Here is a 55656-nt window from a genome sequence, read left to right on the forward strand (position 1 = left end):
ATGGCCACTTGGACAACATTCTGAATTATGTGCGCAGCATTCACGATTGCATCGATCCGGATATGTTCAGAATCCCAAGGGGGCGCTTGGAAGATCTCTGCTGGTGTTTTGAGCGGGACGAGGGGGATGACCATACCGGATTCACCGTGATGGTCTCCTACGATGATCTGTTCATGCTCGAGATCATTACGAGCGCCGCCTATGAGTACTCGCTCAGAAAGAGCACCGGCCGGCGTGTCGACGGAATCACGAACCTCGGCTTCGAGGATGTGCTCAAGTGGCTGGCCCGGGCACGCAACCAACTCTTCACATCGAAGACACCATGACGACACCGCATGCGGACCGGGCTTGAGACTGCCGTCGCGGTCATGATGGTGGTCTTGTGCTGCGGGCGGTTGCGGAACCCGGGCTCTTGTCACCGCTGCATGCCGCGTTCGAAGAAGAGCCCGCGATTGATATCCCCGATGCTGACCATGCCGACCAGCGTGGTGCGGTCCACCACCGGAATGCGCCGGAAATTCTTGAGTCCCATGTAGGACGCGGCCTCGAGGATCGGCGTATCGGGTGACACGGTAAGCGGGTTCCGGCTCATCACCTCTTCCACTTTCTTGCCGAGCACCTCGCCGTATCCGTCTTCCATCTCGATGAAATCCCGGCTGTGCACCGTGTCGTGAATGTAGTCGCCGTAATTCGGGTAGAGCGGCAGGAGGACGTCGCGGAGGGTCACCATGCCGACGAGCTGATTGTCTCCTTCCACGACGGGAATGGCCCCGCAATGGCGATTGATCATCTTGATCACGACGGAACGGACCGTATCGGTCTTTCTCGCCGTCAGGACACCGGTGGACATCACGTCATGAATGCGCATGGCCCCTCCTTCCGGCATGCAACGCGCCATGTCTTCGGCGCAGTGGAAGTGTCGTCCTGCGCCACGAGCCGGCTCACGAAACCGCTTCGTGAGCCGGCTGCGCAGGGCGCTTGGGACGCCCACAGCTTGGATGGTTCTGGTCTCGGAGAACAAGACCCGCGCGCAGATGACGGCGGGCAGGCAGTGTCACCGGTCATGCGAAGCGGGACAACCTCATGTCCCTTCGCGATTCAGCCGTGTTGGTCTCGATCGACCGATTGGGTGCTGTGCTCCCTGACGCGGGAGTCGTGTGGCCGTGTGAGACCGAGCCGACCGATGAGAGAAGCGCCCCACCGTCACTGCGGCGGGCCGACCTGGTCCGGTGGAGTACGATCGTCCATCATCCACCTCCTCTCCGCTGAGGATAGATCGCTTCTTACTCCTATCGGCAAGGGACTGTCAATGAGGGATCTTCCCCGGGGGGCGGACGCCAGCGTCTGGTATCGGGACGGTGTAGAATACCGCTTGATGCATGGAAGATGTGCCGAAGATCGAAACGTGACCCGCATCGGAATAGGCAAAGGGATCGGCCTGTGCCTCGTGGCGCTGGGATGTGTCTCGTTTCCGCTCCGAGCCGAGTCGGCTCACCGGGGGCATGAGGGACACCGGATCGCAGAGGCCCAACCATCTTCCGGCGAAACCTACTCGATCCCCGGGGCCTCTTTTCACGTGCTGCTTCGCCAAGGCACGGGCCGCACAGTGGACCGCGGCCAGGCGGAGGCGGCGGTTCGAACCGTCGTCGACGCCTTCACCTTCATGCTGCAGCATCGGGGAGACTATCCGCGGTTCGACGAAAGCGTGAAGAAAGACGCGCTCCAGGAGGTGGTCATTGAGCCGACCGTCGTCAATCAGGAGGGAAAGGAATTCGCGTTCTTGGTTGCGCGCACGGCCGAGCCGGGGCGCGTCAGGCTGCTGGTCAGCGTCGCGTCGTTGAACGCGCAGGGTTTGTTGGGCCGTCCTCACGAACTGGTACCGGCTCTCGCCAGGGAGTTTCAGTGGGTCGTCAGTAAAGCCGACACCGGCCCAAGGCCCAAGAGCATCCCGGCCGCGCGCGACCTGGCCCGCGCGCCTGTTCGGTCCGACGCCGACATCGCCGGATTGTCTTCCGATGAACGCCTGCGGATCCTGCGCGGATTGTTCGAGACCTACCTGCATACGACCGACGAGCACAGGAGCCTGGAGGGGCAGGCGTATTACGAAGTCGGTACGACGACGCTCGTGCCGCCGGCCAAGCCGGATTCCACTACCAAGTTGTATGACATTCGGGTGAGGGACGCCTTACAGAAGATCGTGCGCGATCCCGCCTTCATGGCACAGACGCCAAAGGCGGTCCGCAGCCTGCTCAACGGACAAATCTGGAACGTCGCCTTCGTCAAGATCGACCAGCGCGATTGGGCCACCCGCACGCGGGTGCAGCCGGAAGACAAGGCCGTGCTGGTCGGCGACCCGGGCCGGACGATCCAACCGGCGTCGATCCTCGTGAATACCTACCGGACCGCCGCGCCGGACGGTCCCTTCTACCGGGAGACCGAGGGGCTGCCGATGGGAGCGCTGAGCACGGACCAGCTCGCGCGCGTCATCGCGCTGGAGATCGAGCACAACATCGTCGAAAAATCGATGCGCGGCCATGTGGCGCAGGATGAAACGACCGCGCCGAAGTGACCGATGAATCTGTCGCGAGCGGGGATCGGCGAGGGTGTGCGGGCGGAAAGATGCGGGGACAGCCCTTCGGCCGCCCCCGCCGGGGCGGGCTACTTCGGGGACCGCAGGGCTTCCTGCTCGTGTCCTTCTACGACCGGCTTGAGATAGATTTCCACGCGACGGTTGCGGCTCCGGCCGTCCGCGGTGGCGTTGCTCGTATCGGGGTCGGATTCCCCGCGGCCCTCGGTCCGGACTCGGCTTGGATCCACGCCCGCCGCAGTCAAGGCGCTTGCGACGGCCGTCGCCCGCCGTTCCGAGAGTTGCTGGTTGAAGCTGTTGCTGCCTTGGTCGTCGGTGTGCCCAAGCACGTGAACCATCGTGCTGTCGTATTGCTTCACCACGGCGCCCAGCTTGGCCAACGCCGTGTTGAACGAGGGTTTCACCTCGGAACTTCCCGTCGCGAACGAGGCTTCGCTCTTCAGATCGACTTCGATCGAATTGTCCGGAAGCTTCTTCAATTCGACGTCGTGAGTCGCGAGCTCCTTGGCCAGTTGTTCTTCAATGGCTTTTTTCTGCTTGTCCATGTACAAGCCGACTCCCCCGCCGGCCAGAATGCCGACCGCTGCCCCGATCGCGGCGCCGCGCCCGCGGTTCTTGCCGTCGATGGCCGCGCCGGCGCCGGCGCCCACGACGGCGCCCAGCGCCGAGCCGATTTTCGTCTTCTGGTAGGGATCGTCGGCGCATCCGTTCAGGATCGCCATGGCGCACAGAACCAGGATGCCGTTGCGATGCAGTTCCCTCATCGAGTTCCTCCCCAAGGTGGATAAATCGGAGACGAGCGACACGAATGCATCCGTGCCGCACGTGCCGTCAGGACGACGAGCCGGCAGTATACAAGCGCGCCGCGTTATGGCCAAGAGATGTGCGCGTTTCTTACCCGGCGTGAGGGCGGCTGGCGAGAATGGTCGAGTCAGGAGCCCGTCGCCGGAGAGCCGGGCGGCTCGACAATGCGGAAGCGCACTTCGTCCACCTGCGTGTAGGCCGACGTGCGCTCTCCCGCGAAGAGCCCGCAGCGGTAGAGTCCCGGGGTCCAGCCGGCGGGGGGACGGGAGAGCAGGAAATAACCGGACTGATCGTTCGTGGCGGTCAGGACCTGGTCCTGCGCGACGATCCGTTGCTCGCCCGCCATCTCGGAGGTTTCGAGGACGCAGCGGGCGGCGAGGGGAACCGCATCATACGAAGCGGACACGAGGCCGAAGACGAGATAGATCTCCGGTTGGGTCGGGGGAAAACTGTCGCCCGGATTCAGCGGAATGAACTCATGCGCGCCGGTGGGGAAGTCGTCGCGCATGACTTTGCCGGCCGGGATCACGAACCGGAACCAACTGAAGTCCGCATCCCGGCCCAGCAGCGAGGTGCGCGTCTCCAGCGTTTTCTGCGGCTTCAACCGCTCGACGGCTTTCGCCAGCAGCTCTTCCTCGGACGGTCCCTCCGCAGCGGAGTCCTTGGACGCGGCGTCTTTTGCGGGCCGCTCTGCTTGAGCCTGAGCCAATTCGGGCACGTGCGGGCGGACCTTGTCGAGCCAGGCGGCCAGCTTGTTTTTATCCAAGACACGAGTGCCCTCCGGGAGCTGCACGTCCTTGTTCTTCTCCTCGAATTCCACCGCCGTGTCGTAGAGCAGTTTGAAGTGCACGTAGGCGTCCTCCCACTGTTCCAACTCCACGAGACATTGGCCCATGCGGAACACGGTGTCGGCGTAGTCTTCCTCGCTGGGATTCAGATTCAGCACGTTCCCGAAGAGCGCGAGCGCGTCACGGCAGCGACCCAGCCGCATGAGCGTGATGCCCAACTGGTGGGTCGCCAGCGGGTCCTGGGGATTGAGCGCGAGCACGCGCCGATAGATCGACTCCACCTCCGCATAGCGGCCGGCGGCGAAGAGCTTCCAGGCGTCGGCGCGGATGGCGGCCCACTCCTTCAAGGCCGTTGCGTCGGCATCCGGCGTGAGCGCCGGCTTGAAACGGCGGCCCCGATCCATCGATTCATAAATGACGGTCCGGAGATTGTTCGCCGGGAGCTCCAGCGGCGAGCCGGGCGGCGCGTGTTGCAGCACGTACTGCACGTCGCCGTCGGCGCCTTGATAGTCCAGCACGTCGAACCGCGCGCGGGCCATCGCCAGCCGCCAGCCGAGCAGGTCCGGGGCGAGCGCCACGGCCTTCTCATAGGAGCGGAGCGACTCTTCCAGGCGATCCAGTTTGCGCAGCTCTTGCGCCAGGCGCAGATGGATCAACGGATTCGCGGGATCCGCATCGGCCAGGCGGCCCAGCTCGGCCGCGGCCTCCTCCGCCTGCCCCCCGCGGACCAGCACGCTCCATTTGGCCCAGCGGACATCGAGCGCCTGCGGGTTTCTCGCCAGCACCGTCTCATAGGCCGCCACCGCTTCCCGCGGCCCGCGCGTGGTGGCCAGAATATCGCCGCGCAGCTTCATGAGCGCGAGCGCATCGGGGTGCCGCCGGATCTCTTCGTCCAGCATGTCGAGCGCCGGGGTCACGGCACCGCTTTCCCACACCGTTTTCGCGTCGTCGGCCAGGCGCTCTTCGGAACTCTTCCCGGGCTCCTCGGCGAACGCCGAGGAGCCCGGGAAGAAGGCGGTTGTCGCCGTGGCTGCCAGCCCGACTGCTGGGAAGAACGCGTGGAACCAGAAGCGCGTGCTTGGTGTTCGTGCCATAGCGGTAGCTTGTTATATCGCCGGGTGAACCGCCCTCGCAAGGTTGAGCGGATGAGTAGTTGGAGCTATGCCACGCTGCAAGGATTCGGGGCGGGAACTGGAGGGGGCTGCGATCGCCTGTTATGATAGGCCAGCCGGAGGCCGCCATGGGCGACGGGCTCGTTCGCTCCGGGAAGTCGCGCAGTGTCTCCAGGACGCTGGCGGGCATCTTCGGTCTGCTCCTCATCACCACCGTCTCCGTCATTCCGCTCACCTATACCGTCGTGCAGTCCCGCCGGTCTGATGCGGTGGTGATCGATGTGGCCGGACGGCAACGGATGCTGCTGGAACGGTACATGAAGGAGCTGCTCCTCGCCGAGACGGAAGGAACACCGGCCTATCGCGCCACGCGGGATCTCCTGGAGGAGCGGGTGGCGGTGCTCATGGACGGCGGTCCCACCGTGATGCACCCGGGGGAAACGGCCGTGCTGCGCGCGGCTCCGACGCAGGAGATCCGCGCGAAGCTGGACGATCAACAACGCCGGCTGCGGGCCTTTTCCGTCAAGGCGGAGCGGTTCGTGGCGGCCGGCCTCGGCCCCGGTGAGCGCGACCGGCTGCGGAGTGATCTTCTCCACGACAACGCGGCGCTGCTCGACGTCTCGAACGAGATCGTGACGCTCTTCACGCGACACTCCGAGGAAGGAGTTCAACGCCTCATCCGCTGGGAACTCGTGATGGTGTTGCTGGTCGTGGCGGTCGCCACCGTGCGGACGTGGCGGTTCATCCAGGCGGAGCAGGCGTTGACGCAGAGCCGGCTGATCGCCCTGGAAGCGCTGCGGCAGCGAGACGCCGTGAAGTCGTCCTTGTTGTCCTCCGTCTCCCATGAATTGCGCACTCCGCTGACCGCCATCAAGACGATGCTGTCGGGCCTGCGGGAAGAAGCCGGCGCGCCGCTTTCGGTCAGGGCGGAATGCCTCGACAGCATCGATGAAGAGCTGGACTATCTCAACCGCCTGGTCTGCAACCTGCTGGATATGTCGCGCATCGAGGGCGGCGCCCTCGTGCCGCGCCGGGAATGGCATCTTCTGGAGGAAGTGGTGGAAGCGGCGATCAGACGCGCGGGGCCCCGGCTGGCGCGGAGGCCGTTCGACGTCCGGCTGTCACCGGACGTGCCGCCGCTGTTCGTCGACGGGGTGGAGATGCAGCAAGTGTTGGTCAACCTCCTCGACAACGCCGTCAAGTTTTCTCCGGAGGGGTCGCCGATTGCCTTGGAGGCCCGCGTGAACGACGGGCGGATCGAGATCGGCGTGACCAACGAGGGCGACGGGATTCCAGCGAGCGACTTGGAGCGGGTGTTCGAGCGATTCTACCGGACGGCGTCGGGCCGAGCGCCGGCCCCTCCCGGCACCGGCCTGGGCTTGGCCGTCTGCAAGGGGATCGTCGAAGCGCACGGAGGCCGCATCGTCGCCCGTTCCGTCCCCGGCGAGAAGACCGCCGTGGCGTTCTGGTTGCCGATGCTGTCGCCCCCGCAGGACATGCGGACTCCGGCCGCCCCGGCGGAGTCGGCAGGGAGGGCGGGATGACGCAAGGCGCGCGCATCCTGGTGCTCGACGACGAGCCGCAGATCAGACGGTCGCTGCAAATCAACCTGGAAGGGAGGGGCTATGCCGTGGAAACCGCGGGCACGGGCGAGGAGGCGCTCGCCTCCGTCCGGAACCGCCGTCCCGATGTGGTCATCGTCGATCTGTTACTGCCCGGCATGGACGGCGTGGAAGTGACGCGCCGATTGCGCGATTCGTCGGCGCTGCCGATCATCGTGCTGTCCGCCATCGGGGAGGAGCGCCGAAAAGTCGAAGCGCTGGAGGCCGGGGCGGACGACTACATGACGAAGCCCTTCGGCATGGAAGAGCTGCTGGCGAGAATCCGATCGTTGCTCAGGCGGGCGGCCGGCGCGCATGGGGCGCGCCCGGTGTTCGTCGCGGGCCGGTTGACCGTCAATTTCGACCGGCGCGAGGTGACGCTGGGCGACGCGCCGGTCAAGCTCACGCCCACCGAATATGACCTGCTCAAATACATGATCGAGCATGCCGGCAAAGTGCTGACGCACCGGATGCTGCTGCAAGCCGTCTGGGGGCCCGCCTATGCCGAGCAGGCGCAGTACCTGCGCGTGTTCGTGGGCCAACTGCGGCGTAAACTGGAATCCCGCCCCGAGCGCCCCCGGTTCATCGTCACCGACCCGGGCGTCGGCTACCGCTTTTGCGCGGAGCCCGACTCCTCCTCCTGACCGTTCTTTACGCCTTCTTTATTCCTCGCGCGCCAGTTCCGTATCGCCTCTTTAGGCGAGGCCGCTGTACGGTGTCCGGCAACGGGATGAGCCCGCGCGTGAAGAAAGGAGTCCAGCCATGATCCGCTCTTGTGTCGCCGGCCTGATCCTCGTGCTCGTCTGGTCTCCGGCGGCTTCGGCGTCGGGGACCGAGCTCCCCGAGCGGTCCTTGCCGGCGGTCACCATTTCGCTGGAAACCGTGGCGCCCTACTACGAGCCGTTTGTGGCCGTGGTGCCGTCCGGCGTGCCGATACGATGGGTCAACCCCACCGCCTCCCCGCACAGCGTCCGCCACGACGGCTGCCTGGGAGACGAGTCCTGCGCGTTCCACTCGATGGCGCTGCCGCCGGACAGCAGCTTCATGATCGCCCCGCTGCCTCCCGGCCGCTACGCCTACCATTGTGAGCTGCATCCGATCATGCGCGGGATCTTGGTGGTATTGAGCGAGTCGGGCGCGGCGAGCGATCGGTCGTCCTGGATCGAGTGGGTGGAGGAACGTTCCAGTCGGTGACGACGGATGAGAAAGGAGGGAGGCATGCTGCGAGCAGGATCGAAACCGGCGGCAGATGGAGTCGAGCGGCGGCACCCGGAGCAATTGATTCTCCAGCAACTGCGGGAAGGCCGGCCATGCACCGTGGAGGAACTCCTGGAGCGAGTCCCCGAGCTGACGTGGGCGCAGTTGTTTCTGGCCATGGATATCCTGAGCCGCCGCGGCGACGTGGAGCTGTCGCGCCAAGGCTTTACGTACAGCGTCCGGATGCGGCCCGGGTCTGCCGGCGGCGGGAATGCGAATGGCTCGGCGCGTCCTGATCATCGATGACGATCGGTTCATCGCCGAGGCCTTGAAAGAACGGCTCGAGGCGATGGGGTACGAGGCGACGGCGGTGACCGACGGAGCCTCCGGGCTCACCGTCTTGGCACGGGAGGCCGATGGTTCGCCGGTGGAGCTGGTGCTGCTCGATCTCAACATGCCGGGGATGGACGGCATGGCCGTGTTGCGTGAGCTGCGCGCAAAGCATGCGGCGATTCCGGTCATCATGATGTCGGCGACTCCGGCGCGCGGGGCGAAGATGGACGCTCTGCGCGCCGGTGCCCGCGACTATCTGGAAAAACCCATCGACGCCCCGGCGCTCATGGACAAGTGCCGGGCGGCGCTCGGGGAGAAAGGAGGGTGAGAAAAGACCCGGCGTGCTGCCGGTCCGGGCCCGGTCCGCCATGTGCTACACTCGTCCGACTCCATGGTTCACGTCATCCTCTATCAACCGGAAATCCCCTCGAACACCGGCAACATCATCCGCCTCTGCGCCAACACCGGCGCGGCGCTGCATCTCGTGAAGCCGCTGGGGTTCAGCTTGGAAGATCGATTGCTGCGGCGGGCGGGATTGGATTATCACGAGTACGCGACGATCACGGTCCACGAGAGCTGGGCGGAGTGCCGGGAGCGGTTCGACGGGCACCGGCTGTTCGCGGTCTCGACCAAAGGCATGCAGCGCTATGACGGGGCGGGGTTTCGAGAAGGCGATGCCTTGGTGTTCGGCCCGGAGACCCGCGGGCTGCCGGCCGAGATCCTGACCAGCTTCCCTGAGGCGCGCCGCCTGCGCCTGCCCATGGTGGACGGCAGCCGCAGTCTGAACCTCTCCAACGCCGTGGCCGTGCTCGTCTATGAGGCCTGGCGGCAAGATGGTTTTGCCGGGGGCCGGTGAGCCGCGCCATGGCGTCCGCGCTCAAAGTCCTGGCCAGCGAAGCGCGATGGATCTGGCTGCCGTCGCTCGCCGTCGTCTTGCTGCTGCGCCTCGTGCGGAGGCCGGCCCGCGCTTACAGGTCGTCCTCGATGAGGCAGCGGCCGTAGCCCTGGTGCTCGGCATAGTAGTAGGCGTAGTGCAGGGCGGCCAGATTGGCGACCCGCTCCTCCGCCTCGTCCCGGCTGTCGGCATAGATGATCGTGAGGCCGAAGCGCGCCGTCAGCGCATCGAGGAAGTCCAACATGCCGTTCCGGTGATACTGCTCCAAGCGTCCTCCGCCCTTCGTGTACTGGATCGCGCCTTCGATCACGAGAAACCGATGGGGAATCGCCAGGAGCGGTTCGAGCTCGCGAAGAAATCGCGGCCGGTTGTCGGAGGGATTCGAAAAGATCGTGTTGAATTCTTCGACCCGCCGCCGTTCCACGCGAAAGATGTCCGGTGCTTCGGCGATGGCATAGTCTCCGGCCGTCAAGGTCTCCCGTCTCGTGCCGGCGATGCGCACGAGCCCCTCGAATTCGTAGGGGTGGAGCTCCCGGGTATCGACCAGCATGGACACAGCCGGCACCAGCGTCTTGGGTTGGCCTGTGCGGGCCACGGTGATGAGCGATTGCGGCCCGCGCGGGCCGTGCCGGGAGTGGGAAGCGGCTTGCGGGCGAGGCGGAGCCGGACGGACGGGCGGCGTGGTCGTGGCGGTGGGTGTGGGCGCCGGCCGCAGTGTGCTGTCGTAGCGGGCGCGGGCGATCGGATCGCTCAAGGTCTGATACGCCTGGTTGATGAGCTGCGTCCGGGCTTCGGCTTTGCGGCGCAAGGCCGGCGAATGGGAAAAGCGGTCGGGATGCCAGACCTGGATGTGCTCGTGCCAGGCCTTCTTGATATCGGTCTCCGTGGCGGTGACCGGCAGTTCGAGTATGGCGTAGTAGGTGAGCGATGAGTCGTTCGACATGGCCGGATTTCCGGTGAAGACCGCAGTGTAGCCGAGACATCGCCGCGGGCGCTACCGCCGGGCGAGGCGGCCGATCAGCGGAATTCCTTCGACCAAAAGACGAAGAATCCGTGGCGACCCGGCTGAGGCGGGCCGCCGCCGCGATCGCTGTAGATGCCGAAGTTGTAGCTGTAGTTCAACTCGATCAGCGATTTCCACGGGGCTCCGCTCACCACGCCGCCGCTCAGTGCGGGCATCTCGTCCATCTGTCTGCGGATGCCGCCGTTGGGTTGGAACCGCAGCTGTTCGACCAACCCCCATGAAGCGCGCGCGTACGGATAGAGAAAGAACATCGCTTGGTAGCGATATTCCAGATGGGCAAGGGCGTAGCGGGTTGGAAAGAGTTCGTTGAACGCCACGCTCGGGAGGATAGGCAGGGAAATGGCTTCCCATTCATAGCCGGTCGGGCGGCCCGGCAGGCGGAACGTCGAAAACCGGTCGAGATGCCGCCCGAGCCCGCCATAGACCGACGCGACGAAGCGATGGCGCTCGGTGTTCAGGAACGGCAGGCCGCCGGCGGCCACGGCGTAGACGCTGCCCATCAGGTAGTCACGCTCCTGCTCGACGTTCGGCGATTCGAAGGGCGCCACGCCGCCCCAGCGCCCCCACGTCGCGCGATGGCCGTACAAGAAGTCGCCGCCGAAGGCGTAGCCGCGATGCGGCAGCTCCATGACGTTACGTACCAACGCGTCCGTTCGCAGGCGGGCGTGCAGGCGGCCTTCGTACGTATCGGTCGGCACGATGAAGCCGCGCGCCGTGCCCTTGCTGCGCTGAAACCAGCGATAACCCGGTTCATAGGTGAGCGAGACTTCCAGCGCATTGTCCTGTTGGCCGGGGGCGAGCCACTTTCGATAAGCCAGCCCGACGCCGGCGAACGCGTAGTTCCATTCCACCTCCACGTCCCGGATGATCTGGCCTTCGACGTACTCGGCGCGCCCGAGCGGGATGATCATGTTGTTGAACGTGAACCGCAGCTCCCAGCCGTTCGACGAATGGGAGCCGACGTTGTAGGCCACGTCGTTGACGGCGACGGAAAAGCTGCCGCGGAACCGCTCTTTATAGTCGTCCGAATGGCGCCAGACATAGAACGCGCCGAACGGCAGCACTTGGTAAAAACTGGGACCGTCCGGCAGATACGCGATGCCGGCGCTGGCCGCGGTGACGGTTTTCCGGTCGCGCGGCGGCACCGTCACCGGTTCGCCGAGGACTTCCGTGTGGAACTCCTCACCGGCCAGCGGGGTGGGCTCTTCTGCGTCGGCAGGACCGGTGAAAAGGCGGAGGACGCAAGTGAGAAGCACGGATCCGCCGAGGAGGCGGTGAAGTGAGCGCAGGCATGCCACTTCTCCAGCATGCAGGGGCCCCCGCAAGGGGTGGCACTGGGGAACTGCCTAGTCGATGCGGCGGCGGAATGGATTCAATGATTTCCCGAGGCCGTCGAGAGGGAAAACCTGGATCGCATTCGTTCGCACAGAAGAAGGGAGTCACCATGGAGGAGGCAGGCAACAAGGTCAAAGATCCGGTGTGTTTGATGACGATCGATCCGACCGACGCGGTGGGGTACGAGGACTACCAAGGGCAGCGCTACTATTTCTGCGCGGAGACCTGCCAGAAGGCGTTTCAGCAGGACCCCGAGCGCTACGCCAAACAAGCGGCGTGATCGGGACGCGGACGGATCGCTAGCCGGGCTTGCGCGTCGCTTTGACGCCGAAGAAGTCGCCGCCTTTCGCGGCCTCGTCGTCGGTGCCCCATTCGATCCGCTTGTCGAGCCGTTTCATCAGCGGCACGTGCTTGGAGCAATGGATGTAGGCTTCTTCGACATCCACCAGGACCCAGGCTTCCGGCCGGCGTCCGCCCGTCGCGCGCGCCGCTTGCATCAGGGCTGCCGGGAGATCGGGGAGCGCGAGGAGTTCCTGTGGCTCGAGCACGCGCGCGCGGCCGTTGACGTGCAGGCCGAGCGTCGTGTCGCAGTAATCCAAAAAGATCATGCCGATGTGGGGATTTTCGAGGATGTTGCCGACACTCGCCAGCACGCCGTTGCCGCGATATTCAGGATAGGCCAACGTCTTCGAGTTCAGCACCTGCACAAATCCCGGCTCACCGGCGCGGAACGAGCAATCGCACCGGCCTGCCGCGTCCGCCGTTGCAATCGAGACCATCTCTTGCCGCGCGATGAACCGCCGCATCGCCTCGTTGAGATGATCCAGCTGCTGATTGGCGCAGAAAGCCGCCGCCCGTTTGGCCGTTCCGAAGCGGGCTTGCGCCTGTCGCTCACCTGACGCCGGTTTCACCACATCCTTCAAACCCATGGGCGGCATTCTCGCTCGGGGAGCTCAGTCTTGTCGATAGGGGTGAAGAGGAACCGAAAAGGCCACGAGTGCCAAGTTGCCGGAGCGCATCGGCGCCTCATCGGTTCGGCGATGAGTCACGCTCTTGCCACACCTATGCGATCCATGTAGCATCTTCCCCCTAAACCAGCCGCTTTACTGCCGCCGCTCACCGGCACATTCCGTGAAAGGATGGCGTCGCATGAAACTCGTATTCGAGAAGTCGGCAGTGCGATTCGTGGAGGAGCCGGTTTCCAACCCCATCGCATAAAGGAGCTTTCCATGAGACATGACTCTCTGATGGTACGTGTGGCGCTGGCCACGTTGATGTTCTTGATGCCGGCGGCATCGGCATTGGCGCAGGAGCCGCCGCCGAATACCGGTACGGCGGAGGAGACGGCGAAGCTGGCCGCGGCGGCCGGCAAGTACGACATCGCGGGCATGAAGCTCGGCACACCGTTGAAAGAGGCGATGCAGGCCCTCAAAGCGCACAATCCCAAGCTGCAGATGCAGAAGCAGGCTCTCAAGTATGACGTGCTGGGCGGCGAGCTGCTCTATGGCCTCATATTTACGAGCCCGGAAGAGCGGTTCGTCTATCGCCTCACTATGCCGCCCAATCCCATCGTTGTCACCAAGCTGTCCCGCATGCTGGTCTTTACCAAAGAGACGGCACCGACGCAGCAGATGCTGGTCGAGGATCTCATCAAGAAATACGGAACGCCGAGTTCGGATACCGGCGCGAGCCAACTGAACGACGCGAACCAGCGTGTCTTAGTGTGGTTTGACGATGCGAAGGGCAACAGAATGAAAGAGTTCGATCCCGTGTGCTTGACGAACGCATCGTTCTCGTCCGGAAACGGCTCGCAAGGCGTCGATCCGGTCCCGATGCAAGCGATGGAAGCCGGCATGCGGGTGGAGTCGCGCTTTGCCGTCGGGGCCGGACACGTCTGCCAGACCTATCGGATGGTCCAGGCGGGGCTCCGGCGGTGCTGTCAAAGCCAGAATATCTTAGCTGCGCCGGATCTCGTCGGCGCGATCACGGTGACCATAGGCGACGGGCCGCTGGACGAAAAGTCCGTCGGCGCCACGCACGAGCTGCTGGTGAATGCCGTCAAGGCGCGTGACGCGAAGGAGAAGGAGGGCGCCCAAAAGAATCGGCCGAAGCTGTAACGAGTGGGTACCATGTCCGGGTGTCATCTGCCTCCTTCCGTTGCTGGTCACAGGAGCAGCGAGGCCGCCGCCCTCTTCAACGTGAGGCCGTTTGGACCCCCTCGAATAGGGAATAGCATCCTTTCGCGCGGAGCCTCTACAGTCGGCCCTCCATAGGAATGCTTCCGACAGGGAGTGACTGAAGGCATGCCCCGCAACGAGCAGGCGGTCCGTCAGCTCGTCATCCTGAACAAGCTGGAACAGTCGCGCCACGGCCTCACGCTGGACCAACTCGCTGAAGGGCTCGATCCCTCAGCCATCCGCCATCCCCGGACCTTGCGCCGCGACCTCGACGCCATCGAATCGGCCGGCTACCCGCTGCTGACGGAGCGGATCGACGGCCGCACGCGTTGGAAACTCCTGGACGGAGCGCGCCACGCCCCGGCTCTCCGGTTCTCGCCCACCGAGCTCATGGCGCTCACCCTCAGCCGCCGGCTCATCGCCCCGCTGGAAGGCACGGCCGTGCATACCTCTCTTCAGTCGGCGCTCGGCAAAGCCTCGGCGGCGCTGCCGCCGGAAGGGCTGGCGCTGGTCCAGCAACTGGAAGATACGTTTTCAGTCGGACTGGGCCCCCATAAACGCTACAAGCACCATCGTGAGATCGTCGAACGCGTCACCCGCGCCATCGCCGACAAAACACGCATCCAGATGCGCTACGACTCCGCCTCGCGCGGGCGCGTGACCCGCCGCGAAGTCGACCCGTACCGCCTCTGGTACGCCTCCGGCGGTCTGTATCTCATCGGCTACTGCCATCTCCGAAAAGAGCCGCGCATGTTCGCGGTCGAGCGCATCAAATCCGTGACGCCGACGGACTCGCCGTATCAAATCCCGCTGCACTTCGATTTCGACGCCTTTGTCGAAGACTCGCTCACCGTCATGCGCGGGCGGCGCATCGACATCGAGTTGGAGTTCGACAAGCCGACGGCGGCCTGGGTCAAAGACCGCATTTGGCATCCCAGCCAACGGCTCACACGCCTGAGCCGGGGGCGTCTGCGGATGGCGTTGTCCATGGCGGAGACCAGGGAACTGATCGGATGGATACTCAGCTTCGGCGGCGGGGTCAGGGTCATACGGCCTGAGAGCCTGCGGGGAGCTGTGATGGAAGAAGCCAAAAGGATTTGGGCCGGCAAGTGACCTCAGGCGTCCAAATTGGTCTTCTCTTGGTTATCTCGGCCGTATGGTCCCAGGCACGAAATAAACCAGACAAACCAGATAGACCAAATAGACCAGATAGACCAGATAGACCAGAACACGTTCTGTAGAAAATGACCTCGGATGTCACCTCGCCGTGTGAAACTGGGCGCCGTCGGCTCATCACACAAGGAGGCATGCCATGGAATCACAGCAGGACCGCAAGGCATCCATGAATCGTGAAGGTGGGGGAGCAGCCGCCTACGTCACGCTGATTCTCGACGAGACCGGCTCCATGCAGCACTGCAAGGGCGCCGCGATCGCCGGGTTCAACGAGTACCTGAAAACGCTCAGGCAGATGCGCACGGACGTCCGCTTCACATTGACGCTCTTCAACTCCGGCAAAACGGAAGTCCGGTATCGCAACGAGCCGGCGGCCCAGGTGGCCGATCTCACGGAGCAGACCTATCAACCGGCGGACACCACGCCTTTGTACGACGCCATCGGCAGGACGTTGACCGCCGCCGGCCAAGAGGCGCCGGCGGAAAGCAAGAAGCTCTGTGTCATTTTGACCGATGGATTGGAGAACGCTTCGCGCGAATACACCCGTAACGACGTCGCTCGCATGATCAAGCTGTACGAACAGCGCGGCTGGATCTTCGTCTACCTCGGCGCCGATCACGATGCCTGGGCGGCCGGAAGATATCTGGGACTCTCCCGCGACAATACCGCGCAGTTCTGCAAGCAAGAGACGGGACCGGCCTTCGACCGATTGGCGCAGGCCACCGCCGCGTTTCTCAGCGCGGAGCCCGGCACAGCGAGCCGAGGCTTCTGGAAAGAGCCGGCTGCGGAGCCTAAGAATTCCGTCGATCCGGACGGCAGTACCCAATCGTAGGAAAGGGAGGAAGCCATGGCGACACGACTTGTCCTCGTCCTGATCGCGCTGGCCGGCGCAGGACCGGCCGCCGCCGAAACGGGCTTCGATCCGCGCTACGAGCGGGACTACAACATCTTTACGCCGACTCAGCGGTACGCGCCGGACAATCCGCTCAATCCCGCCAATGCCTATGCGCCCGACAATCCGTTCAATCCGGTGAATAAATACGATTTCGGGAATCCGGCGAACCCCGTCAACAAATACAGCCCGAGCAATCCCTTCAATCCGGCGAATCAGTACCATCCGGACAATCCATTGAACCCGGCGAACCGGTACAACTTCAGCGTGCCGTTCGCGCCGTTGGATGGGGGGAGCGGAAGGAAACGGTAGTAACGGTGAAAATAGTGCGGCATGCGGCATGAGCGATGGGAAAAAGACATCTTTCATCCTCCGTCGTTCAATTTGACGGACTGATTCGAGAAATTCGCGGCCAGAAGGTCATGCTCGGCGACGATCTGGCCCGAATCTACGGGGTGGAAACACGTGCGCTGAATCAAGCCGTGAAGCGCAACAGCGGGAAATTTCCGCCCGATTTCATGTTCCGGCTCACCCCGGCGGAAGCGGCGGAGATGCGCCGTTCAAGATCACAAGTTGTGATCTTGAAGCGAGGGCACAATATCAAATACCTGCCCTACGCATTTACTGAGCATGGAGCGATCATGGCCGCCAACGTGCTGAACAGCCCACGTGCCGTGCACATGAGCGTCCTTGTGGTTCGTGCGTTTGTTCGGATGCGGCAGGTGCTGGCCGCGCATAAAGAACTTGCGGCCAAGCTGGCGGAGTTGGAGCGGAAGCTGGGGACCCATGACGAGCAGATTGAGTCGATCTTTGAGGCCATTCGGCAGCTCATGAGCCCGCCATCTTCACCGGGTCGCCGCATAGGATTCGATGTGAAACCCGGAGAGGTCGGCAAACCGAAAGGGCGGGGAAGATGAACGTGCCGTGCGCATTGTTAGTGGGAAAGAGTCCGGGCGGGAGATGAGAGGAGTGGTTTGGGGGGATAACGGATGAACCAGGAACGAAACTTTTCTCAATGGTTCAAACAGGCGACGGGGAACGAGCCGTATCCGTATCAGACCCGGTTCGCCTGCAAGCCGTCGTTATTCCGAAAGCCCTCGCCCCTGGTGGGAGAGGGGAGGGGTGAGGGGGTGTTGAGCCGTTTCGCTATTCGTTTCTGAAGCGGGAGAGCTTCCATGCCAATGATTGATCTTGCATTCAGGCTGATGGGAATGCGGATACCGGTGGATCACGGCTACGCGGTCTATGCCGCAATCAACCGGGTTGTGCCAGAGCTGCACGATGCCAAGGACATTGGGGTTCATCCCGTTCGCGGGCGATTCGATGGCGATGGGTGCTTGCTGCTGTCTCCAGCATCGAGGCTGATCATTCGCACACCGGACGACCGGATTCGCGAGTTCCTGAAGTTGGCAGGCAAGACGCTGGAAGTGGATGGCCATCGGTTCCGTCTCGGGGTGCCGGAGTTGCGGGCCCTTCGATCGGCCGTGGCGCTCGTTGCGCGCTTGGTGACCATTAAGGGGTTTATGGAAGCAGGGGAATTTATCGAGGCGGCTCAGCGTCAGTTGGAAGCTATGAGTGTGACGGCCGCTCTCCAACTGGGCGAGCGTCGAACATTGCGGATCAAAGACAAGCAAGTGGTCGGCTTTGAAGTGCTTGCTTCGGAATTAGATGTTGAAGGATCGATCAAACTCCAAGAAGCCGGCATCGGCGGGCGACGGCGGATGGGTTGCGGTGTGTTTGTGCCGTTCCAGAGGACGGTTCAGCAATGATTTCACCATATCGACACCTCTTGGCGAAGAAGAGTAGGTCACCCGACGCTCCGAATCCCAGTGAAACTCTACCTGGGCACATACTGGAAGTCGTCAAAGTTTCAAAAGTCTTGGCCGAATCCTGGGGCAATGTCTTTTTGGACTCGATGAGCCTCCCATTGTCTTGGGAGAACCGCTTACATGAAGCCGTCACTCGCGGGGCATTTCTTCACGATCTTGGTAAAGCGAATCATCAGTTTCAGCGTCTCCTCCGACAAGGACCGACCCCACCACAGGCTTTTCGGCACGAGTGGGTAAGCCTTTGGGTCCTTCTGCGTCTCCCTGTGCTGGATGTGTGCCTGTTTCCTGATGGAGATGATGTGAAAAGAAAAGCAGCTCTCTTTGCGGCAGTTGGGCATCATCTCGAAGTTGAGAATGGAAGCGCACTCGCACCACGGGCTGGAAGTGGCAACTCCAGAGTGATGGTTGCGATGGGTCACCAAGATGTATCCAGCCTTCTTCAGCAAACTAGCAAGGAATTAGCTCTCGGCGATCACTCGCTGTCACTTCAGGATTTGGAAATTGATCTCCTTGAGGATAGTCCGCTTTCGGAAGTCCACCAGTGGATGAACGATGCTTGGCACTGGTGGCAACAGGCTTCACCTGAAGAGCGCAAATTCATCGCTTTGGTTAAGGCCTTAGTGATCGCCGCAGATTTGGCCGGCTCCGCACTCCCGCGTTCGGGATTCAGCGCTGTGGACTGGGTGAAAGAAGTCCTCTCACGAACCTGCTCTAAGGGCAATATGGAAAGGCTGGCGATCCAAAGGTTGAAGGGAAGAACGCTTCGGTTCTTTCAGTCGGCAGTTGCCAATAGCCCATCCAGAGTCACTCTTGTACGTGCAGGATGCGGTACAGGCAAGACAACGGCTGCGTACCTATGGGCTAGCCGTCATGAAGGCCGGAAGCTGTTCTTTTGCTATCCGACGACAGGGACGGCCACGGAGGGCTATGCCGACTACGTGTTGCCGGACAACGTGGAAGCGGCGCTGATTCATAGCCGATCAGAGGTAGATTTAGAGGATCTGCGAGGTGCGCCGGACTACGAGGGCGACTTTCAGACTCGGTTGGAGGCCCTAGTTAGCTGGGATGTGCCATTGATCGTTTGTACCGTAGATACAGTCCTGGGACTCGTTCAGAACAACCGTCGCGGACTGTTCTCGTTTCCGGCCATCGCGAACGGCGCCTTTGTGTTTGATGAAGTGCATGCCTATGACGACCGGATGTTCGGGTCATTGCTCAGGTTTCTTGATGCCTTTCGTGGTGTCCCTGTTCTCTTAATGACGGCTTCGTTACCGAAAGAACGGTTTGAAATGCTGAAAAAGCTCACGGCTGGTCTCGGTGAGCCCCTGGGAGAAATCGAAGGGCCAAGCGAGCTCGAGACAATCGCGCGCTATGAGCTTCGGCCCGGTTCTCTTGAGGACGTTTGGACCAGGATTCACCAACTACTCACCCAGGGCGGAAAGATTTTGTGGGTCACCAATACGGTGGATCGAGCTGTGGCATTTTTCCAGGAGGCTTGTCGCAGAGGCTTTAAACCTGTGGAGGTATACCACAGTCGGTATCGCTACTGTGATCGAATGGCTAAGCACTGTGCAGTCATTGAAGGATTTCATTACAACACTGAACCGATTCTGGCCATTACCACCCAAGTCTGCGAAGTCTCCTTGGACCTCTCTGCCGATCTCTTAGTCACTGACCTGGCGCCAGTCCCCTCACTGATCCAGCGGCTGGGTCGCTTAAACCGATATGTCACTCCGGAAGCGTCTGCGGAGCCGAAGACCGCCATCGTATTGGAGCCGGGAAGCGCGCTGCCATATGACGAGCAGGAGATCGCAGCGGCGCGAAGATGGCTCGACACGGTCTGCGACCGACCTGTATCCCAAGCCGATCTCGCTCAGGCATTTTTGAGAAGCTGCAGCAGTCGGGAAGCGCAGGGGGAAGTATCATCAGCTTGGTTGGATGGCGGGCCGTTCAGCACCACAGCGCCGCTTCGTGAACCAGGCGCCACGATTCCGGTGATTCGCTACGAGGATAAGGAAGCGGCGCAAGCCAATCGCAAGCAAGTTGTACGTCTGAGCATTCCAATGTTGCTTGGGCCTGTTGCAAAGGAAGTGGAGTCATGGCCCAGGCTGGGAGTTGCTAGGGTCGCGCCGCAAGGCCGGATTGAGTACTCCGAAGAATGGGGAGCGGCATGGCAAAAGTGAAGTCTGATCAGCCCAAAGAAATAGTACTCGATCTCTTCAGTCCAGGGATGACTGCTCTCCATCGTGTGGGATTGGCCGGCCTCTGGATGACACTGAAGAGGTTTGAGGCAGAGAAGGTAAAAATCCCCGGTGGCAGCTGGGATTTAACCGACCATAGCGTCACGCTGAACTGGAAAGACAATGCACGTCTCTTCTTTGACGGCCTATTCAAACAGTCGTTCAGAATAGATAAGAACGGTGTGATCTATTTCTCGGCACTGGGAGATTCCTTTAGCTATCTTCAAGCTGCGGTGCTGCTCCACAAAGCAATGTTGGGAACATTTCTCCAACATGGCAAGACGCGAAAAGGCGACCCGGCCAATAAACCCACTGGCGCTCTTTCTGTCGAGGTGGATGATATAGCCCTGACACTCCGGTACCAGAAAATCAAATCATACACACATCAAGCGGCTTCGATTGAACTTGTAAATGAAGATGGGGATCCTCGTGTAGTTCGGCTCGCCGGTTGGCATTTCCCTGGAGGAATCGTCCGTCATGTGGGTTTGGGGGAGAGCTCCACGGCATTGGAAGAACCGCCGGAACGATCCATCCCACTGCTGTATGCGCCAGTCGGTGGCATTTACTTTCAGATAAAGCGATTCAGCGCGGGAGCGCGGCCTCTATATGCATTAGTGGTTCCGGAAATAACGAATCTGGAACAGTACGCCAAGGCACGCACAGTCTTTTTGCATCACGGCGTCAAGGAACTGTTGGCCAGTGGTACGGCCGATGCAGGATGGCGAGTTCTCGCAACGATTCATGCTAAGGGCCTGTTGCATTCCCTCACCGCTCCCACCTGTCGGGTCATTTCGTTCGGTACGGTTGCTTGGTCGAAGCAGCAGAAGACGCGGGTTGACCTCTATACAGTCCGGGCTCATCACGAGGACCGACTCCGTGTGTACAGGCTCTGTCTCCAGGTGTTTTTGCCTCGGCTCGTCAAGCCGAGCAATGGGGAACCATTCTGGGATGTGCCACAGGTTCCTGATCTGATTGCTCGAAATTTGAATGGTGGCTGTCCCTGGTATGAGAGATTTAGCGATTTCGTCGCTGATCAGGACGTTCGTAAGCACGTATTCCAGTATGAAAGGGAGGGATTGAATAAGATGATCACTGAAGCGGGTTTTGACGAAGAGCGAGAGCGGATCTTTGTTCATGCGTGTCATGAGGCGTGGCGTCGCAGATTAGGCCAACTTGGGGAGCGAGCGAGACGTGAACGAGCGTCGTTCACTGATCTTACCAGCCGTGAGTACGAGCGAGTGCGTGTTGGGTTTGCCCGGTGCAAGAACGCAACGACGCTACGCGAGACAGTAACTGACTTCTGGGCACGAGCTGGAGGTCCGCTCCGAGACCTTCAAGCTGGCTGGAAAGAAGTCCTGCCTTTATTTGACGAGAGGAACTGGCGCAAAGCCAAGGATCTGGCTTTATTGGCTTTGGCAAGCTATCAGCCAGCGACCAGAGAGGAAGCGGAGGCGCTGGTTTCACCAGGAGTTGACCACACGGAAGGAGGAGACGCGCAATGAGCAAGCATCTTTTTGGACTGGTGGTGACCCATCACGGAACAGCGGCCAACAATCGCGGCGAGAATGAGGGCAACATTACCACGCTTCAGAAGATTCTCTGGAATGGCGAGGTCCATACGACTGTCTCTGCCGAGGCCATTCGATGGGCCATCCGCTACTATTGGCAAAGGGTCGGCAAATCTGTGAACCGGAAATGGGATGAGGATGCCAATGACCATCGCTGGGAAGATGAAGACTGGCTGCCATGGACCGATCCGCAGGGAAAAGGCAAGGGGAAGCAAACGTTCATTGACGACGACGTGCTTGGGTTCATGTTAGCTGAGGCTGGCAAGGCCGAGGGAAATGAGGCGGAAATCGCTGAAGGTAAGGGAAAAAAGAAGTCGCGCGTGAAGGGTACCTGCGACAAACGTCGGGGGGCACTGGAGGTGACCCGTGCGTTATCTTTGACGCCCTTTGCCGGTGATATCACCTTCAACGCAAAGAGCGGACAAAAGACTTCGACAAGTCTCTATGGAACGGAAGTGCATGCGACCCGTTACCAATATGGCTTTGTGCTCACGCCGGAATGGCTGAGAGACAAGTCCCGGACCCTCGATGTGGTGGATGCGGTCGTCTCGCTTGCCGAAGTGGCGGGCAATCAAAGCCGATTCCTGTTCGATTTTTCTCCTGATGCGGTCATCTTTCGCTGGACCGATGATTTCGCTCCACGGTTTTTGTACGGCTTCACCGTAGGCGACGGAACAGTTGCAATTCGCCAAGAGGTGTTGGATCGAATCAAGTCCAAAGACATCGCTGCAAATGAGATTGTGGTGGGCGGCTCTATTGCTACAACTGCTCAAGGTACGGCCTTGAAAGAACAAGGGGCTGTTGTCTTAGACGGCGTGAAAGCTGCCGCTGATGAGGTCAAACAGCGTATCCGCAGAGATCTCGAGCTCAAGTGAGGGAAGAGTCCATGGAAGCTATGGCGCTCTATGTTTCTATTCCGATCGCCTCGTTCCGTGCGCCTCAAGCGAGAGAGTATTTTGAAACGCTTCCATGCCCACCACCCTCCACTGTGTATGGGATGTTGCTGTCCCTGGTGGGGGAACCAGACCGCCTCCATCATGTAGGGGCACAAATAGCCATCGCGCTACTCTCCGTGCCTGAACGCTCTGTCGTTCTTCGGACGCTGTGGAGGGTCAAGACGAGAAAATACGGACCGGGGATCGGTGAAAACAGGCGTCCTGATTTTCAAGAGCTGCTGACCGCAGTGCGCCTGGCGGTCTGGGTCCGGCCTGGAACCACGGAGGCTTCATCTCCGCGCTTGGCCGACCGTGTCCGCGCAACACTAAATCGGCCTGCTGAGATCAATCGATTCGGCGGACTCTGCCTTGGAGAGAGCACCCATCTCGTGGATGAAATTCGCTCATTGCGTCCCGCAGACTTTCAAGAAAGCCGGTTCCTCGTTAGAGATCGAAAAGGCGACTTGGCGTTGCCGGTGTGGCCTGATCATGTCGGTTCGGCGAGGACCAAATGGCAGCAGTATCGGTTGGTGACAAGACATCTTAGCCAGGGGCCTGAGGAAGCAGCATGGACCCCGATTCTCAGTTGAAACCAAGCAGTGTAGCCGAGGCGGGACCTCCCCTCCGCGTTATGGCCTTGCACGCCTTGGCCTATTGTGAGCGGCTCTTCTATCTGGAAGAAGTTGAGGAGATTCGCATCGCTGATGAAGCCATCTATGCCGGACGGCGCTTGCATGAAAAACTCACAGCGGATGAAGGAGAGATTGTCAGCCTCGTGCTTGAAAGCGAAGCGCTCGGTTTGAAGGGCAAGGTTGATTGCTTGCGGCGGCGCGACGGGCAAGTGATTCCCTACGAACATAAGCGTGGGCGAGCGGCAAAGAGCGACGATGGGCCACAGGCCTGGTCCAGTGACCGGCTCCAGGTGTGTGCCTATACGCTGCTGGTCGAAGAGCATTTAGGCACCACGATCGAGGAAGGCCGCATCCGCTACCATGCCGACAACGTCACAGTGCGGGTTTCCGTCGATCAGGCCGCGCGTGATGAAGTCCGCAAGGCCGTCGCCCGCGCGCGGGCATTACGCCAATCGGTGGAACGGCCTCCGATCACGGAGAACGAACGTCTTTGTGCACGATGTTCTCTTGCGCCCGTGTGTTTACCGGAAGAAGAACGACTGGCACGTGACGAGGAACGTGAACCGATCCGATTGTTCCCGCCAGATCGCGAGCGTCAATCGCTCCACGTGACGGAGCACGGAGCTCGACTGACGAGGGCAGGGGATCGATTAGTGGTCGTCCCGCGTGAAGGTGAGAAGACGGCCTTCCCTATTCGAGACATCGGTGAGGTGATTATTCATGGGCACGCGCAGGTGACGACACAGGCCATCCATCTCTGTGCGCACCACGAAGTGGGACTGCACTGGTTGACAGGCGGTGGAAACTATGTGGGCGGTCTCGTCGCGGGGGTCAGTCCCGTTCAGCGGCGAATCCGGCAGTACGAAGCATTGCGCGATCCTGGTCTGGCGTTTCGTCTGGCCAAGCGACTTGCACTTGCGAGGGCTGCCAGTCAGCTTCGGTTTCTGCTTCGTGCTTCGCAGGGGAGCGATCGGGAGGCGAACGGTGTACAAAAGGCCGTGGCCGCAATCCGTGTTGCACTGGCTGCGATGGGTCACGTTGAAGGAATTGATTCCTTACGGGGACATGAAGGCGAAGCTGGTCGAGCGTACTTTTCAGGACTTCCCGGCATCCTGCGGAAGGACTTGGATTCACGTTTGATCTGTACGGGGCGATCACGCCAGCCGCCGCAGGATTGCTTTAACGCAGTACTGAGCTTTGGCTATTCGTTGCTCTATAAGGATGTGCTGCAGGCCATTGTCGCGGTCGGTTTGGAACCGGCGTTTGGTTTCTACCACCGGCCACGGTCGTCGGCGCACCCTCTTGTCTTGGATGTCATCGAGGAATTCCGCGTGCCGATGTGGGACATGCCGGTCGTAGCGTCGTTGAATCGTCTGCAATGGGACCCGGAGGCGGATTTCACAAAAGCCGGCCCCCAAGTGTGGCTCAGTGAGACAGGCCGGAAGAAAGCCATCGAAGTGTACGAGCGGCGCAAGGAAGATCAGTGGAAGCATCCAGTAACCGGCTATTCATTGTCTTACGCCCGATTGATTGAGTTGGAAGTGCGCCTCCTGGAGAAAGAGTGGGCGGGAGAACCAGGCCTGTTTGCTCGACTGCGATTGAGATGACCTATGGCAGAAGATCGGGCCTGGTACTTGATCTGCTATGACATCCGCGACCCTAAGCGGTGGCGGCGCGTGTTTAAGCTGCTGAAAGGCTATGGGCATAGCCTTCAGTACTCCATCTTCCGCTGTCGGTTGACTAAGCGCCAGATCGAACAGTTGCGTTGGGAATTGGCGACTCTGCTCGATCCCGTCGATAGCCTGATGGTTGCAAGTCTGTGTCCAGGATGTGCTTCTCGGATGGAGGTTCAAGGAGGGAAGGGTGACTGGGATTCCGAGCATGAGAAGTTCAAGGTTCTTTGAATCGGCTCTCAGATATGCGTTTCATGTATCGATCGGTGTGTAATGGGTGCAAGGGGTTCTCAGTTCGTAAGTATTCGCGGAGTCTCGATAAAGAAAGAGAAGTAATCGATTACGATGCCTGAATGCGGGAAGTGGCTTCATGAATCAATGGGATCGAAAGGAAAAGGAAGAAACATCACGAAGCTCCATTCGCGAAATTGTCTGAAGGATAGGGATACTGGAACTCTATCTCAAAGAATTCAGGAATCATGCGCAGTTCGTCAAATGCGGTGATGACCTATGAGATGCCGAAAGGCGTTGAGCACAGAACCTCCTTATGGGTTAGTACCTACGTATTATTGTGATGACCTATGAGATGCCGAAAGGCGTTGAGCACAAGTTGATGGAGTTGACTGACCAGTCGGTGTGACGTGATGACCTATGAGATGCCGAAAGGCGTTGAGCACTAATGAGCGAAGTTACGTTTACGGTTGGCAATACGGTGATGACCTATGAGATGCCGAAAGGCGTTGAGCACCAGCACGTCGATGAGTTCGGGGACCGCTACCTGATGGTGATGACCTATGAGATGCCGAAAGGCGTTGAGCACAAGTTCGGCGATCCGAAGGCGAGCCCCAACGAGCGGTGATGACCTATGAGATGCCGAAAGGCGTTGAGCACATCCCCTGCACCACCGGCACAATCGTGTCAGGCCGTGATGACCTATGAGATGCCGAAAGGCGTTGAGCACAGCTTTTGCGCCCCCGGCTGGAGCAGGGTCGGCTTATCGTGATGACCTATGAGATGCCGAAAGGCGTTGAGCACGAAACCTGTTGTGAAGCTTAGTGAGGGCACCCCTCCAGTGATGACCTATGAGATGCCGAAAGGCGTTGAGCACTAAGTAGTGATGTAAGCCCATTGTCAGGCCCCTGGTGATGACCTATGAGATGCCGAAAGGCGTTGAGCACTAGTCGAGGCTGATGACCGGCTTGCCGTCCTCACGTGATGACCTATGAGATGCCGAAAGGCGTTGAGCACTCGAGCTGGAAGTCTCATTTGACGACGGCGCTACTGTGATGACCTATGAGATGCCGAAAGGCGTTGAGCACCTGGAGCAGCGCATCACGGTAGAGCAGTCGGCACCCCGTGATGACCTATGAGATGCCGAAAGGCGTTGAGCACAAGACCACGCAAGAGCAACAAATGAGCGGCGCGCGGGTGATGACCTATGAGATGCCGAAAGGCGTTGAGCACATCTCCCTGACAGGGGATGGGAGTCGGTCAAGATCGGTGATGACCTATGAGATGCCGAAAGGCGTTGAGCACTAGGAGGAATCCGTGGCGAATTCTCAAGCAATCTGTGTGATGACCTATGAGATGCCGAAAGGCGTTGAGCACATCTACAGGCTGTCCTTGTCGGTGATGGTGAGATGTGATGACCTATGAGATGCCGAAAGGCGTTGAGCACACCGCCACCACCGCACCCACCAAGCGCCGCCGGCGTGATGACCTATGAGATGCCGAAAGGCGTTGAGCACTCGGTGGACAGATTCCCCACCAGCGCGCCCGTGCCGGTGATGACCTATGAGATGCCGAAAGGCGTTGAGCACCGCAAGCGCGCACAGTTCGTGAGCCTGCAGGATCCGAGTGATGACCTATGAGATGCCGAAAGGCGTTGAGCACGTGTCCACCGCGCCGATAAACCCGGCCTCCGTTTGGGTGATGACCTATGAGATGCCGAAAGGCGTTGAGCACATCTGGCTGGGAAACGTGGCCTTCATGGCGTCGAGTGATGACCTATGAGATGCCGAAAGGCGTTGAGCACGACGAATACCACGAGAGGGTACCAGGAGGTATGGAGTGATGACCTATGAGATGCCGAAAGGCGTTGAGCACAACGTCAACGGAAGGCTAAGGCGGCCGTCTGGGCGGTGATGACCTATGAGATGCCGAAAGGCGTTGAGCACGGCGCCAGGTGTATCGAACACCTGCAGATTGCTCGTGATGACCTATGAGATGCCGAAAGGCGTTGAGCACGATTGTCATCCCGACACGATCCGGCGTAACATCGACGTGATGACCTATGAGATGCCGAAAGGCGTTGAGCACGATACAGTGGCAAATAACGTGACAAATCAGGCCAGTGTGATGACCTATGAGATGCCGAAAGGCGTTGAGCACTCTAACCAGGAGGGGCGCTATGTGTCCACGATGTCGTGATGACCTATGAGATGCCGAAAGGCGTTGAGCACATGAGCGTGATGGCGTCCACTATAGCTTCTCCCGGTGATGACCTATGAGATGCCGAAAGGCGTTGAGCACGTGAGTATCATGGCTCCACCCCCATCGGCTGAATCGTGATGACCTATGAGATGCCGAAAGGCGTTGAGCACCTTCCCGTCGTAGCCGGTCAGTTTCTCGCCGCGCGTGATGACCTATGAGATGCCGAAAGGCGTTGAGCACGTGACAGCCCCGGCCAGCGGGACGACGTTGACCAGTGATGACCTATGAGATGCCGAAAGGCGTTGAGCACCTCATAAGGCGCAGCGTGGACTTCTTCACGCTCTCTGTGATGACCTATGAGATGCCGAAAGGCGTTGAGCACTAGTCCTTCACGTACTGCCGCGCGGAGTACTGCGTGGTGATGACCTATGAGATGCCGAAAGGCGTTGAGCACACGGATCAAGAAAAATCAGACGCGCGAAAGATCGGGTGATGACCTATGAGATGCCGAAAGGCGTTGAGCACAATACCGGGAGCTGATCGCGCGCGAAGCCGACGCGGTGATGACCTATGAGATGCCGAAAGGCGTTGAGCACCCGAACTCAGCCTCGACCGCAAACTCGGGAGGCTCCATGGTGATGACCTATGAGATGCCGAAAGGCGTTGAGCACCGGGAATGCGCGGCCAGCAAATCGATGAAAAAACCGTGATGACCTATGAGATGCCGAAAGGCGTTGAGCACAAGGAAGTCGAACAGTGCGTATTCCGACCCAAGCCGGCCACTGATTCCGACGCAAGTCGGCCACCCATTCCGACGGAACGCGGCCACTGATTCCGACCGGAAGTCGGCCACTGTTTCGAGTCTCCTCGGAATCGGTGGCCGACATCCCTCGGAATAAGCCGGCGATCCGCCACGGGCTCCTGTCGGAGCCGCCCGCGACACAGGTCCTCCTCAACCTGGGTATCGTGTCCCCTCCATTTACTAGGGGGGAGGGACTGATGCCAGCGGAGCGAGTGACCATGCGAAAAATCAAAGACCTATTGCGACTCAAATGGGCTTGCGGGCTCAGCAACCGACAAGTCGCGGCCAGTTGTGGGGTGGCGCGCAGCACGGTGGCGGAAACGCTCTATCGCGCCACGGCGGCTGGGCTGTCCTGGCCGTTGCCGGAAGAGCTGGATGACGCGCAGCTGGAAACCCGGCTGTATCCGGCGGCCCCCTCGCCGACCAGCCCGCCGCGGGCCATGCCGGACTGGGCCACGGTGCATCAGGAATTGACGCGCAAGGGCGTGACCCTGGCGCTGCTGTGGCAGGAATACAAAGCGCAGCACCCCGACGGCTATCAGTACAGCCGCTTTTGTGATCTCTACGGGGCCTGGCGCGCCACCCTGGATCGGTGTCTGCGGCAGGAGCATCGGGCGGGCGAGAAACTCTTCGTCGATTATGCCGGCCAGACCGTGCCGGTCCAGGATCGGCAGACCGGGACGATTCGACAGGCCCAGATCTTTGTCGCGGTTCTTGGTGCATCGAGCTACACCTATGCCGAGGCGACCTGGACCCAAACGCTCCCCGATTGGACCGGCTCGCATGTCCGGGCCTTCGCCTTCTTGGGCGGTGTGCCGGAAATCCTCGTGCCCGATAATTTACGCAGCGGCGTCACCAAGGCCTGCCGGTATGAACCGGAGCTGAACCCCACCTACGCCGATCTGGCCCGGCACTACGGCGTCGCGGTAATCCCGGCGCGGGTGCGCAAACCGCGGGACAAGGCCAAGGTCGAAGCGGGCGTGCTGCTCGTCGAACGCTGGATCCTGGCCTGCCTGCGGCATCACCCCTTCTTCAGTCTGGCGGAGCTCAATACGGCCATCGCCGCCTGTTTGGACCGGCTGAATCGCCGGCCCTTCAAAAAGCTCCCTGGCTGTCGGCAGTCCCAGTTCGAGGCCGTGGATCGGCCGGCCTTGCAGCCGCTGCCGACCGAGCCCTACGTCTATGCCGAGTGGCGGATCGCCCGAGTGAATATCGATTCGCATCTTGAGGTCGAGGGCCACTACTACAGCGTCCCCTCCGCCTTGGTCCATCAGGCCCTGGATGTCCGGCTCACGGCGGCCACCATCGAGTGTTTCTACAAGGGGCAGCGGGTGGCCAGCCATATGCGGAGTGCCGAGCGCGGCCGCCACACCACGGTCACCGCGCATCTCCCCTCGGCGCACCAACGCTATCTGGCGTGGTCGCCCTCCCGGCTGATCCAGTGGGCGGAGACCGTCGGGCCCGCGACCGGCACCGTCGTGGCCGAACTCCTGGCGCGGCGGCCGCATCCCGAACAAGGCTATCGCTCCTGTCTGGGGATTCTCCGCCTGGAGCGGACGTACAGCGCAGCGCGGTTGGAGGCCGCCTGTCGGCGGGCGCAGGTGCTGGAGGCGTTCACCTATAAGAGCGTGCAGTCCATTTTACAGACCGGCCTCGACCAGCAGCCGCTCCCCGAGCCGGTTCCGACGGTCCCACTCCCGCATGCGCACGACCATCTGCGCGGCACCACCTATTATCAACAGGAAGGAGGGTTCTGATGTTACGTCATCCCACACTCACGGCGCTGGAGGCGATGAAGCTCACCGGCATGGCCACCGCTTTGGCGGAACAACTGGAGATGCCTGAGGTGCAGCGGCTCAGCTTCGAGGAACGACTGGGGCTGCTCGTCGATCGCGAGTGCACGGTCCGGGACAATCACCGGTTGGCGCGGCGGCTGGCCCAGGCCCGGTTCCCCGGCAGTGCCACCTTGGAAGATCTCGATTATCGCCATCCGCGGGGGCTGGAGAAAAGCGTCATCGCGTCCCTGGCTACGGGGCAGTGGATTCGTCAGCATGACAATGTGTTGATTGTGGGGCCCACCGGCGCGGGCAAGACGTATCTGGCCTGTGCGTTGGCCCAGATGGCTTGCCGGCTGGGCTGCTCCGCCTTGTATTTGCGACTGCCGCGGTTCTTCCGGGAGCTGGCGGTGGCCAAAGGCGATGGCCGCTATGGGCGCCTGCTCCGGAGTCTCGCGAAGACGGACCTCGTGGTCCTCGATGATTGGGGGCTGGCTCCCTTAACTGACGAACAGCGCCGCGATCTGTTGGAACTCCTTGATGATCGCCACGGGCGGCGGGCCACCCTCGTGGCCAGTCAACTCCCGATCGATCACTGGCATACGGCGATCGGGGAGCCGACGCTGGCCGATGCCATTCTTGACCGGCTCGTGCACAACGCCTATAAGATCACGCTCAAAGGAGAATCGATGCGCAAACGGCTGGCAAAATCGGACGGAAGTCGGCCACTGAAGACAGACCACTGAGGCCCTGCGTCGCGGGGCTCCGAGGGGTGGCCGGATTCGCTCGGAATCGGTGGCCGGATTCAGCGGAATACACAAGAACAGATCAAGAAGCGCATGCTTGAGTGATGACCTATGAGATGCCGAAAGGCGTTGAGCACCACAGGGCGACGAGAAACCCCGAGCCGATCTCACCGGTGATGACCTATGAGATGCCGAAAGGCGTTGAGCACGCGAGCAAGACCTTCATCAAGGGTCTGTCACAGAGTGATGACCTATGAGATGCCGAAAGGCGTTGAGCACAGGGTCCTCCAGGCATTGCCCACGCGCGCCGGCGGTGATGACCTATGAGATGCCGAAAGGCGTTGAGCACATATGACAAGCCCCCAAACACTACCATCGACACCACTGTGATGACCTATGAGATGCCGAAAGGCGTTGAGCACGTGTCCATGATGCGTTCCAATTGATCCAACCAGCGGTGATGACCTATGAGATGCCGAAAGGCGTTGAGCACTCGCTGTAATATGACCGACCACATAGGACACACCGGAAGCTGGAAAATGTACCGGGAGTCTTTGTTGTGGCTTGTTGCCCCGAGAGTCGGCCCTGTCTAGTCCGCATGATCGTTCAGTAGGCCTTCTGGAAATCCGGTTTGCTCAACACGCGCGCAATGTCGATGCGGGTCCCGGACCGTTTGAAGACCACCCGATAGTCGTCTGCCCATAGTCGTACAACAGTTGCTTAAAGCCCTGCAATTTCTTGATCCGTTTTCCATCGCCAGATCGCGCTGTGCCTTCTCAGACAGGAAAACCTGATAGGTCACGCGGTACGGGCTTTCTTTTCGTACATTTGGCCTTGTAATCGGACAGGGATATGGAGAAGCCGGCGCGAACGTCTTTCAACCCTTCTTCGATCTTCTTCCGCAGCTTGGGGCTATGGGCCAGCAAGGAATCTTCGATGTAGTCGCTTGGCGTCTCGGTCATGCAGGTCATCCGTTCTGAAGTGGCGGCGCCGGCTCGCGATATTTGGCGAAGCAGATCAGATCCAGATGGTGATAGTGGTTGGGCAGCACGGTTTCCGCCTTGTAGCCCAGGTTCAGGAAGAACTGAATGTTCCTCGCCGTGCGCAGCATGGTGCAGGCGTAAAACTTGTGGGCGTCGGTCGTGACCCGTTCGATCTCCCGGATCAGCGCTTTTCCCACGCCATGGCCCTGATGGGCTGGACTCACCGATAACAATCGCATCACACAGACGCCGGCCACGGTCCAGAACCGCACCGATCCCACGATGGCGCCGTCTGCTTCCGCGACGAGGATCCGTTTCTCCCTGGCATCCTGTCTCAGGCTCTCGATCGTTTCCGTGGTCCACGCGCTCGTTTCGTACAGATTGGTGTATTCGCCGAACGCGGCCTGCTGCACGGTGAGGATGGCCTCGAAATCAGCTTCGGTGGCGGGCCTGATGCGCATCATCGGCGCCTCAACGAGTCGGTCTCATCGCGCGAGGAAACGCGATCGTCCTCGGTTCTGCGCATCCTGCCTTATGCGTGGGGAATCTTCAATCACCGAGACAGCTGCTCCATCGTGCATTGCTTCGGTGACTTGTCGGGGCGGAAGCGGATGAGTTTCGTGCCGTGGCGGAAGTGATTGTCGGTGACGTGGTCGAAACTCACTTCCACGACCAGTTTCGGCAAGAGCGGCTTCCATTGGGCGGACCGTTCCGTCGACCACCGGCTCGGTGCGCCCGGCGCATTTCCGGTAAATCCCGGTTCCTGAATGAGCTGTTCAAGCTGCTTGGTCAAGGCTGGTTTCTCGGCCTTGGGAATGCCCGACGTAAAACCGACATGGTTCAAGCGCCCCTCGTTGTCGTAGAGGCCGAGGAGGAGAGAGCCCACTTCGTGTGAATCAGCGCCGTACCGAAACCCGCCCACCACGCAATCCGCCGTGCGGATGGCTTTGTATTTTTGCATCACCCGTTCGCCCGGCACATACCCATCGGTCATCTTTTTTGCGACGATGCCGTCGATATACCAACCGGTTGAATTAAGCCATGTCATGGCTTCCGTGAGGGAATCCGTCTGCGGCGACAGTTTGATGGCCTTGTCTTTTGCGTAATACGTCTTCCAGAACCGCTCCAGCAGCACGCGGCGTTCCGACAACGGCGCCGACATCATGTTCACGCCTTCGTCTGTTTCGAGAAGGTCGAAGATTACGAACGTCGCCGGTTGCTTCTCCGCCAGCATCTTGACCCGGCTCGCCGCCGGGTGGAGGCGCAGCTGGAGGTCGGAAAACGAATAGCCGTTTTCCCCTTCGACCAATAACTCTCCGTCGAGGATGAACGTTTGCGCCGCCAGGTTCTCAAGACGGCTCACGATGTCGGGAAAATAGCGCTCCAGCGGCTTTCCGGATTTGGACCGCAAAGTCACGCGGTGCGCTCGCTTGTCGGCCAGGCAGCGAAAGCCGTCCCATTTCGGTTCGTACCGCCAGTCTTTCCCTTCAGGCAGCCGATCGACGAGGAGCGCTTCCATCGGGACTATCGTCGGCGTGCGTGGCATGCACGTGCATCCTTTCTGGCGTCGATCTCGGGAGGCGCTGCTTGGGCTCGGCCTGCTGAACTGCATGCCCCTGTATTCGTTTGAGCACCGCCTCCATGTCGAATTGGTTCGCGCTGTGGAGTGCCGTGAGTTCGTGCCATTCAAGCGGCACGGCGACCGGCGCGCCCGGGCGGGCGCGCAGTGAATAGTCGGCAATGCCCGTGGCGGTGTAATCGTTCCGGAAGAAGTCGATGAGGATTTTCCCCCTGCGCTTGGCCTTGGTGATCGTGGCCACGTAGGTGTCCGGCGCGTCCTGTACCATCTGATGCGCGAGAGCCCTGGCCCAGTCCTTCACTTCGTCCCAGGGGCTCGCGGGCGCCAGCGGCGCCACGACATGCAATCCCTTGCCGCCGGTGGTTTTTAAAAAACTGTCCAGCCCTGCTTGCTTGAGCCGCGTTCTGATTTCCAGCGCCGCTTCCTTGACCTTCGCGAACGGCACGTGCTCATCGGGATCCAGATCGAAGATCATCCGGTCGGGCATATGGATAGTATCGATCGTGGCGCCCCAGGGATGTATCTCGATGACCCCTACCTGGATCATCTCCATGATCCCCTGCGCGTCCTCCACATAGATGTACTTGTAGCTGCGGCCTTTATACTCCCAGGAGAACGGATGGACATGCGGGCCTAACCCGAAGCCCACATTGCGCTGATAAAAACAATCGGCCTTGACGCCGCTGGGACAGCGCACCACCGTGATGGGGCGGCTGCGTATGTCTCGCAACAGGAACGGCGCGACGGCCGCGTAGTAGCGAGCCACCTCGCCTTTGGTGATCCGCCCTCGCTCAAATACGATGCGGTCCGGATGGGTGATGCTCACGCCATGGAGGACCAGGTCTTCTTGGGCAGGTGCGTTCTTCTTCATCCCTCTTTTATACCTAATCAGTCCGGGCATACCTGCTAGGCAGCTGCCTAGAGATCATGGCAATAGGACTTTCCTCAGCCCTCGTACTGCTTCAACTTCGTCAGCAGGGTCTTGTAGTCGATCCGGAGGATCCTGGCGGCCTGCGTCTTGTTGCCGTCGGTGGCTTTCAGGACGCGTGCGATGTGCCGGCGTTCGATGTCGTCCAGTGACAGGCGCGCGAGATCGTCCGTCTGCGGGGCGTGTCCCGATGGCGGCAGCGCGTGCTCGATATCGTCTTTCGTGAGCGGCGCCGTGCCGGGACTCAACAGGACAGCCCGTTCGATGACGTTCCGCAGCTCCCGGATGTTGCCGGGCCAGGGATAGGCTGCCAGCGGCGGCAGGGCGTCGGGGCTCATCGTTCTCGTCGGGGCGCCGGGAACCCGAAGGGTATGCAGGATGTGGTCGATCAACGCCGGCAGGTCGTCCGTGCGCTCCCGCAGGGGCGGGACGAGGAGCGCGACCGTGTTGAGGCGATACAGGAGATCCTGGCGAAACCGGCCGGCGGCGGCCGACTGCTGGAGATCCTGATTGGTGGCGCCGACGATCCTGACGTCCGCGCGCAGGGTGCGGGTGCTGCCGACCGGGCGGTATTCGCCGCGATCCAGAAACCGTAGCAGGCTCACCTGCATCGCCGCCGGCATCTCACCCAGTTCATCCAGAAACAGCGTGCCGCCGGCGGCGGCGGCGATCAGACCCGGCGTGGATGCGGTCGCGCCGGTGAACGCGCCCTTCTCATGGCCGAACAGCTCGCTTTCGAGCAGCTCGCGGCTGACGGCGCCGCAATTGATCGCGATGAAGGGGCCCGCCGAACGGGGGCTCAATTCATGCAGCAGCCGAGCCACGATTTCCTTGCCGGATCCGGTTTCCCCTTGAATGAGCACCGGCGCTTGGGACGGCGCCACCCGTGTGATCCGGGCTTTGAGCTCCCGCCAGGCGCGACTCGGTCCTTCGACAATCACGTCATGCCGGTAGCCGCCGTGGCGGGCCGCGAGATTTTCCCGCCGCAGCTCGCGCACCGTTCGCAGTTTGGCCAGGGCGGCCTTGACCGCCGCGCCGTCGAACGGCGTGTCTTTGACGAGAAAGTCCCAGGCGCCCTGCTTGATCGCCTCGACCGCGTCCTTCACGTCGCCGTGGCCGGTCAGCATGAGGACGTCCACGTCGGGCTGGTGCTCCTTCACCCATTGCAGGACGCCGCGCCCGTCGATCCCCGGCATGCGCAGATCGGTAATGACGCAGTCGTAAGACGCGGCGTTCAGCGCTTCGATGCCGGCCCGGCCGTCCTTGGCGGCCGCCACCTCGCAGCCCTCGGCCCGCAGCGCCTGTTCCAGCACCAGCCGGACGAATTCTTCGTCGTCGATGATCAGAATACGCATAACAAAGACGCGAGACGGGCGTGACGAGCGGGAGGCGCGAGACGCGGCTGCGGCGGCACGCGCGGAGTTATCTCATCAGGTCGTCGCGTCTCGCTTGTCTTGCTCCTCTCGCCAATCTCGCTCACTGTGTCGGAAACGCCAAGTAAAACGTGCTGCCCTTGCCTGGCTGGGATTCGGCCCAGACGCGGCCGCCGTGCTTCTCCATGACCAGCTTCACGATCGCCAACCCGACGCCGGTGCCGTCGTATTCCTGCGGGCCATGCAGCCGTTCGAAGAGGCCGAAGATCTTGTCGCGCTGCTCGGCGTCGAAGCCGATGCCGTTGTCCCGTATCCAGATGACGCGTTCACCGGCGCTCTGTTTGCCACCGATGCGGATGTCGGGCGACGGGTGGCGCGCGGAAAACTTGACGGCGTTGTCGAGGAGGTTGACGAGCGCCTGGCGGATGCTGACCGGCTCGCCATACAGGTCGGCGAAGGGCAACTCGACATGGATCGCCAGTTTCTGGCCTTGCGCGCCGGCGAGGCGATCGGCGACCAGGCTGCCGATCATTTCGAGCACGTTGAACCGCTGCTTCGGCAATTCCTGCTGCTCCAGTCGCGAGTATTTGAGCAGGGCGTCGATCATATGAGTCAGGCGCAGCGCCGACCGCCGGATCACCTCGATGTGGTGTCGGACGCGCGGATCCTGGGCGTCGGCGAACTGCTTTTCGAGCAGCGAGGAAAAGCCTTCGATTTCGCGCAGCGGCCCTTTGAGATCGTGGGCGACGGAGTAGGTGAACGCTTCGAGCTCTTTCGTCTTGCGCATCAGCGCGCCGCCCCGTTCCCGGAGCGTCTCGAGCATGACCGTCAGCGACGCGGCCAAGGTGCCGACTTCATCACGCGCCGGCCAGGTCTCGAACTGCGCGGTGAGATCGTGGTGGGCGACCCGGTCCGCGGTGGCGGCGAGCTGCTTCAGCGGGCGGGCCACCAGCCGCTGCATCATCACGTAGACCGAGACGATCAGCGCGGCCAGGATGCCGACCACCCCCATGATGAGCAGCCGCGCCTGCTCGACGAGCCGGTCGCCCTCGAGCTTCATTTCGACGTCGATCTTGCGGTGGATCTCGATGAGCGAGGCGACGGCGTCTTCGGTCTTCGTGGCGATTTCTTCATACGCCGATTCCGCAGCGAGCCGCGGCGAGCCGTGCCGCCGTGCCGTGTCGACATCCTCCCGCTGGGCCCGCAGCGCACTGAGGCCGTCGGCAATGGCCACGATCATCCGGCTTTCCTCCTCCGCCAGGTCGGCCCGCCCGTGCGCCTGCAGCATGCCGTAGAGAACCGGATGCGTGGGGGCCGCATGGGTGGCCTGGTACGTATCCAGGGCCGCCAGGGTACGGCGCTCGATCTCTGCGATGGCCGCAAGGCCCTCTTTTGGTGTCGCGGTGGGATGCTCCAGCGCATGGTGCATATGCATCTGCATGTCCGTCAGGTTCCGGAGCATCTCGGAGGCGGTGACGACGCCGGGAATCGTGATGCGCTGGTGGCGGTCGATGTAGCTGTTGACGCGGGACAGATAAAACAACGAGGCGCCGAGGCTGCCGATCAGCAGCAGGACGATCACACTGAACGACAGGGCGAGCTTTTTTCCGATGGAAAGGCGACTGAGCCAACCGCCCGGCATGGGCGTAGCCTAGCACAGGGGTAGGCAAGTCGCCAGGGCGCCGGGGGCGGCTCCGGGCGCAAGCCGGCGCCTCTCGGAGTGACGGGGACAGCCACCAATCGGAAGGGTGGCAGTCCCCTTGTCTAGCGCATGATGACGTCTTTGCCGCGATTCCAATACCACTGGAAGGCGAAATTGGGATAGATCGCGTCCGGAGCGTTCTGGCCGGCGACCGTGAAGAGCACGCCGACGGCGCCGACGATCGAATCGGTCAGCTTGAATTGGATGGCCGGTTCGACACCGATCACCGTGGAGCCGCTCAGCGATCCCCGGTTGATCGCATGGCCGTCGGCGCGCCAGGTGGCCGTGTGCAGCGTGGCGATCTCGACGTTGTAGGCCAACCCCTTCTTATCGTCCAAAAAATGTTCGAAGGCCAGCCGGGTGTTGATGATGTCGCCGACGTACGTGCTGCGTCCTCCATCCTCTCCAGGCGCCGAGTAGGTGTAATACACGCCGCCGCTGATCCGGAACGGCTTGAAGTTTTTCCGGAACGTGACGCCTTCGGTGAAGCCCAGCTCCCCGAATCTGGTCGCCGGCAACCGCCCGAGGGGTGCGAAGCCGCCCGGCGGCCGCTCGGTCCCGGTCCACCGGCTGGTGGGCAACACGATTTGCTGATACAGCGTGATGGAGGGCCGCTCGCTGTCGGGATCCTGGACGATGGGGCGATATTTCAGCACGAGTGAAAAGTCGCCCATGCCGGTGTCGGTCGTCCAGGGGCCGCCGCGCCCCGCGTTGAACGACGGCGTGTCCTTCGCCCAAAACGAGTTCACCGACGTAGCGGCGCCGAGCTCCACATGATCTGTCAGACCATAGGTGACCGTCACGAGCGGGGAGACGGAGTAATTGTGGACCGGTCCGCTGCGGGCGTCCGTCGCAAAGGACAGCCGATTGCCGTAGCTCCCTTCGGCGATCTGCGAAAAGAGAAACGGCCTGACCGACAATTGTCCCTGAGGATGGATATCGACCGATTGGATCAGCAGGGGTCCTTCTGAAAATGGATTCCAGCTCTGACGATACTTCTTGATCTCCTCATCTGACGGCACCCAGTCGAAGGCCCGCGACAGGTCCGTACCGGCAAGCCATACAAGCAGGGTCAATGCGAAGAATGTTGGAGCTCGCTGCATGCGCATCTTCATTTAACATTAAACCGATGAAGATTATGTCATATACATAATTTAACTTGATCTAAATTGTCAATAATGTTGCTCGCCGCTAAATAGCGAGTGACGCAGGGCACAGCGATATGTGTCGGAGACATAATACTTGACAAAAGGAAAGTTAAATTGCTACACCAATTGCCATGCGGAAGGGATCCATCCCGTTCGAAAACCGGTTGAAAGCCGTTCGAGCCAGCCACGGCCTCTCGCAATCCGATCTCGCGGAGCGGGCCGCTATCACCAGGCAAGCCGTCTCTTCCATCGAATCAAATCTCTATCTGCCCACTACCGCCGTCGCGCTTCGGCTCGCTGCGGCACTCGGCTGTCGCGTCGAAGATCTCTTCAGCTTGGCGAGTCCTGAAGACGTCATCGAGGGCTCACTGATCGGCGAGCCGCCTGCCGATCGGCATCAGGCTGCGCCGGTTCGCGTCAAGGTGTCTCTGGTCGGGAAACGTCCGGTGGTCCGTCCGGTCACCGGTCTGGGTGAAGTGCTCTCCTTCACCGTTCCGGCCGATGGCTATCTCATCGAAGGACGCGCGCATCGATCCGGGGGCGCCGTCCGGGTGCGCCTCACACGCGACCGCCGGGCGATCGAACGGGAAATCTCCGTGGCCGGCTGCGACCCGGCCATCTTTCTCGCCGGCGAGCATCTGCGGCGGCAGAAGGACGACACGTCGGTCGTCGGATGGACGATGGGCAGCATGGCGGCGCTGCACGCGCTGCAGCAGGGCGAGGTGCATGTTGCGGGCTTGCATCTGTTCGATCCGACCACCGGCGAATCCAACCTGCCGTTCCTGCGGCGGATGCTCAAGGGATCGGGCTACGAAGTAGTGACCTTTGCGACCTGGGAGGAAGGCTTTCTCGTGAGGCCGGGGAATCCCAAATCCATCCGGACCGCGGCCGACCTGGCGGACCCTTCGGTCAGTATCGTCAATCGCGAAGAAGGGGCGGGGGCGCGGCTGTTGCTCGACCAGCGGCTGCGCGCGGCGGGCGTCGATCCGGCGTCGGTCCAGGGATATGGCCGCACCGTTTCGTCGCACGTCGACGTGGCGAGGGCCGTGGCCGGGCATCAGGCGGATGCGGGGGTCGGCATCCGCTCCGCCGCGCAGTTGTTCGGCCTCGATTTCGTGCCGCTGCAAGCCGCGCGCTACGATCTCGTGGTGCCGAAGACCTATCTGAAGTCGCATCCCACCCTGGCACGTCTGTTCGACACGCTCGCCAGCCGTCCGTTTCGGAGCGAGATTGAAGCGTTGGGCGGCTACGATACGCGGGACATGGGAAAGAGTCACAGTCTGCGTGAGGGTAGGGCGTGAGGGGCGAGGGATGAGGGAGCGGTGTTAGGCGCAGGGGACAAGCGGCCGATGTTCAGTGGCGGATCGAGGAAAAGGAATGTCTATTTGCTCGCAGTTCTCTGGATATTCTTCACGCCGTATCCCTCACCCCTTACGCTCGATGCATGGGCGGCCGAATCGTTGATCATTGCCGCCTCGCCGGGTCTGGCCCGGCCGATCGAAGCCTTGAGCCGCCGTTTCGAATCCACGCATCCGCAGGTCCGGGTGAGAGTGTCGTACGACTCGGCCTTGTCGCTGCGCCAGACCATCGCGACGGTGGAGAATCGCGGCCCCTACTTCATCGGCACGGGGCCGATTCATTTGATCGCGCCGGGCGGAGACGAGCTGATCGCGCGGCTGCAGCAGAAATATTACGTGCTGCCGGGGACGACGACGACCTATGCGTCGGTGCCGCTGGCCTTGGTCGTGCCGGAGTCGCTGGTCGACGCGCCTGCGTCGTTCGAGGCCGCCGCGCGCGACACGCGCATCAGGATCGCCATTGCAGATCCCGAGCTGACGGCGTTGGGGCAGGAGACGATCCGCTTCCTCGAAGCGGCGTCCTGGGGGCGGAACTTGACCGGGCGTCTGGACATCGCCGCCGATGCAGCCGGAGTGCTGGATCACTTGCTGAACGGCAAGGCCGATGTGGCGATTGTGTCGGGGCCGGACGCGGCCCGCGAGCAGGAACGGGTACGGGTCATCGACGTGGCTTCCGGGAGTGCCGGCTCCATCAAGGTCCACTCCATGGCGATGGAACGGACCTGTCCGAATCGCGCCCTCTGTCGGGAATTTCTCGAATGGATCAGGACGGCCGAGGCCCAGGCGGTGCTGCGAGGCTTGGGGTACGGCCCGCCGCCTCACGGGAGGGCAGATGCGGCGGCGCACTAGCCGGGGCGCATGGTATCTGAGCGGGTCGCTCATGACGGCGGCGCTCGCACTGTCGGTAGCCGCCTGCGCGCGCCAGCCCTATACGACCCAGGCTGTTTATTGGAGCCCGCTCGTTCGGGTGCAGTTGCAGCACGAGATCGAGCCCGCCGGGTACGGCCATCCGGTCGCGCTGACGGACCTCCAAGCCGCTGCGATCCTGCGCGGCTTCTCGTTGAGGGCGCAGCAGCGATTGCCGCTGCGCTGGTTTGCGGAGGAAGAGCCGCCGCGGCCCCTGATGCGCGACGACGAGATCGCCCGGCTGGCGCCGGTTCTCGCCGACGCGTTTCGGAAGGCGGGGCCGGAGGAGCGGGTGCACTTCGTCCTGGCCGCGCCGGGCATGAATCGGGCCGACTCCCAGAACGTGACGGCGGGATGGATGGCGGTGCGCGAGCCGTACCTGTACGTCACGATCGAGTATTTTCGCGCCGAGGTGCCGCTCCGGAAGACCGACCACTATTTCCCCAATTATCCGCTGCTCCCTCCCTTGCCGGGCTCGTTCTTGCTCTTTTTCGAGCCGGGACGCTTCTGGGCCAGCGACCGCGCCGGTGTCCGCGCCCTCGAGTATCGGGAGTTCCTGAAGAGCGCCGCCGGCCCGCCGGCGTCCTAGCGCAAGCCTTGGATCATGGGGATACACCGTTACCGGATGACGGCGCTCTTTCGATGGCTCGCGGCGGTCCTCTTCGCCCTGTCGTTGTTGGAGGGACCGGCGCCTTCGCGGGCGGAGGCGGCGGAGACGGGTCGATTGGTGGAAAAGGACGGCCGCTACGTGTTCGTCGAATCGATGGATCCGGCGATGCGGTTGCTGTTGGAGCGCGCGCTCAAGCAGGGGACGATCACCCAGGAGGAATACAACGCCGTCATTCAGGAGTCGGAACAGCGGGCGTATCTGCTGCAGCCGAGCTTCAAGGTCTGGTACGACCGCGGCTTCAACTTGTCGATGAACGACAACGCGTTTCTGCTCAAGATCCGCGGCTTCATCCAGTCACGATTCACGCAGCGCTTCCGTAACGACGCCTGGCGGAATCCGGGCGACGCCAAAAATTATCCCGAGCTCCTGGGCGTGTTCGGCGATTATCGCGCCACTCGCTCCGAGAATGCGGCGAGCACCTTCAACCTCCGCCGGCTGCGCCTGCTGTTCATGGGGCACCTGTTCAATCCCGATTTGAAGTACTTGGTCCAGCTGGCGGGGGAAACGGCGGAAAACGCGCAAAACCCGGCTTCCGTGCAAGTATTGGACGCCGCCGTCATGAGCACCCACGTGCCCGCGCTGAACCTCATGGCCGGCCAGCACAAAGTGTTCTTCAATCGCGCGCAGATCAACAATGCGATGACGATGCAATTCACCGAGCGGGCGCTGGTGATGGACGCCTTCACGGCCAGCGGCTTGAACCGCCGCGACATCGGCCTCACCATCATGAACGACGAGGAGCTCTATCCGATCAACTATTACGTCGGGATCTTCAATGGACTGGGACCCGGCTTCAACCGCATCGGTTTGTTCAACAGTGAGCAACCGACCGAAGGCTGCCCCGGCGGGCAAACGGGTGGCACTCCCCCGGGCTGTCCGGCAAACCAGCGCAATCTCAACGCGAATTTCCGGTCGGACATTTCCCAGCTGATGTACGTGGTCCGCCTGGTGTGGAACGTGATGGGCCGGCCCGGCTACGGCGAGGGCGACATGCTGTACTCCGAAACGCCGCAGCTCGCCATTGGCGGCGGGTACGCCTACAACCCCGCCATCAACACGGCGACCAACAACGGATTTGTCGGCATCGATCTGGCAAATTTGAACGTCCGGCGCCAGCTCGCGACGTTCGGGAACGGCCGCCAGCTGGGCTGGGGCCTGCTGGATTATTCGACCTACGCTTTCGATCTGGTCTACAAGTACCGCGGGTTTTCCCTGCAAGCGGAATGGTACTGGAAAAACATCAATCGCCATCAGAAGGGGGCGCCGTTTCTGGGGCCGACGACCGGAACCGATGTTCTTCCCGGTACCGGTGGAGTCGCCCCCGGTCTGTTGGGCAATGCGACGGGCTGGTACGTGCAGTCCGGCTATTTCATCATTCCGCGGAAACTACAATTTGCCGCGCGCTACGCCTGGTGGGACCCGGACACCAATGCGGCCGGCGATCTGGTCAAGCAGGTCGATGCGGCCGTGACCTACTATTTCAGCGGTACCTACGACCATCAGCTCGCGATTCAGTATACGAACCTGTTCATGGGGACCGGCGGCTATGCCTTAGGGCGGAGCGCCCCGCTGCCGAGCTCGCCGGTGGCCTTGACGACGTCGGGCAACGTCCCGTTGGATGCGGTGCAACGCAATCTGATCGAGAATCTCATCCGGGTTCAATATTCCATCTTTTTCTAACGGAGCCTGCTGTGATGACACGACTGATTTTGGCGATGGCTGCGATGCTGTCACTCGAATTCACTCCCATGAGCGTCGAGGCGGGCGAAGTCGTCATCGCCGCGGCGTCGGATCTGAACTACGCGTTCAAGGAATTGATCCAGTCGTTCGAGCAGAAGAGCGGCCATCGCGTCAAACTGTCCTTGGGATCCTCGGGCAATTTCTTTTCGCAGATTCAAAACGGCGCCCCGTACGATCTCTATTTCTCCGCCGACATCCGGTATCCGCAGAAGCTGATCGACAGCGGCCATGCCGCGGCGGGATCGCTCTACGCCTACGCCATCGGCCGGATCGTGCTGTGGGTGCCGGCCCGCTCGACGGCGCCGGTAGAGCAGAAACGATTGGAGGCGCTGCTGGATCCGTCCATCAAGAAGATCGCGGTCGCCAATCCGAAACATGCGCCGTACGGCAGAGCGGCCGTCGCCGCGCTGGAAACAGCGGGGCTCTATGGGCGCGTGAAAGACCGGCTGGTGTTCGGGGAAAATATTTCGCAGGCGGCGCAGTTCGTGGAATCCGGCGCGGCCGACGCCGGCATCATTGCGCTGTCGCTCGCGTTGGCGCCGTCGATGAAAGCGGCAGGCCGATACTGGGAAATTCCGGCGGATCTCCATCCGCCGCTCGAGCAGGGCGCGGTACAGCTCACGGGCGCCAAAAACGCTCCGGTCGCGACGGACTTTCTGGATTTTCTCAAAGGCCCTGACGGGAGAGCCATCATGCAACGGTACGGCTTCGTCGTGCCGGATAAATGACGGCGAAAGGTGCGAGAGCAGCGATGCGCTTTACATTTCACGCATCACGCTTCACGGTCTTCCAATGAACTGGACCGCGATCTGGGTGACGTTCAAGCTGGCGGGCCTGACGGCGACGGCGCTCGTGCTGATCGGCCTGCCCATCGCCTATTGGATCAGCTTTTCCCGCCGGCGCTGGAAGTTCATCGTCGAATCGATCGTGGCGCTGCCGCTGGTGCTGCCGCCGACGGTGCTGGGCTTCTATATCTTGGTGGCGATCGGTCCACGCAGTCCGGTCGGGCAATGGTACGCCGCCCTCGTCGGCCATCCGCTGCCCTTCACGTTCGAAGGCCTGCTGGTCGCCTCGATTCTCTACAGCCTGCCCTTCGCCGTGCAGCCCTTTGCCGCCGCCTTCGAGCAGGTGGATCGCCGGTTGATCGAAGCGTCATGGACGCTGGGCGCCTCGAAGCTCAGAACGTTTTGGAAGCTGATCGTGCCGCTGTCCGCGGCCGGCGTGCTGACCGGTTTCGTCCTGAGCTTCGCCCATACGCTCGGCGAATTCGGCGTGGTGCTGATGGTCGGCGGCAATATCGAGGGCGTCACGCGGACGGTGTCCATCGACATCTATGACGACGTGCAGGCGCTCAACTATGCCGCCGCCGCCGAAACGGCTGGATTTCTGCTGGTGATTTCCTATCTCGTCCTGCTCGCCGTCTATGCGATGAACCGAAAAGTCTGGGCCGTATGGCCGCAGAAATAACCATCGATATCACGAAGACCTATCCGGGCCGCGCGCCGATCCGCACGCGGATCGCGTATGCCCTCGATGCCTCGACCGTCCTGATCCTGTTCGGCCCGTCCGGCTCCGGCAAAACGACGATCCTCCGTTCAGTGGCCGGACTCGAATGGCCGGAGCAGGGCCGCATCCAATTCATTTCGCGCACGTGGCTCGACGTCGCCGCCGGGATCCGCGTGCCTCCGCAAGAGCGGCAGATCGGCTACATGGCGCAGGATTATGCGCTGTTTCCCCACTACACGGTGGCCGGCAATATCGCCTACGGCTTGCATGAGCTGTCGCCGGCCGAGCGGGCCAAGCGGGTGGACGACATGATCGAGCTCTTTCAGCTGCGCGGCTGCGAGCAGGCCAAGCCCCGTGAATTGTCCGGCGGGCAGCAACAACGTGTGGCGCTGGCCCGCGCCGTGGCGCCGCGCCCCCAGTTGCTCCTGCTGGATGAGCCGCTCTCGGCGTTGGACGCGCCGACGAGGCTCCGGCTGCGCAATGAATTGCGCGGGCTGCTGAAACAACTCGCGCTGCCCTCCCTGATCGTGACGCACGATTGGGAAGAGGCGCTGACGCTGGGCGATCGCATTGCGGTGATTGTCGATGGGAACGTCCTTCAGACGGGCCTGCCTCAAGAGGTGTTCTCGCGTCCCATGAATGCCGACGTGGCGCGGGTGGTCGGCGTCGAGACGGTCGTGCAGGGGCGCATCATCAAAGCGGTCGAAGGGTTGGCGACCGTGGAGGTGGGCCCGATCGCGCTCACGGCCGTCGGAACGGCTGAAGACGGGCCCGATGTGTTTGTCTGTATCAGAGCCGAAGACGTCACCGTCGAACGAGTCGGATCCGGTGAGACGAGCGCGAGAAACCATCTCGCCGGCACGGTGTCCGCCATCCATTCTCTCGGCGCCATGGCCAAGGTCTCGATCGACTGCGGATTCGAGCTCACCGCCGTGATCACCCGTTCCGCCTTGGCCGATCTCCGGCTCGCCGTCGGCGCGCCGGTCAAGGCGGCGTTTAAGGCCGGGTCTGTCCATCTCATTCCCCGCCGCTAAGCAGGCTGTTGAGAAAGTCCGCCGGCGCGTTCTCCCGGCGCTCAGAGACTCAACGTACCGAACAGAGTACGTCTCGCCTTTTCGCTTGCTGCGGCCTTGCTGAACGGCCTTTCTGAACAGCCTGCTGTTTCTCTCCCCAGTTTCTGTGGATAATCCTGTGAACAAGTCTCGATTCGCTGCATAGACCGCCGACAGCGCCGGGAGGCGGACCTCCTTGCCTAGTTTTTGGTCATCGGCAGTGAGATCGGCGAGACCGCTATATCTAGTGGTATCGAGAGCAATTGAAGGGGAAAACCTTCAATGCTGGATTAGAAAGATGCGGGAATGGTTCGGCCGGCAAACAAAGTGCGAAGCCACGCATCCATTTATATGGGTTATGCACAGGTAAGAAAAATCCGTGTGGAAAAACCGAGAAAAATCCCTCTTGACAGCGGCGAAACAGTTGTGTAACCATTGGCTACATCATGAAATCGAATGATCTGAAGCGGATTCGGGAAGGATTGGGGCTGACGCAGCAGCAGTTGGCCGAGGCGCTGCATACGACGCGCGTGTCCATCGCACGCTATGAGGCGGGGATGCGGCGCATTCCCGGCATGGTTCGTGTGGCGTTGGACCAGTTGCAGCGGAAGACGGACATCCCGATGGCCGGCATCGTGGCCGCCGGGTCGCCGATCGAAGCGGTGCCGCAATCGGAACTGGTCGATGTCCCGGCCAGTATGCTGCGGGGAGGCGATACCTTCGCCCTGCGGGTGAAGGGCGAATCCATGAAGGACGATGGCATTCTGCCGGGCGATCTGGTGATCGTGCGGAAACAGGACACGGCGCGAAACGGACAGACCGTGGTGGCCTTGGTGAACCGCGACGCCACGATCAAAACGTACTTTAAGAAGGACTCGCACATCGAGTTGCATCCGGCCAATGAAGCCATGGAGCCGATCATCGTGCGGCCGGCGGATGAATTCCACATCGAAGGGATCGTGATCGGCGTGATTCGGCATTGTGCGTAAGGAAGGAGGCGCAAGATGGGACGACAGGGCGGCACCGGCGATCGATTGATGCACTTGGAGCGGACCCTCAGCCGGTTGAACGGACAGTTGCGGGAGATGCAGGGGGAACTGCAACGGGTCAAAGGGCAGTCGCGGACGGAGCGGTTTTGGCGGAGCTTCATGAGCCCGGATGCAGTCTTTATGTCGGCGGTGTGCAATCGGCGCATCCGCCCCAATACGAAGGTGACCCATGACCATGCTTCAAGCCATGCTTCATGAACCAGTGTGTGCCGGTCCCTGCGCCGATTGCGGCGTGATCGTGCCGCGACGCATCCAATGCGTCGACGGACTCACGCATTCCCGCGTGCAGTTGTGCGAGGTCTGCTGGAACGTCTTTCGCCAGCGCCAGACGTTTGCGGGCGGGTGTTGCGGGTGAGTGGAGGCAGTGTGGCGCTCATGGAAGTCAGGGCGGAAGCGGGACAGTTGCCATTGGCCGGCGTGGGGAATCTCAGCCGGAGATGCTCGTCACGGCCGGACACGGCAAAGGAAAAGGCGGGGGATCAGACGCCGTGCCACGCGCGGGTTTCATGGAACCCGCACGATCGGTTGACGGTGTTCTATGGCCATCCACTGGCGGCGCGGTTCGCATCGCAGGCCGTCGCCGATCGAGCCATGGCCGGCGAATCGGTGGTCTATCTGGATGGCGCACACACCTTCGATCCCTTCTTCATCGGGCGGCTCGCGCGCGGGCGCCGGCAACAGCCGCGCAAAGTGCTGGCGATGATCCATGTGGCGCGGGCGTTCACCGCCCTCCAGATGGAACGGCTGCTGTCAAACTGTCTGGCCGGCGCGCTGGAACGATATGAGGCGCGCATCGCGGTGCTTTCCGGTCTGGTGGAAACGCTCTCCGACGAGACCCTGTCCGAGCGCGACGTCGCCCGCTTGTCTGACCGCATGCTGGAGTCGATCGGTCACTTGACGCAGCAAGGCGTGTCGCTGCTCTGCCCCTGTCCGGCGGCGCCCAGGTCCGCGGCACCGGCCCACCGGCTGTTTGCCGGCCTGTGCTCGACGGCCGACCGCTGCATCCGCTTTCACGACGTGCAAGGGGAGGTGATGGTGGAGGAATCGCTCCCGCGCCTCGAAGGAACTGCGTCGTCGCTCCCGCCCACTGATGAACCGGCCCGCGTCGTTGTTTCATCGAAACTGTCTGCCCAATGCCCTGCCTAGTTCTTCTGCGATCGCTGCGCTTAAAAAAGTTGTGAACTAGAGCATCTGCCAGTTCTTGGACCTTCGTGAAGGGCGTAACGGTAGGCGCACGCTTACTATCGGCCTGTATGAATACGCGTATTTTTGCCATGGGCAAGGAACGGCGGCTGCCGCCCGGGCAGCACATCACTGGCGGATTTCCCGTGCTGACCGCTGGGGTCACGCCGCGCACGGCTCTGGACGCCTGGACTTTCACGGTCGAAGCCGAAGACCACACGAAGATCGCGTCTTGGAGCTGGGACGAGTTTCTGGCTCTCGGTCCGACTGAGGTCACTGTGGACATTCACTGTGTGACGCGGTGGTCGAAGTTCGACACTATGTGGCGTGGCATCACGGTCGATCGCATCTTTGAGGCAGCGGGGCTGGAGGAGCCGCCCTCACCCTTCGTAATGGCGTTCTGCGACGGCGGTTACACCACCAACCTGCCGGTGGAGGATGTCCTCGACGGAAAGGCGCTGGTCGCGTGGGAATACGACGGCGAGCCGCTGGCTCCTGAACATGGCGGTCCGGCCCGCTTGTTGGTTCCGCATCTGTACTTTTGGAAATCCGCGAAGTGGGTCCGAGGCATGCGCTTCATGGAAGAGAATGAGCCTGGCTTCTGGGAAACCAATGGGTACCACAGCTTTGGGGACCCCTGGCGGGAGCAGAGGTACGACGGTGATTAGGCCGCCCAAACCCACCGCATGGCAGGCGGCGAAGGTGCTCTCCATCAGAGAGGAGACACCGCGGGTCAAAACAATTCGATTCGCGGTGAGCCATTGGCCGGGTCACTTGGCGGGCCAGCATGCCGATGTCCGCGTAATGGACAAGGACGGGTGCCGTGCAGAACGCAGCTACTCGATCGCCTCGCCCCCCGGGACGCCGGGGTTAGAGCTTACCGTCGAGCGCCTCGAAGAGGGTGAGGTCTCCCAGTTCCTCACCGGCCGATTGCAACCAGACGACACGATCGAGCTGCGCGGGCCTATCGGCGGGTATTTCGTCTGGTCCGCCCTCCAGGCACGTAATCCATTGCTGCTCCTCGCCGGCGGGAGTGGCGTCGTGCCGCTCATGTGCATGCTGCGGCATCGGAGATTGTTAGGCAGTCCCGTGCCGGCGACCCTCCTGTACTCCTGCCGAACACGTGAGGATGTGATCTACGAGAAGGAACTCAGCGGTATGGTACACAGCGATCCCCGGTTCGAGCTTCGGATTACGCTCACGCGAGACGTTGCGCCGGGCTGGTCCGGCGCCGTAGGCCGCTTAGACCTCTCTTTGGTACGAACGTACCTGGAACGTCTCGGCGGCGCGGCTGACAGCTTCGTGTGCGGCTATACCGGATTCGTGGAGGCGGCGTCTACCATGCTGTTGCAGGCGGGACAGCCAGGTGAAGCCATCCGCACCGAACGGTTCGGATCGGCAGGCCCGTTTAGCCACTAACAAACGGAGGCAATGTATGACGATCAGCAAGAAGACAATGAGCCTCGGTATGCCGTGGGAGAAAGAATACGGATACGCCCAGGCGGTACAAGTCCGGGACACCATCTATATCTCTGGACAGGTCAGCCATGACGACAAGGGCACTATCGTCGGTCTTGGAAATATGGAACTTCAGATGCGCCAGGCATACGCCAACGTCCAAAAAGTTCTCGCAGAATACCACGCGACGATGGACAACGTCGTCGATGAAATACTCTTCGTAACGGATATGGATGCCGGCTTCGCCGCGGCGGTCAAGTGCAGGCAAGAAGTCTTTTCCGGAACCCCGGTGGTCGCAAACACCGTCGTCCAAATACAGCGCCTCGCATTCCCGGAGCTGATGGTCGAGATTAGGTGCATCGCGAGGGTCTGAGCCAACTCGCGTAGTCGGGCGGCCTGAACCGAAAGGAGACACTTTATGAAACGGATCGCTTTAATGCTGGCCGCGGTTGCAATGGCATCCGGCGTAGTCACCGTCCGGGCCCAGACGTCTACACCGACCAACGAGCCTCCAGCCAAACTGATCGTGGAACCCCCGCTTCCTGACCTGCTGGCTCAGGGCATCGTCTGGATCACGTGGCGTGCGGAGAACGTGCACATCGGACCGGTGTCCGGGAGGGACGCCCTCAACGCATCCCCACGGGTGGGACATCTGCACATACACGTGGACGACCTGCCTTGGTTGTGGGCTCACATGAGTAATGCCCCGATCGACGTGGCCCTGTTGCCGCCCGGCCCGCACAAGATCCGGATCGAATTGGTGAACGCCGTCCATCAGGGCGTCCCCAATCAGTCCAAGACGGTGACCTTCACCATACCTGATGGAGCGTCTCCTCATCAGTGAAGGTCGCAGGAGCTGAAGGAAAGACATGGCAACTCCCATTCTCGTCACCGGCGCCGCCGGCCGCGTCGGCGGCGTCGGGCGCATGACCACCGAGCTGCTGTTGAAACAAGGCAAAGCGGTGCGGGCGATGGTGCGGAATGAAGACGAACGCGCTCGGGCGCTGCGCGACATGGGCGCGGAAGTCGTGATCGGCGATCTGCTCGACCTGGATTCGATGCACAGCGCGATCGCCGGCTGCGAGACGATGTACTTCGGCATGTCGGTTTCGGAGACCTATCTGGTTGCGACGGTGAATGCGGCGGCGGCGGCGAAGCATCACGGCGTGAAGGCGTTCATCAACATGTCGCAGATGACGCTCGCGCAAATGAGCATCACCGAAACCAGCCCGAGCCCGCAGCACAAGCTGCACTGGCTCGCCGAGCAGGCGCTGAATTGGTCCGGACTGCCGGTCGTTCACGTGCGGCCGACTGTGTTGCTGGAAGGCTTCTTCCTGATCTTCACTTCCGAGTCAGTCCAAGCATCGAATCAGATCAGACTACCCTTCGGCGAGGGCAAGACTTCTCCCGTCGCGGTGGAAGACGTCGCACGTGTGCTCGCCACGCTGCTCGCCGATCCGAAACCGCACATCGGAAGGATCTATCACCTGACCGGTCCGCAGTCCGAGAACATGCAGTTCTTTGCGCAGGAGTATTCGAAGGCGCTCGGCCGCACGGTCATCTTCGCGGACATCCCGGTCGAGCCGTGGCGGGACGGGCTGCTCGAGCGCGGCTTGCCGAGTCATCTGGTGAACCATCTCGTGACCATGGCCGAGCTGCACCGTGCGGGACGTTATGACCGGATGTCCGACGACGTCCTCACGCTGACGAGCCAAAGACCTTTGAGCGTGCAGGAGTTCGTCACGAAGAATGCGGCGGCGTTTACCGCCTCGGCAAAAGAGATCTGAGTGTCTGCGGATGCGAGCAATGCCTGCGGAGGTTACGCCTGGCGCCGCACGCTCGCATAACCAGAAGGAGGCTGCCATGTCGCGGATGACCGCTGTTCAAATCCCTTCACCGGGCGCCGCGTTCGAAGTGGTCCAGCGAGAAATCCCGGCGCCGGCCCCTCATCAGGTCCGCGTCAAGGTAGAAGCCTGTGGGATCTGTCACAGCGACGTCTTCGTGAAGGAGGGATATTGGCCGGGCCTACACTACCCGCGTATCACGGGGCACGAGGTGGCAGGAGTGATCGATGATGTGGGCGCCGGTGTGACGATGTGGAGCAAGGGGCAGCGGGTAGGCGTGGGATGGCATGGTGGACACTGCGGTCAATGCCCTCCGTGCCGGCGCGGCGACTTCATGGGTTGTCGATATTTCCAAGTAACTGGATTCCAGGAAGACGGCGGATACGCTCAGTATATGATCGCGAGACAGGAAGCCGTCGCTGCAATCCCGGACGCGCTTTCGCCGGTCGAAGCGGCGCCCCTTCTGTGTGCGGGGGTCACGACCTTCAATAGTCTCCGGCATAGCGGCGCACAAGCAGGCGATCTCGTGGCGGTGCAAGGCCTGGGGGGACTCGGCCATCTCGGCATCCAGTTCGCCGGTAAGATGGGCTTCCATACGGTGGCCATAGGCCGAGGGCGGGACAAGGAATCTCTCGCGCTGAAGCTCGGCGCCGTTCGATACCTCGATGCAACGGCCGTCGACGTCGTGAAAGAGCTCACGGCGCTTGGCGGCGCTTCCGTCATTCTGGCGACCGCTCCGGACAGTAAGGCCATGGCCGCGCTCGTTGACGGCCTCGGCGTCGGCGGGCAACTGCTCGTAGTCGGCGTCTCGGCCGATGCCATCGACGTGACACCCGTTCAACTCATCATGAGCCGGCGATCCATTCGGGGCTGGCCATCGGGCACCGCCCGCGATTCTGAAGACACGTTGAACTTTTGCGCTCGGACAGACATTCGCCCCATGGTCGAGACGCTGCCGCTCGAACAAGCCGCTTCAGGCTACGACCGCATGGTGAGCGGCAAGGCGCGGTTTCGCGTGGTCCTCACGATGGACTAACGCGAGACTGACTTGTCCGGGATAGTCGCATGTTGGATGACGGACCGATTCCGGTGACCGGGGTGTGAGCGACAATGCGAAACGCCTTGATGGAAAGTGGTGGCGGTGACCCGGATCGAACGGGTGACCTGCGGCTTATGAGTCCGCTGCTCGCCAAGCTATCCCCGGAAGCTGCTCTGCTCGCTGCTTGACGTGTAGACACATAAAATCTAAAATGTGGCCACATTTTCGTGTAGAGGAGGAATGTATGCCGAAAGTCGGCGTGAGGGAGTTAAAGAACGGACTCAGTCGTTACTTGAAAAGGGTTCAAGGCGGGGAGGAGATTGTCGTGACGGAACGGGGGCGATCGGTAGCACGCCTCATCCCGGCCGAACCGCACAATCTTAAGCGCCTTCTCGCCCCTTTGATTCGTGAAGGGGCCTTGAAATGGAGCGGCGGCAAGCCGAAAGGAACGGACAAGCGGCCGGCTCTGCATGGCGCGCCTCTCTCGGAGAGCGTGATTGAAGATCGTCGATGATCCTGTATTTGGATACCAGCGCGGTTGTAAAGCTATACGTGGAAGAACGCTTGTCGGCTGAATTACAGAACGCTGTGGGAGAGGCAGAGGCTGTGGCGACGTCGTTACTGGCTTATGCCGAAACGCGCGCAGCGTTCGCTCGCGCCCGACGTGATATGAGACTCCCTTCCCACGCATACCAGCGGGTTGTCGGTGCATTTGAAGAGGATTGGCCCCGTTACCTGGTCGTAGAAGTGACAGATCACCTTGTGAAACGGGCCGGCGAACTGGCCGAGTTGCGTGCTTTGCGCGGCTCCGATGCCTTGCACCTGGCATCGGCCTTGGTTTTGCGAGAGCGCGTTTCCTCCACCGTGATGTTTCTCGCTTTCGATCTGGAATTAACGCGCGCGGCCCAGCGAGAGCGCCTTCCGCGCCATCCCCTCAGCACATGACATCGTCCGAAAATAAAACGGCGAAGGCCCGGCTTTATGGGAAAGGACACTGGAGAGTTTCATCCGCCGACAGCAATTACGATAAATCGATGAGTGGTCGGCGGCTCAGCCGAAGGTCAGAATTAGGTAGGGAAACGGCAAAGGAGCTTATTTGACCCGTCAATGACGACAAAACGATTACAAGCGCCGGCACGAGCAAAGGAGATAGCGACACTGGATGTGTCTATCCGCTGGCCAAGATCACGATACGCAGATAAAGAGGCCGGTGGCTCAACCGCTCGGCATTGAAGATAATGACGAAGGGGTTTATCCGACCGCATCAGTTACGATGAAACGATAAGGAGCGGTCGGTCGCACCACGTGCGGTTTGGTGGCGGTGACCCGGATCGAACGGGTGACCCGCGGCTTATGAGTCCGCTGCTCTACCAACTGAGCTACACCGCCACGTTATTGATTTCTAAGGGGTTCTCTTCTCAGCCGCCGATCTCTCTGGCCGAGGACTGTTCACCAAGTGTTCACCGTGACCGTGCTCCCGCTGATGGTGTTCCAGGAGCCTGCGCCCGGCCTCAATGAGATCTGACTTCTTCACAATGTGATACCGGCGATAGACAGAGTCCGTCTTATGGCCACTGATCGCCATCGCGACCTTCCTTGGAACTCCGGCATCTTCCATGTTACTAACCGCCGTTCGGCGAAAGTCATGGATCAACGCCCCACGATAGCGCCGATTTCCTACAAAACGTCCCTTGGGATTGTCAAATCGCCCGAGTCCCGCTGCGACGCAGGCTGTTCGCCAGGAACTCTTGATTGAAGCCAGCTTCCTTCCGTTGAGATGACAGACCCACCGGCAATCCGGATGGACCTTCCGCGTGTGTTTATACCATTCGCCAAGGACATCGTAAAGGTCCCCACCCATTACCGCCACGCGCTCCTCTTCCGTCTTTGTATCCTCGGAGGCGAGTCGGATCTCAACGGTGCGGCTCTGGTGATTGAAATAAATTTGCGGCCACTCGAGGCTCATAGTCTCGGCCTGGCGTGTTCCTAGCCAATACTCAATCGTGACCGGGACGCGAGCGTGTGGCGGCAAGAGGTCTCTGACCTTCACAAATTCATCCCATGTGCGGTAGCCAGAGCGTGGGGGAGCCTCCTTCAATTTAGACCACTGCGGGATCGAGGTGACGAGTGGCGGCTTCTCAGCAGCTCCAAGGCGGTAGGCACGAAGCAAGAAAGACACCCGTCTATTGACACGTGCCGTACTCAATCCGTTCTCGCGCCACTCAGTTGACCAAGTGCGAAGGTCCGTTGCGGTCACTGTCTCCGCGAGCATGTTCCCCGCGAAAGCGTTCCAAAAGGCCTGAAGCTGCTCGGCACTCCTCACCGACTTGTAGTTGTTGGTCCTGTAATCAGCAACCACGAGTTGAGTCAACTCAGCGACTTTGGTCTCCATTTGCTGTGGCCAGCCAAAGATCCCACTATAGAAGCGCTCGCGCAAGGTCTGGAGCGCACGGTTCGCTGTCTCCCGCGTTCCATAAATGATCTTGCGGATGTTTGGCCGGCCACGGCCTTGATGCCACTTTATGAGATAACGTTTCTCCCCAAGACGCGTAACCGTACCGCCTCCCGATGTCCTCCCCATGGATCCCCTTCAGTTTAGTTGACTGCATCAACAGGCCTTGGAGTCGACTTGTCTCGTAACAGACCTTACTTTCTTGACCCTGACCGCTGTTGGCGGCGCTGAATCATAAGAGCTGCGTTGCCGTTCTTCCCACTGGGCTACATCGCTCGGATGGATGCGCCATCGAGCACGGCGGCCTTTCCCTAATCTGATTGCGGGTATCCCGCCAGGTTGCCCGAGGACATCGCTGTACAGGAAGTCAGGAGTGACCTGCAGTCGATGTGCAAGCTGTTGTACGGTCATGTACTGGTCTCCGGACTGCTCGCTAGGCGAACGAGTCATGGTGAGTGGTACCCTTCGAAGCGACGGCATTGTCATATTTCCTTAGAGAACATTGAATGTGGCATGTCGGTATCGTCAAATATTCATTCCTCGTGGCAACAGCGGGTCCGAGAAGAGGAACAGCATCAGGCGCTATTGTCGTCAAAGGCCATGGAGCTAGGTTGGGCATGACAATCAGAACCATCACTTTCAGAAGCATCGGTGACATTGAGAGTGAAACACCTCCTATGGATATCAGATCGCCTTTCTTTGGGTATTACTGGAACAGCGAAGTAAGGTGGGACGCACGGAAAGGAGATCAGAGGAGGCCTGCGACGACATTCTGTCGGAGGGTTAATCAAGGCTGGCCCAGTCGTACTGCTGGAGTTCCTGCTCGCTCCTCTTTCCATTACACAGAGTTCGTAGGGCTTGGACAGGGCGGCGAGCCCAGACATGAAGTGTAATTCTGGTGTAGCCTCTCTGACCCTCGATGCTGTGGAAGTGGACCCTGTAGAGTCGCTGCCCCTGTCGATTGATCCACCCGGTTCGCCGGTATGAGGTCCACCCCCATGTGACTGGAATGGTTGACGGAGTAGTAGCGGGCATCAGAGCCTCCGCCTAGCGGACCGGCATGATCACGTGCTTCCAGCCGCTCTGGCCATCGGGGCAAACGATGACGCAGGGACTGAGCGGTTCCTTCATATGCA

Annotated in this window: 57 protein-coding genes, 1 tRNA gene and 2 CRISPR repeat arrays (2 of these 60 cut by a window edge); of the genes, 41 read left to right on the forward strand and 17 right to left on the reverse strand. The window is 61.3% G+C overall.

What is annotated here, in order from left to right; translation table 11 throughout:
* Positions 1 to 326, forward strand: partial view of a hypothetical protein gene (locus NITMOv2_RS06810; RefSeq protein WP_053379148.1) — the 3' portion only. Its footprint begins 64 nt before the window's first position; only the last 326 of its 390 coding nucleotides appear in the window; its start codon lies off the left edge, out of view; its stop codon occupies positions 324 to 326.
* Positions 327 to 415: 89 nt separating this feature from the next.
* Here the strand turns inward: NITMOv2_RS06810 and NITMOv2_RS06815 are convergent, their stop codons facing one another.
* Entirely contained in the window at positions 416 to 868 is a 453-nt protein-coding gene (locus NITMOv2_RS06815) for a CBS domain-containing protein (protein ID WP_053379149.1), read from the reverse strand.
* 441 nt (positions 869 to 1309) lie between these two features.
* Here NITMOv2_RS06815 and NITMOv2_RS06820 point away from each other — a divergent pair, with 441 nt between their 5' ends.
* Positions 1310 to 2569, forward strand: coding sequence for a hypothetical protein (locus tag NITMOv2_RS06820; RefSeq protein ID WP_053379150.1), 1260 nt, complete (start codon positions 1310 to 1312; stop codon positions 2567 to 2569).
* An 89-nt stretch (positions 2570 to 2658) separates the two neighbouring features.
* Here the strand turns inward: NITMOv2_RS06820 and NITMOv2_RS06825 are convergent, their stop codons facing one another.
* Both NITMOv2_RS06825 and NITMOv2_RS06830 read right to left on the reverse strand, forming a co-directional pair.
* Entirely contained in the window at positions 2659 to 3351 is a 693-nt protein-coding gene (locus NITMOv2_RS06825) for a YiaD family glycine zipper/OmpA-like lipoprotein (RefSeq protein WP_053379151.1), read from the reverse strand.
* Positions 3352 to 3518: 167 nt separating this feature from the next.
* Positions 3519 to 5273 carry a tetratricopeptide repeat protein gene (locus NITMOv2_RS06830; protein ID WP_053379152.1) on the reverse strand — a complete coding sequence of 585 codons (1755 nt, stop codon included), beginning with the start codon at positions 5271 to 5273 and terminating at the stop codon, positions 3519 to 3521.
* Positions 5274 to 5419: 146 nt separating this feature from the next.
* Here NITMOv2_RS06830 and NITMOv2_RS06835 point away from each other — a divergent pair, with 146 nt between their 5' ends.
* The 6 genes from NITMOv2_RS06835 (at position 5420) to trmL (ending at position 9278) form a co-directional block, all read left to right on the forward strand.
* A complete protein-coding gene (locus NITMOv2_RS06835; protein ID WP_053379153.1) occupies positions 5420 to 6835 on the forward strand; it encodes an ATP-binding protein in 1416 nt (471 codons plus the stop codon).
* Entirely contained in the window at positions 6832 to 7536 is a 705-nt protein-coding gene (locus NITMOv2_RS06840; protein ID WP_053379154.1) for a response regulator transcription factor, read from the forward strand. Before NITMOv2_RS06835 ends, NITMOv2_RS06840 begins: the two co-directional genes overlap by 4 nt.
* Positions 7537 to 7654: 118 nt before the next feature.
* Positions 7655 to 8086, forward strand: a complete 432-nt coding sequence (locus tag NITMOv2_RS06845; RefSeq protein ID WP_053379155.1) for a cupredoxin domain-containing protein — start codon at positions 7655 to 7657, stop codon at positions 8084 to 8086.
* Between the two features lie 24 nt (positions 8087 to 8110).
* Complete coding sequence (locus tag NITMOv2_RS23325) at positions 8111 to 8395, forward strand: hypothetical protein (RefSeq protein ID WP_053379156.1); 285 nt, start codon at positions 8111 to 8113, stop codon at positions 8393 to 8395.
* On the forward strand, positions 8367 to 8750 hold the full coding sequence (locus tag NITMOv2_RS06855; RefSeq protein ID WP_187299389.1) for a response regulator transcription factor: 384 nt from the start codon (positions 8367 to 8369) through the stop codon (positions 8748 to 8750). Before NITMOv2_RS23325 ends, NITMOv2_RS06855 begins: the two co-directional genes overlap by 29 nt.
* Positions 8751 to 8813: 63 nt before the next feature.
* Complete coding sequence (trmL, locus tag NITMOv2_RS06860) at positions 8814 to 9278, forward strand: tRNA (uridine(34)/cytosine(34)/5-carboxymethylaminomethyluridine(34)-2'-O)-methyltransferase TrmL (protein ID WP_053379158.1); 465 nt, start codon at positions 8814 to 8816, stop codon at positions 9276 to 9278.
* 112 nt (positions 9279 to 9390) lie between these two features.
* On the opposite strand, the gene NITMOv2_RS06865 is transcribed toward trmL, so the two are convergent.
* Together NITMOv2_RS06865 and NITMOv2_RS06870 are read right to left on the reverse strand one after the other, a co-directional pair.
* Entirely contained in the window at positions 9391 to 10260 is an 870-nt protein-coding gene (locus tag NITMOv2_RS06865; protein ID WP_053379159.1) for a DnaJ domain-containing protein, read from the reverse strand.
* A gap of 74 nt (positions 10261 to 10334) precedes the next feature.
* Entirely contained in the window at positions 10335 to 11597 is a 1263-nt protein-coding gene (locus NITMOv2_RS06870) for a hypothetical protein (protein WP_145976204.1), read from the reverse strand.
* 188 nt (positions 11598 to 11785) lie between these two features.
* Here NITMOv2_RS06870 and NITMOv2_RS22585 point away from each other — a divergent pair, with 188 nt between their 5' ends.
* The gene (locus NITMOv2_RS22585) at positions 11786 to 11956 is read left to right on the forward strand and encodes a YHS domain-containing protein (RefSeq protein WP_083447827.1); all 171 of its coding nucleotides are present in this window, start codon (positions 11786 to 11788) and stop codon (positions 11954 to 11956) included.
* 19 nt (positions 11957 to 11975) lie between these two features.
* Here NITMOv2_RS22585 and NITMOv2_RS06875 read toward each other — a convergent pair whose 3' ends face one another.
* Positions 11976 to 12605: a pyridoxamine 5'-phosphate oxidase family protein gene (locus NITMOv2_RS06875; RefSeq protein WP_053379161.1), complete on the reverse strand. Its 630-nt coding sequence runs from the start codon at positions 12603 to 12605 to the stop codon at positions 11976 to 11978.
* Between the two features lie 300 nt (positions 12606 to 12905).
* Here NITMOv2_RS06875 and NITMOv2_RS06880 point away from each other — a divergent pair, with 300 nt between their 5' ends.
* From NITMOv2_RS06880 to istB, 14 genes are all read left to right on the forward strand, one after another.
* Positions 12906 to 13793 carry a hypothetical protein gene (locus NITMOv2_RS06880; RefSeq protein ID WP_145976205.1) on the forward strand — a complete coding sequence of 296 codons (888 nt, stop codon included), beginning with the start codon at positions 12906 to 12908 and terminating at the stop codon, positions 13791 to 13793.
* A 186-nt stretch (positions 13794 to 13979) separates the two neighbouring features.
* Positions 13980 to 14966, forward strand: a complete 987-nt coding sequence (locus NITMOv2_RS06885) for a helix-turn-helix transcriptional regulator (protein ID WP_053379163.1) — start codon at positions 13980 to 13982, stop codon at positions 14964 to 14966.
* Between the two features lie 199 nt (positions 14967 to 15165).
* The gene (locus tag NITMOv2_RS06890; RefSeq protein ID WP_053379164.1) at positions 15166 to 15858 is read left to right on the forward strand and encodes a vWA domain-containing protein; all 693 of its coding nucleotides are present in this window, start codon (positions 15166 to 15168) and stop codon (positions 15856 to 15858) included.
* Between the two features lie 15 nt (positions 15859 to 15873).
* Positions 15874 to 16230, forward strand: a complete 357-nt coding sequence (locus NITMOv2_RS06895; RefSeq protein WP_053379165.1) for a hypothetical protein — start codon at positions 15874 to 15876, stop codon at positions 16228 to 16230.
* Positions 16231 to 16265: 35 nt separating this feature from the next.
* Entirely contained in the window at positions 16266 to 16835 is a 570-nt protein-coding gene (locus NITMOv2_RS06900; protein ID WP_053379166.1) for an ORF6N domain-containing protein, read from the forward strand.
* A 258-nt stretch (positions 16836 to 17093) separates the two neighbouring features.
* A complete protein-coding gene (gene cas6, locus NITMOv2_RS06905; RefSeq protein WP_053379167.1) occupies positions 17094 to 17687 on the forward strand; it encodes a type I-MYXAN CRISPR-associated protein Cas6/Cmx6 in 594 nt (197 codons plus the stop codon).
* Complete coding sequence (locus NITMOv2_RS06915) at positions 17684 to 19930, forward strand: CRISPR-associated helicase/endonuclease Cas3 (protein ID WP_083447828.1); 2247 nt, start codon at positions 17684 to 17686, stop codon at positions 19928 to 19930. The genes cas6 and NITMOv2_RS06915 overlap by 4 nt, the downstream gene beginning before the upstream one ends.
* Complete coding sequence (gene cas8a1, locus NITMOv2_RS06920) at positions 19918 to 21489, forward strand: type I-MYXAN CRISPR-associated Cas8a1/Cmx1 (RefSeq protein WP_187299391.1); 1572 nt, start codon at positions 19918 to 19920, stop codon at positions 21487 to 21489. The genes NITMOv2_RS06915 and cas8a1 overlap by 13 nt, the downstream gene beginning before the upstream one ends.
* The gene (locus NITMOv2_RS06925) at positions 21486 to 22430 is read left to right on the forward strand and encodes a DevR family CRISPR-associated autoregulator (RefSeq protein WP_053379171.1); all 945 of its coding nucleotides are present in this window, start codon (positions 21486 to 21488) and stop codon (positions 22428 to 22430) included. Before cas8a1 ends, NITMOv2_RS06925 begins: the two co-directional genes overlap by 4 nt.
* A gap of 20 nt (positions 22431 to 22450) precedes the next feature.
* The gene (gene cas5 / locus NITMOv2_RS24930; protein ID WP_420799893.1) at positions 22451 to 23080 is read left to right on the forward strand and encodes a type I-MYXAN CRISPR-associated protein Cas5/Cmx5/DevS; all 630 of its coding nucleotides are present in this window, start codon (positions 22451 to 22453) and stop codon (positions 23078 to 23080) included.
* Entirely contained in the window at positions 23059 to 24729 is a 1671-nt protein-coding gene (locus NITMOv2_RS06930; protein WP_053379172.1) for a type I-MYXAN CRISPR-associated endonuclease Cas4/Cas1, read from the forward strand. Before cas5 ends, NITMOv2_RS06930 begins: the two co-directional genes overlap by 22 nt.
* Before the next feature lie 3 nt (positions 24730 to 24732).
* Complete coding sequence (gene cas2 / locus NITMOv2_RS06935; protein ID WP_053379173.1) at positions 24733 to 25026, forward strand: CRISPR-associated endonuclease Cas2; 294 nt, start codon at positions 24733 to 24735, stop codon at positions 25024 to 25026.
* 269 nt (positions 25027 to 25295) lie between these two features.
* Positions 25296 to 27970: a CRISPR direct-repeat array (repeat unit 36 nt; unit sequence GTGATGACCTATGAGATGCCGAAAGGCGTTGAGCAC).
* A gap of 278 nt (positions 27971 to 28248) precedes the next feature.
* The gene (istA, locus tag NITMOv2_RS06940) at positions 28249 to 29787 is read left to right on the forward strand and encodes an IS21 family transposase (protein ID WP_145976116.1); all 1539 of its coding nucleotides are present in this window, start codon (positions 28249 to 28251) and stop codon (positions 29785 to 29787) included.
* The gene (gene istB, locus NITMOv2_RS06945; RefSeq protein ID WP_053378012.1) at positions 29787 to 30551 is read left to right on the forward strand and encodes an IS21-like element helper ATPase IstB; all 765 of its coding nucleotides are present in this window, start codon (positions 29787 to 29789) and stop codon (positions 30549 to 30551) included. Before istA ends, istB begins: the two co-directional genes overlap by 1 nt.
* 101 nt (positions 30552 to 30652) lie before the next feature.
* Positions 30653 to 31044: a CRISPR direct-repeat array (repeat unit 36 nt; unit sequence GTGATGACCTATGAGATGCCGAAAGGCGTTGAGCAC).
* A 283-nt stretch (positions 31045 to 31327) separates the two neighbouring features.
* On the opposite strand, the gene NITMOv2_RS06950 is transcribed toward istB, so the two are convergent.
* The 7 genes from NITMOv2_RS06950 to NITMOv2_RS06980 form a co-directional block, all read right to left on the reverse strand.
* Positions 31328 to 31513, reverse strand: a complete 186-nt coding sequence (locus NITMOv2_RS06950) for a hypothetical protein (RefSeq protein ID WP_053379174.1) — start codon at positions 31511 to 31513, stop codon at positions 31328 to 31330.
* A gap of 5 nt (positions 31514 to 31518) precedes the next feature.
* The gene (locus tag NITMOv2_RS06955; protein ID WP_053379175.1) at positions 31519 to 31998 is read right to left on the reverse strand and encodes a GNAT family N-acetyltransferase; all 480 of its coding nucleotides are present in this window, start codon (positions 31996 to 31998) and stop codon (positions 31519 to 31521) included.
* 89 nt (positions 31999 to 32087) lie between these two features.
* Complete coding sequence (locus NITMOv2_RS06960; RefSeq protein ID WP_083447830.1) at positions 32088 to 33080, reverse strand: ATP-dependent DNA ligase; 993 nt, start codon at positions 33078 to 33080, stop codon at positions 32088 to 32090.
* On the reverse strand, positions 33022 to 33984 hold the full coding sequence (gene ligD, locus NITMOv2_RS06965; RefSeq protein WP_053379177.1) for a non-homologous end-joining DNA ligase: 963 nt from the start codon (positions 33982 to 33984) through the stop codon (positions 33022 to 33024). Before ligD ends, NITMOv2_RS06960 begins: the two co-directional genes overlap by 59 nt.
* 74 nt (positions 33985 to 34058) lie before the next feature.
* A complete protein-coding gene (locus tag NITMOv2_RS06970; RefSeq protein WP_053379178.1) occupies positions 34059 to 35396 on the reverse strand; it encodes a sigma-54-dependent transcriptional regulator in 1338 nt (445 codons plus the stop codon).
* Positions 35397 to 35517: 121 nt separating this feature from the next.
* Positions 35518 to 37056, reverse strand: a complete 1539-nt coding sequence (locus NITMOv2_RS06975; RefSeq protein ID WP_053379179.1) for a HAMP domain-containing histidine kinase — start codon at positions 37054 to 37056, stop codon at positions 35518 to 35520.
* 122 nt (positions 37057 to 37178) lie between these two features.
* The gene (locus tag NITMOv2_RS06980) at positions 37179 to 38219 is read right to left on the reverse strand and encodes a hypothetical protein (protein ID WP_053379180.1); all 1041 of its coding nucleotides are present in this window, start codon (positions 38217 to 38219) and stop codon (positions 37179 to 37181) included.
* A gap of 176 nt (positions 38220 to 38395) precedes the next feature.
* Here NITMOv2_RS06980 and NITMOv2_RS06985 point away from each other — a divergent pair, with 176 nt between their 5' ends.
* From NITMOv2_RS06985 to NITMOv2_RS07075, 18 genes are all read left to right on the forward strand, one after another.
* Positions 38396 to 39565 (forward strand): substrate-binding domain-containing protein, encoded by a 1170-nt coding sequence (locus NITMOv2_RS06985; RefSeq protein WP_053379181.1) that lies wholly within the window; start codon positions 38396 to 38398, stop codon positions 39563 to 39565.
* Positions 39566 to 39649: 84 nt separating this feature from the next.
* Positions 39650 to 40471 (forward strand): molybdate ABC transporter substrate-binding protein, encoded by an 822-nt coding sequence (locus tag NITMOv2_RS06990; protein WP_187299392.1) that lies wholly within the window; start codon positions 39650 to 39652, stop codon positions 40469 to 40471.
* A complete protein-coding gene (locus NITMOv2_RS06995; protein WP_053379183.1) occupies positions 40455 to 41117 on the forward strand; it encodes a hypothetical protein in 663 nt (220 codons plus the stop codon). Before NITMOv2_RS06990 ends, NITMOv2_RS06995 begins: the two co-directional genes overlap by 17 nt.
* Positions 41118 to 41132: 15 nt before the next feature.
* Positions 41133 to 42878: a porin gene (locus NITMOv2_RS07000; RefSeq protein WP_145976207.1), complete on the forward strand. Its 1746-nt coding sequence runs from the start codon at positions 41133 to 41135 to the stop codon at positions 42876 to 42878.
* Between the two features lie 14 nt (positions 42879 to 42892).
* Positions 42893 to 43666, forward strand: a complete 774-nt coding sequence (modA, locus tag NITMOv2_RS07005; protein WP_053379185.1) for a molybdate ABC transporter substrate-binding protein — start codon at positions 42893 to 42895, stop codon at positions 43664 to 43666.
* 64 nt (positions 43667 to 43730) lie between these two features.
* Positions 43731 to 44405 (forward strand): molybdate ABC transporter permease subunit, encoded by a 675-nt coding sequence (modB, locus tag NITMOv2_RS07010; protein WP_053379186.1) that lies wholly within the window; start codon positions 43731 to 43733, stop codon positions 44403 to 44405.
* Positions 44390 to 45478 carry an ABC transporter ATP-binding protein gene (locus tag NITMOv2_RS07015; protein ID WP_053379187.1) on the forward strand — a complete coding sequence of 363 codons (1089 nt, stop codon included), beginning with the start codon at positions 44390 to 44392 and terminating at the stop codon, positions 45476 to 45478. The genes modB and NITMOv2_RS07015 overlap by 16 nt, the downstream gene beginning before the upstream one ends.
* 464 nt (positions 45479 to 45942) lie before the next feature.
* Complete coding sequence (lexA, locus tag NITMOv2_RS07020; RefSeq protein WP_053379188.1) at positions 45943 to 46485, forward strand: transcriptional repressor LexA; 543 nt, start codon at positions 45943 to 45945, stop codon at positions 46483 to 46485.
* 15 nt (positions 46486 to 46500) lie between these two features.
* Positions 46501 to 46743, forward strand: a complete 243-nt coding sequence (locus NITMOv2_RS07025; RefSeq protein ID WP_053379189.1) for a hypothetical protein — start codon at positions 46501 to 46503, stop codon at positions 46741 to 46743.
* A gap of 168 nt (positions 46744 to 46911) precedes the next feature.
* Positions 46912 to 47691 carry a hypothetical protein gene (locus tag NITMOv2_RS07030; RefSeq protein ID WP_053379190.1) on the forward strand — a complete coding sequence of 260 codons (780 nt, stop codon included), beginning with the start codon at positions 46912 to 46914 and terminating at the stop codon, positions 47689 to 47691.
* 107 nt (positions 47692 to 47798) lie between these two features.
* Complete coding sequence (locus tag NITMOv2_RS07035) at positions 47799 to 48395, forward strand: sulfite oxidase-like oxidoreductase (RefSeq protein ID WP_053379191.1); 597 nt, start codon at positions 47799 to 47801, stop codon at positions 48393 to 48395.
* The gene (locus tag NITMOv2_RS07040; RefSeq protein ID WP_053379192.1) at positions 48388 to 49146 is read left to right on the forward strand and encodes a ferredoxin reductase; all 759 of its coding nucleotides are present in this window, start codon (positions 48388 to 48390) and stop codon (positions 49144 to 49146) included. The genes NITMOv2_RS07035 and NITMOv2_RS07040 overlap by 8 nt, the downstream gene beginning before the upstream one ends.
* 16 nt (positions 49147 to 49162) lie before the next feature.
* Positions 49163 to 49558 (forward strand): RidA family protein, encoded by a 396-nt coding sequence (locus NITMOv2_RS07045; RefSeq protein WP_053379193.1) that lies wholly within the window; start codon positions 49163 to 49165, stop codon positions 49556 to 49558.
* 45 nt (positions 49559 to 49603) lie between these two features.
* Positions 49604 to 50029 carry a DUF6130 family protein gene (locus NITMOv2_RS07050; RefSeq protein WP_053379194.1) on the forward strand — a complete coding sequence of 142 codons (426 nt, stop codon included), beginning with the start codon at positions 49604 to 49606 and terminating at the stop codon, positions 50027 to 50029.
* 25 nt (positions 50030 to 50054) lie between these two features.
* On the forward strand, positions 50055 to 50972 hold the full coding sequence (locus tag NITMOv2_RS07055) for an NmrA family NAD(P)-binding protein (RefSeq protein WP_053379195.1): 918 nt from the start codon (positions 50055 to 50057) through the stop codon (positions 50970 to 50972).
* A gap of 76 nt (positions 50973 to 51048) precedes the next feature.
* The gene (locus tag NITMOv2_RS07060; RefSeq protein ID WP_053379196.1) at positions 51049 to 52065 is read left to right on the forward strand and encodes an alcohol dehydrogenase; all 1017 of its coding nucleotides are present in this window, start codon (positions 51049 to 51051) and stop codon (positions 52063 to 52065) included.
* Between the two features lie 247 nt (positions 52066 to 52312).
* Positions 52313 to 52582: a type II toxin-antitoxin system Phd/YefM family antitoxin gene (locus NITMOv2_RS24935; protein WP_053379197.1), complete on the forward strand. Its 270-nt coding sequence runs from the start codon at positions 52313 to 52315 to the stop codon at positions 52580 to 52582.
* On the forward strand, positions 52579 to 53013 hold the full coding sequence (locus NITMOv2_RS07075) for a type II toxin-antitoxin system VapC family toxin (RefSeq protein ID WP_053379198.1): 435 nt from the start codon (positions 52579 to 52581) through the stop codon (positions 53011 to 53013). The genes NITMOv2_RS24935 and NITMOv2_RS07075 overlap by 4 nt, the downstream gene beginning before the upstream one ends.
* A 368-nt stretch (positions 53014 to 53381) precedes the next feature.
* Here the strand turns inward: NITMOv2_RS07075 and NITMOv2_RS07080 are convergent.
* The 4 genes from NITMOv2_RS07080 to dnaN all read right to left on the reverse strand — a co-directional run.
* Positions 53382 to 53457, reverse strand: a tRNA-Met gene (locus tag NITMOv2_RS07080).
* A 13-nt stretch (positions 53458 to 53470) separates the two neighbouring features.
* Positions 53471 to 54649 carry a tyrosine-type recombinase/integrase gene (locus tag NITMOv2_RS24940; protein WP_053379199.1) on the reverse strand — a complete coding sequence of 393 codons (1179 nt, stop codon included), beginning with the start codon at positions 54647 to 54649 and terminating at the stop codon, positions 53471 to 53473.
* Between the two features lie 27 nt (positions 54650 to 54676).
* Positions 54677 to 55006, reverse strand: coding sequence for a helix-turn-helix domain-containing protein (locus NITMOv2_RS24945; protein ID WP_145976208.1), 330 nt, complete (start codon positions 55004 to 55006; stop codon positions 54677 to 54679).
* Between the two features lie 561 nt (positions 55007 to 55567).
* Positions 55568 to 55656, reverse strand: the end of a protein-coding gene (gene dnaN, locus NITMOv2_RS07090; protein ID WP_053379200.1) for a DNA polymerase III subunit beta. The gene runs 1036 nt beyond the window's last position; only the last 89 of its 1125 coding nucleotides appear in the window; its start codon lies beyond the right edge, outside the window — the gene reads right to left on this strand; it ends in the stop codon at positions 55568 to 55570.

It is taken from the genome of Nitrospira moscoviensis (genome assembly GCF_001273775.1).
GTDB lineage: Bacteria > Nitrospirota > Nitrospiria > Nitrospirales > Nitrospiraceae > Nitrospira_D > Nitrospira_D moscoviensis.

Excerpts from the sequence above, each read along its gene's own strand:
- NITMOv2_RS06845 (WP_053379155.1), top strand. The coding sequence starts at position 7,655 with ATGATCCGCTCTTGTGTCGCCGGCCTGATCCTCGTGCTCGTCTGGTCT.
- cas6 (WP_053379167.1), top strand. The coding sequence starts at position 17,094 with ATGCCAATGATTGATCTTGCATTCAGGCTGATGGGAATGCGGATACCG.
- NITMOv2_RS06820 (WP_053379150.1), top strand. The coding sequence starts at position 1,310 with ATGAGGGATCTTCCCCGGGGGGCGGACGCCAGCGTCTGGTATCGGGAC.
- trmL (WP_053379158.1), top strand. The coding sequence starts at position 8,814 with ATGGTTCACGTCATCCTCTATCAACCGGAAATCCCCTCGAACACCGGC.
- NITMOv2_RS06835 (WP_053379153.1), top strand. The coding sequence starts at position 5,420 with ATGGGCGACGGGCTCGTTCGCTCCGGGAAGTCGCGCAGTGTCTCCAGG.
- modA (WP_053379185.1), top strand. The coding sequence starts at position 42,893 with ATGACACGACTGATTTTGGCGATGGCTGCGATGCTGTCACTCGAATTC.
- NITMOv2_RS06840 (WP_053379154.1), top strand. The coding sequence starts at position 6,832 with ATGACGCAAGGCGCGCGCATCCTGGTGCTCGACGACGAGCCGCAGATC.
- NITMOv2_RS06890 (WP_053379164.1), top strand. The coding sequence starts at position 15,166 with ATGGAATCACAGCAGGACCGCAAGGCATCCATGAATCGTGAAGGTGGG.
- cas2 (WP_053379173.1), top strand. The coding sequence starts at position 24,733 with ATGGCAGAAGATCGGGCCTGGTACTTGATCTGCTATGACATCCGCGAC.
- NITMOv2_RS06975 (WP_053379179.1), bottom strand. The coding sequence starts at position 37,056 with ATGCCGGGCGGTTGGCTCAGTCGCCTTTCCATCGGAAAAAAGCTCGCC.
- NITMOv2_RS07025 (WP_053379189.1), top strand. The coding sequence starts at position 46,501 with ATGGGACGACAGGGCGGCACCGGCGATCGATTGATGCACTTGGAGCGG.
- NITMOv2_RS24940 (WP_053379199.1), bottom strand. The coding sequence starts at position 54,649 with ATGGGGAGGACATCGGGAGGCGGTACGGTTACGCGTCTTGGGGAGAAA.
- NITMOv2_RS06925 (WP_053379171.1), top strand. The coding sequence starts at position 21,486 with ATGAGCAAGCATCTTTTTGGACTGGTGGTGACCCATCACGGAACAGCG.
- modB (WP_053379186.1), top strand. The coding sequence starts at position 43,731 with ATGAACTGGACCGCGATCTGGGTGACGTTCAAGCTGGCGGGCCTGACG.
- NITMOv2_RS07060 (WP_053379196.1), top strand. The coding sequence starts at position 51,049 with ATGTCGCGGATGACCGCTGTTCAAATCCCTTCACCGGGCGCCGCGTTC.
- istA (WP_145976116.1), top strand. The coding sequence starts at position 28,249 with ATGCGAAAAATCAAAGACCTATTGCGACTCAAATGGGCTTGCGGGCTC.
- NITMOv2_RS06855 (WP_187299389.1), top strand. The coding sequence starts at position 8,367 with ATGGCTCGGCGCGTCCTGATCATCGATGACGATCGGTTCATCGCCGAG.
- NITMOv2_RS06895 (WP_053379165.1), top strand. The coding sequence starts at position 15,874 with ATGGCGACACGACTTGTCCTCGTCCTGATCGCGCTGGCCGGCGCAGGA.
- NITMOv2_RS06830 (WP_053379152.1), bottom strand. The coding sequence starts at position 5,273 with ATGGCACGAACACCAAGCACGCGCTTCTGGTTCCACGCGTTCTTCCCA.
- NITMOv2_RS07045 (WP_053379193.1), top strand. The coding sequence starts at position 49,163 with ATGACGATCAGCAAGAAGACAATGAGCCTCGGTATGCCGTGGGAGAAA.
- NITMOv2_RS06875 (WP_053379161.1), bottom strand. The coding sequence starts at position 12,605 with ATGGGTTTGAAGGATGTGGTGAAACCGGCGTCAGGTGAGCGACAGGCG.
- NITMOv2_RS07015 (WP_053379187.1), top strand. The coding sequence starts at position 44,390 with ATGGCCGCAGAAATAACCATCGATATCACGAAGACCTATCCGGGCCGC.
- cas8a1 (WP_187299391.1), top strand. The coding sequence starts at position 19,918 with ATGGCAAAAGTGAAGTCTGATCAGCCCAAAGAAATAGTACTCGATCTC.
- NITMOv2_RS06995 (WP_053379183.1), top strand. The coding sequence starts at position 40,455 with ATGCGGCGGCGCACTAGCCGGGGCGCATGGTATCTGAGCGGGTCGCTC.
- cas5 (WP_420799893.1), top strand. The coding sequence starts at position 22,451 with ATGGCGCTCTATGTTTCTATTCCGATCGCCTCGTTCCGTGCGCCTCAA.
- NITMOv2_RS07035 (WP_053379191.1), top strand. The coding sequence starts at position 47,799 with ATGAATACGCGTATTTTTGCCATGGGCAAGGAACGGCGGCTGCCGCCC.
- ligD (WP_053379177.1), bottom strand. The coding sequence starts at position 33,984 with ATGAAGAAGAACGCACCTGCCCAAGAAGACCTGGTCCTCCATGGCGTG.
- NITMOv2_RS07050 (WP_053379194.1), top strand. The coding sequence starts at position 49,604 with ATGAAACGGATCGCTTTAATGCTGGCCGCGGTTGCAATGGCATCCGGC.
- NITMOv2_RS07075 (WP_053379198.1), top strand. The coding sequence starts at position 52,579 with ATGATCCTGTATTTGGATACCAGCGCGGTTGTAAAGCTATACGTGGAA.
- NITMOv2_RS06900 (WP_053379166.1), top strand. The coding sequence starts at position 16,266 with ATGGGAAAAAGACATCTTTCATCCTCCGTCGTTCAATTTGACGGACTG.
- NITMOv2_RS06960 (WP_083447830.1), bottom strand. The coding sequence starts at position 33,080 with ATGCCACGCACGCCGACGATAGTCCCGATGGAAGCGCTCCTCGTCGAT.
- NITMOv2_RS06955 (WP_053379175.1), bottom strand. The coding sequence starts at position 31,998 with ATGATGCGCATCAGGCCCGCCACCGAAGCTGATTTCGAGGCCATCCTC.
- lexA (WP_053379188.1), top strand. The coding sequence starts at position 45,943 with ATGAAATCGAATGATCTGAAGCGGATTCGGGAAGGATTGGGGCTGACG.
- NITMOv2_RS07055 (WP_053379195.1), top strand. The coding sequence starts at position 50,055 with ATGGCAACTCCCATTCTCGTCACCGGCGCCGCCGGCCGCGTCGGCGGC.
- NITMOv2_RS24935 (WP_053379197.1), top strand. The coding sequence starts at position 52,313 with ATGCCGAAAGTCGGCGTGAGGGAGTTAAAGAACGGACTCAGTCGTTAC.
- NITMOv2_RS06815 (WP_053379149.1), bottom strand. The coding sequence starts at position 868 with ATGCGCATTCATGACGTGATGTCCACCGGTGTCCTGACGGCGAGAAAG.
- NITMOv2_RS06970 (WP_053379178.1), bottom strand. The coding sequence starts at position 35,396 with ATGCGTATTCTGATCATCGACGACGAAGAATTCGTCCGGCTGGTGCTG.
- NITMOv2_RS06825 (WP_053379151.1), bottom strand. The coding sequence starts at position 3,351 with ATGAGGGAACTGCATCGCAACGGCATCCTGGTTCTGTGCGCCATGGCG.
- NITMOv2_RS07000 (WP_145976207.1), top strand. The coding sequence starts at position 41,133 with ATGGGGATACACCGTTACCGGATGACGGCGCTCTTTCGATGGCTCGCG.
- NITMOv2_RS06915 (WP_083447828.1), top strand. The coding sequence starts at position 17,684 with ATGATTTCACCATATCGACACCTCTTGGCGAAGAAGAGTAGGTCACCC.
- NITMOv2_RS06980 (WP_053379180.1), bottom strand. The coding sequence starts at position 38,219 with ATGCAGCGAGCTCCAACATTCTTCGCATTGACCCTGCTTGTATGGCTT.
- NITMOv2_RS06985 (WP_053379181.1), top strand. The coding sequence starts at position 38,396 with ATGCGGAAGGGATCCATCCCGTTCGAAAACCGGTTGAAAGCCGTTCGA.
- NITMOv2_RS06950 (WP_053379174.1), bottom strand. The coding sequence starts at position 31,513 with ATGACCGAGACGCCAAGCGACTACATCGAAGATTCCTTGCTGGCCCAT.
- istB (WP_053378012.1), top strand. The coding sequence starts at position 29,787 with ATGTTACGTCATCCCACACTCACGGCGCTGGAGGCGATGAAGCTCACC.
- NITMOv2_RS06930 (WP_053379172.1), top strand. The coding sequence starts at position 23,059 with ATGGACCCCGATTCTCAGTTGAAACCAAGCAGTGTAGCCGAGGCGGGA.
- NITMOv2_RS06885 (WP_053379163.1), top strand. The coding sequence starts at position 13,980 with ATGCCCCGCAACGAGCAGGCGGTCCGTCAGCTCGTCATCCTGAACAAG.
- NITMOv2_RS24945 (WP_145976208.1), bottom strand. The coding sequence starts at position 55,006 with ATGACAATGCCGTCGCTTCGAAGGGTACCACTCACCATGACTCGTTCG.
- NITMOv2_RS22585 (WP_083447827.1), top strand. The coding sequence starts at position 11,786 with ATGGAGGAGGCAGGCAACAAGGTCAAAGATCCGGTGTGTTTGATGACG.
- NITMOv2_RS23325 (WP_053379156.1), top strand. The coding sequence starts at position 8,111 with ATGCTGCGAGCAGGATCGAAACCGGCGGCAGATGGAGTCGAGCGGCGG.
- NITMOv2_RS06865 (WP_053379159.1), bottom strand. The coding sequence starts at position 10,260 with ATGTCGAACGACTCATCGCTCACCTACTACGCCATACTCGAACTGCCG.
- NITMOv2_RS06880 (WP_145976205.1), top strand. The coding sequence starts at position 12,906 with ATGAGACATGACTCTCTGATGGTACGTGTGGCGCTGGCCACGTTGATG.